Below are 56768 nucleotides of genomic sequence, written 5' to 3'. Positions count from 1 at the left end.
AGCGGCTCAGGTCGGCGTGCTGGCGACGGAGAACGAGGATGTCCGCTCCCTGCGGGAGCTGCTCACCTACGGCATCAAAGGGATGGCCGCCTATATGGAGCACGCTGCGGTTCTCGGTTATCACGACGCAGAGGCCCAAGCCTTCTTGGAGCGCGGCCTGGCCGCTACGCTGGACAATGGACTCACAGCGGATGAACTGGTCGGACTCGTGATGGAATGCGGCAAGCACGGCGTTACCGTCATGGCGCTGCTTGACCAGGCCAACACGGAGACCTACGGCAATCCGGAGATCACGAAGGTCAATATCGGCGTAGGCAGCCGTCCCGGCATCCTGATAAGCGGCCATGATCTGAAGGACATGGAAGAGCTGCTGAAGCAGACGGAAGGCACAGGCGTTGATGTGTATACACACAGCGAAATGCTCCCCGCCCATTACTATCCGGCTTTCAAGAAATACAGCCATTTTGTCGGCAATTACGGCAATGCCTGGTGGAAGCAGAATGAGGAGTTCGCGAGCTTCAACGGCCCGATTCTCATGACGACCAACTGTGTCGTGCCGCCGAAGGATAGCTACAAGGACCGGCTCTACACGACCGGCAACACAGGCTATCCGGGCGTGAAGCATATCGAAGACGGCAAGGATGGAGCACCGAAAGACTTCTCGGTGATCATCGAGCAGGCCAAGGCCTCCGAGCCTCCCGTGGAAATAGAGACCGGAGAGATTGTCGGCGGCTTCGCTCACGCAGCTGTAATGGGCGTGGCGGACCAGGTTGTAGAGGCGGTACAGACCGGGGCGATCAAGCGCTTCTTCGTCATGGCCGGCTGCGACGGACGGATGAAGAGCCGGAACTACTATACAGACTTTGCCCAGGCGCTGCCGAATGACACGGTCATCCTGACGGCAGGCTGCGCCAAATACAAGTACAACAAGCTCGACCTCGGCGATATTGGAGGCATTCCTCGCGTGCTGGATGCGGGCCAGTGCAATGACTCCTATTCACTGGTCGTCATCGCCTTGAAGCTGAAAGAGGTATTCGGTCTGGACGACATCAACGACCTGCCGATCAGCTACAACATTGCCTGGTATGAGCAAAAAGCCGTCATCGTGCTGCTGGCGCTGCTCTATCTTGGCGTCAAGAACATCCATCTCGGCCCGACGCTGCCGGCCTTCCTGTCGCCGAACGTGGCGAACATTCTGGTGGAGACCTTCGGAATCGGCGGCATTACGACCGTGGACGAGGATGTGGAGCGTTTCCTGTCGGTTGTGTAAGGAAGCTTATGCTGCAAGCCTAACCGCGTATGAAGTGATCCCTGCAAGTAGACAGCATTAATAAGCCATATATTAGCCTGAGTTCTGTTTTCATAGGGACTCAGGCTTTTTAACGTCCTGATTTCTATCCTAACGACTCTTGCATTGCAGAAATAATTTCTGAGTTTTTTTCGAATACTCCGCCGCATCCTCCAGGCCATGAAATTAAAATTTTGAATTCAAAAGTTTAAAGAGATAGAATGAAAGAATTACATAATCGCGTGGGAGGATTGTAAGAGTGGAACTTGGAATTAGCAGCTTTGTAGAAACAACTCCCGACGTTCAGACGGGTGAAACGATGAGTCATGCGCAGCGTCTGCGTGAAGTGGTGGAAGAGATGGTGCTTGCGGATGAGGTGGGACTGGATGTTTTCGGCGTGGGTGAGCATCATCGTCCCGATTTTGCCGCTTCCTCGCCGGCGGTGGTGATGGCGGCTGCGGCTGCATTGACCCGGCGCATCCGCTTCACCAGCGCGGTCACCATTTTATCCTCGGCCGATGCCGTCCGGGTATTTCAGGATTTTGCAACGCTTGACGGTCTATCGGGAGGACGTGCGGAGATCATGACCGGCCGCGGCTCGTTTCTGGAGTCGTTTCCGTTGTTCGGTTATGATCTGAAGGACTATGAGGAGCTGTTCGAGGAGAAGCTGGACCTGCTTCTGAAGCTGCAGCAATCGGAGCAGGTCGACTGGAGCGGCAGACACCGGCCCGCCATCCCGAATCTCGGGGTATACCCGAGGCCGGTGCAGAACCCCCTGCCGATCTGGATCGGCAGCGCCGGAAGTCCGGAATCCGCGGTCCGCGCCGGAGAGCTTGGATTGCCTTTTGCGCTGGCGATTATCGGCAAGGTGAATCCTTCCGATTACGCCGAGCAGGTGCGGCTCTATAAGGAAGCGGCGGCAAGGGCCGGACATGATGTTTCCCGGCTGCCGGTAGCGTCGCACTCGCATGGATATGTCGCCGAGACGAATGAAGAAGCACTGGAACAGTTTTTCCCTTCCACCTATGCCAGAACGAACGTGCGGGCAATCGAGAAAGGACTGCCGCCGTATCAACGTTCGGATTACGAGGCTGCCTGCCGTTTTGACGGCGCGCTCTATGTGGGAGATCCAATGACCGTCGCCCGAAAAATCATCCACCTGCGCAAGCATGTGGGGATTACGCGGTTTTTGCTGCACTTGCCGCATGGCACGATGCCGCACGCGGAGGTAATGAAGGCGATAAGGCTGTTCGGAACGAAAGTTGCGCCGCTTGTGCGGCAGGAGGCCCCGGATTGGGAACGTCTGAAGGGATAACCGACCGATAGCCTCACTTAGGAGATATATAGCGATGATCCGGCAATGACTTCCAAGCGGGAAATGGGCGCCTCTGGAGACGAGAGCTTGAAGACGGTAAGTAAAGCTGACAAAGCGGGTACACCGACGCACTTCTCATTGCCTGGGAATCCCCCTGTTTCTTCTCCCCATTTGAGCCGTTGTGGTCATTTTGGGCTACACCTGCCCTGAACTGCCGGCAAGCCGGCGGCGGCCGTTCGGCCTATTCACAACGAAAGGAGAGGCGTCAGCCCCTCGTAATGTGGTTTTCTGAATGATGGCAGCTTACTCTACTACTTAAAATGCCATATGAATATCAGGAGGCCCGGAAATGACAGGACAGGTGCTAAGACGAATCGGAAGAAAGGGTGTGCGGATACTGCCGGCGATTTGCTTGCTGACCGGCTTAATCGGGACGGCCGGGATTGCCGGGGCAGCAAGCGGAACAACGAGTACGGCAACGCCAAGCGCCGCATTCAAGGATATCAGCGGACATTGGGCGCAAAAAGAGATTGAAACAATGGTAACCGACGGGATTTTGAACGGATATCCGGACGGGACTTTTCGGCCTAACGAGCCAGTCCAGGTGGACCAGTTCGTCAAGATGCTGATTTTGTCGTTCAGTAACCTTCATCCCAATCAGGAGCGAAGTTGGCGCACCTCTTTTCTTGCTTCGCTCACGGAAGAGAATCGCACGATCCTGAAGCAGGATTACCGGTATTTCGACTTCAAACCCGCTATGACGGGATACTGGGCCAAGCCCTATATCGATGTGGCGAGCGACTTGAATTTTCTGAACAAAAGCCGCTACAGCGATTTTCAGAGTGATATGACCCGGGAAAATGTGGCGGAGGTTTTGTTCTATACACTTCAAGAAACCGAGTTCCTCGAGGATGAGCAGTTCAGCTGTTCGGTGGCTGCGGCATATGGAGATTTGACCAGCGCGAGCGAACGCGAGCAGAGATTCATTGCGGAATCGCTGATCAAAGGAATCATGCAAGGGTATCCGGACGGAAAGTTCGGCGTAGGCCGCTATGTGACGCGAGCGGAATCGCCGTGATTTTGAACCGCCTCATCGACAAGACGAAGCGGATTCCGATCCAGCCCCAGGCCGACAAGCTGCAGCGGCTCGTGCCGACAGCTGGCGGGCAGAAAATCGTTGTGTTCCCGGACAAGCAAATGTGGGATGCGTATGACACGCTGCTGAAGGCCGGACAGCTTCGCGGCTCCAATTACGATCTGCTGGACACAACGCTTCGATTATTTAAGGATGAGAAAGAGAAGATTGCGGTTCAGCAGAGCGGAAGCATGGGCAATACCGGAGCGGGAAGCGTGGCGGCGACGGAAGAAGCGGCGATTTGGCTCGATCCGACATACAATACATACGGCATTACCGTTCGGCTCCGTGAAGGGACGCTGGCGCGGAATGAAGAGCCGATCAGGCTGTTCGCCAATCAATTGTTTACATATGATGCAAGCACTTTTCATACCTTCTTCGCCTCCAATTGCGCCGACATGGAAGCAGGGATGCAGTTGGCCGACAAGCAGGTGACCGTGGGCAACTACAGGGTAAACGTCCTCGTGAACAATGCCGAAAAACGCTCGTCTTCTCGATCGCAGCCCAATAAGGATGGCGGATTAAGCCGCCGAGCGCCTGGCGTTGCAGGATAAGGATTGCCTGGCAAGAGCAATAGGCGGTAACCAGGGCACTGCCCGGAGCCATTTGGAGTTTAAAAAAAGGAACGCTGACAGCATAACTGCGCAGCGTTCCTTTTTGTGTGAAAGATTATCGCCGTTAGTCCTGCGGCAGCCGGTACACGGCAAAAGGCTCGCCGCCTACAAACGGGCGGCTGATCTCGTCCAGCCGCTCCATGATCTCGGCGCTTAGCTCGAGAGCAATGCTCTCCAGGCTGTCCTCCAGCTGCCCGGCGCGCGTCGCGCCGACAATGACTGTCGAGACAGCCGGACGGTTCATCAGCCAGGCCAGCGAGAGCGAGGCCGGCGTCGTGCCAAGCCCGGCGGCAAGACGGCTCGTCTCTTCGCCGAGCGCAATCCGCTCCGGTGTCAGGAACCGGGCGAAGTTCGGGTCGGTATCGGCCCTGGAACCGGCCGGAGCGCCCCCGCCGCCGCTGTACTTGCCGGTCAGAATGCCTCCGGCGAGCGGGAAGTAGGGGATGATGCCGACGCCCTGGTCAAGGCAGAGCGGCGTATACTCGCGCTCAGGCGTCCGGTCGGCGAGGGAGTAGCTGCACTGAAGCGAGACGTAGCGCGTCAGCCCCAGGCGCTCGCTGATGCCGAGCGCCTTCATAAGCTCCCAGGCGGCGTAATTGGAGGCGCCGATATAGCGCACCTTGCCGGACGACACCATGTCGTCCAGCGTGCGCAGTGTCTCCTCTAGCGGCGTGTTTGGATCGAAGGTGTGGATCTGGTACAGATCCACATAATCCGTCTTCAGCCGCCGGAGGCTGTCCTCGAGCTCGCGCATAAGGTGGAAGCGCGAGGAGCCGCTGCCGCCGGGCCCGGGGCTGCGCACAAGCCCGGCCTTGGTGGCCAGCACGGCCTCATGCCGCCGGCCGGCCAGCGCTTCGCCGATAATCCGCTCCGATTCGGTGCCGGCGTAGATGTTGGCCGTGTCGATGAAGTTGATGCCGCGGTCAAGCGCGGTGTGCAGCACGGCCGTGGAGGCCGCCTGATCCGCCCGCTTGCCGAAGGCGTTGGTGCCGAGTCCAAGCTGTGATACCTGTAGTCCGCTATTGCCTAGTCGTTGGTATTTCAACAATGTTCGCTCCTTTAGTGTCGGTTGCATGTGTGACTTTCCGGTCCCGCTTCAAGTATAAGGCGGAGTGGATGCGCCTGGGCTTACGGCTTACTGTACGCCGGTTGTCCCAACAGGCTCGTTCCCGGCCTCGCTGAACATTCCAGTCGCCGTGTCCAGAAACAGCCGGACCGCAAGCGATGCGCTTCCGGCTGGGCTTACCGCAAGAACGATGTCGCGGGTAGCGGGCGGATCAAGCTCCCGGATGGCGACGCCCTCCGGCGGAGCCAGCAGGGACAGCCGGGACATGACTGCGCAGGCAAGGCCTTCCTTGACCATGTTCAGCCCTGTGTGATAGTTGCCGATGATATACTTGGCAGACAGGTCCGCATCCGCCCGGCGAAACAGATCGACGACCGGCGGCTCGTAGCCCGACCTGCAGATGAGCATCGTCTCATCCGCCAGCTCTTTGGCCCGAACGACGGGCTTTGCCGCAAGCGGATGGTTGTCCGGCAGCACCGCATAGAGCTTCTCCGTGAACAGGGGATAGGTCTTGAAGCCGTCAAACGGCGGAATGAGGATGCCGACGTCGATGACTCCGTTCTCCAGCCACTCCTTGATCTCCGCAATCGAGCCTTCATGAAGCCGGAAATCCAGGCCCGGATATTTGCGGGTGATGGCGCCAATGATGGGCGGAATGAAATAGGCCGCCGCCGCCGGAAAAGCCCCCACGGAGATGAGGCCTTTCTCCAGCCCTTTTTCCGCAGCGATTTCCTGATCGACAAGGTCATAGCCTTTGAGAATATCCCGGAAGATCACGAGAATCCGCTTCCCGATTTCGGTCAGCGAGATGCCGCGCCGGTCGCGAATCAGCAGCGTGACATCCAGCTCGGCTTCCAGGGTGGAGATGGCCCGGCTTACGGCAGGCTGGGTCATGTTCAGCTCCTGGCCAGCCCGGGTGAAGCTTCCGCTTTCGGCGATTTTGACGAACAGCTCCATTTGCGCTTTGTTCATATCAGTTTTGGTATGCTCCTCATGAGTAATATTCATTTTATTTATGACTGCAGTTATTGTATCATCTTAACAGATCATCATACAAGGAGGGCCTTACATGTCCCGCTCCAAAACGACTTTTCTGCTGCTGATGTTCCTGATTCTAGTCTGGGGCATCAATTGGCCATTATCAAAAGCGGCGCTTGCCTATGCGCCCCCGCTGCTTTTCTCCGGCATCCGTACCGTCATCGGAGGAGTGCTGCTAATTCTGATCGCTTTGCCAAAGGCGAGGCTTCTAAGGCTCAGGCAGCTGTGGCCTATATATCTGATGTCGGCTCTGCTCAGCATTGTGTTCTATTATGGCTTCCAAACCATCGGCCTGCAGTATGTGGCGCCAGGGCTGTTCTCGGCCATCGTCTTTCTGCAGCCGGTGCTGCTCGGGGTGTTCTCCTGGCTGTGGCTTGGCGAGTCCATGTATGGACGCAAAATCGCGGGCCTGGTGATCGGCTTCCTCGGTGTGGCTGCTTTAAGCGCCGGCGGATTCTCGGGCAGCATCTCCCCGATTGGCATTGTGCTGGCGCTGCTCAGCGCGCTGTGCTGGGCGCTCGGGACGATCTATATCAAGCGGAACGCCGCAAGAGTTGACATTCTGTGGATGACGGCCATGCAGATAACGATTGGCGGCGTCATTTTGCTGGCGGCTGGAAGTGCGACCGAATCTTGGGGGGCGATTACCTGGAACGCCGCATTTATCTCCGAGACGTTGTTTATTGCCGTATTTGTGATTGCTCTTGGTTGGCTGGTATACTTTAAGCTAATCAATGAGGGCGAAGCGAGCAAGGTGGGGTCCTACACTTTCCTGATTCCGCTTGTTTCCATCGGCTCAAGCGTCCTCTTCCTAAATGAACAGATAACGCTGAATCTGGTGGCGGGTCTGCTGCTGGTCGTAATCAGTATAGTGCTGGTTAATGTACGGCCAAGAACGGACCGGCTCATAGAGGTGGCGTTCTCGAAGGAGGATAACCATGATTATTCCGGTAAGCGGGCAGAGTATTCATGACAATTACAAAATCCTGATCGGCAGCGTCGTGCCGCGGCCGATCGCGTTCGTCACTTCCATTGATGCGGATGGAGTCGTCAATGCGGCGCCCTTCAGCTTCTTCAACATCGTGAACGATAATCCGCCGATGATCATGTTCTCGTGCGGCAAGCATGCGGACGGAACGCTGAAGGACACGGCGCGCAACATTCTGCGCAGCGAAGAGTTTGTGGTGCACATCACGGATGAAGACAACATCGAGGCGATCAATCATACGTCGATCAACGCTCCGGAAGGCGTGAGCGAGCTGGAACTGGCGGGCCTGACGGCTGTTCCGTCGGAGATCGTGGCCGTTCCCCGCGTTGCGGAAAGTCCGGTCGCGATAGAGTGCCGCCTCGTTCACCATGCGGATCTTGGCCACTTTGACCTGTTCGTAGGCGAGGCGCTGAGCTTCTACGTACGGGACGATCTCATTCACAACGGCCGGATCGACATCGCGGGCCTGAAGCCGGTCAGCCGGCTGGCGGGAAACTCATACAGTCTGATCGGCCGCATCTTCGATCTGGAACGTCCAGTCTACGGGGAATAACGGGAGAGAAGCCGGCGGGAGGAACAGAAGCTTACAGGATAATCAGCGCATAAAAAAGGGACGCTCCCAAGCTTAAAGCTTGTGGGAGAGTCCCTTTTTGAAATATAAGACTTTATAAGTTGTTGCTTACAACAGGTCTTCTATTTCTCGGTAAACGCATGGCGTCTGGAGGACGCCGTAAGGCGTTTATCCTTGGCGAAGCGTACAGCCCGGTTCGCATGGGCCAGCGCCCGCTGCGGGGCGGCGGAGCAGAAGTCGTAGTCGGCGCGCTCCACTTCATTCAACAGCCGGTTCAGATGGGAGAAGACGGCGCCGAGATCGCGAATGGCGGTCAGCGAGCAGCTTCCCTGCAGCTCGGAGAAGCTGGTCAGCTGCAGCTCCCGTGCCAGCCGGAGCTTCTCCGGCAGCACGCTGCCGCAGTCGGCGGCTGACAGGGCCTTGGCGCCGAAGAGGGCGATGCAGTCTGCTGTGGCTTGCAGATTCTCCTTCATCCAGTCGGATGCGGCGTAATGCGCCGGAAGCAGCGAAATTTCGGTTGCAATTTCTTTCACATAGCCGTGCATCGTCTTCAGATGGGAAGTCGATTGCTTCAGCATGCTCAGTTCATAGCGGTTCGGCAGATGGCAAATGGTGAAGTGCAGCTCGGCCTGCTTGCGTGTGCTGGCCTTGAGCAGTTCGTCCGCCCGCTTGAGGAATTCCGCCTGCATGGCTTCAGCCCGCCCCGGCGCGATGCCGTTCAGCCCGTCCGCCAGCAGCAGACTTCCTTCGAGCGCGGCTCCTCTTGCGCTGCCGAAGCTCTTCGGAGGAACGATAATCATATTGAAGACCAGCGCGATGACGACGCCGATCAAGGTTTCGGATGCCCGGTACATCACGTAGTGATCCTGGATAAAGGTAATCGCCAGAACGGAAGTGACGCCGACCTGGGTGATGGCCTGGAAGTTGATCTTGCAGGCGGTGGCGATTCCAAGCCCGACCAGCAGAATCAGCAGGATGGACAGCGGACCAACGTTCATGAAATGCCCGACCAGCAGGCTGACGGTTCCGCCAAGCACGATGCCGAGCAGCCGGCAGAGGCCTTTTTCCAAAGAGGCCCTCACGCTGCCCTGCGTAATCAGGATTGCCGCCAGCGGAGCGAAGTAGGAGAACTCGCCGCCGTAGATGGCGTGCACAACCATCCAGGATATCGAAGCCGCAAGCGTGACCCGAATCATATATAAGGAAAAACCGTACTTTTCAAGACGCTCCTGCAGCCCCTCGTGCATGACACTCATCTCTTTTCAAAAATTTTAGCAAGTTTACGCTGTTTTCAGACACTTTTCATTATAGCACCGCCGGAATTATGGTTCAGTAGGCACTTATTACAACATTACGAACATCAAGCGGCTGAAGCGAAAGAATTGATGCCGTAACCGTCAAAACGGGGTATGATAATCTTAACCGAATTCATACATAAGCAAGGGGGCTGACAAAAATAGCCATTCAGGAATCTATCATTATTTCATTTCAGAATGTTATGAAGCGTTACGACGAGGATGAGGAGCCGGTGCTCAAGGGCGTCAGCTTCGACATCGAACGCGGTAAATTCTACACGCTGCTCGGACCGTCAGGCTGCGGCAAGACGACAATTCTGCGTCTGATCGCCGGCTTCGCCGAACCGACCGAGGGAACCATAACGATGGAAGGCAAGGTCATGAACCGCATTCCCGCCAACGAGCGTCAGGTCAACACGGTGTTTCAGGATTATGCCCTGTTCCCGCACCTGAACGTGTTCGAGAATGTGGCGTTCGGTCTGCGCGTCAAGAAGCTGAAGAAGCCGGTTATCGAGCAGAAAGTCCAGGAAGCGCTGCGCTTCGTCAACCTGGCCGGATACGGGAACCGGTCGGTAAGCGAAATGTCCGGCGGTCAGCGCCAGCGGGTCGCGATTGCCCGGGCCATTGTCAACGAGCCGCAGGTGCTGCTGCTGGACGAGCCTCTGTCTGCGCTCGATCTGAAGCTGCGTACCGAGATGCAGTATATTTTGCGGGAGATGCAGCAGCGTCTCGGGATCACCTTCATCTTCGTTACCCACGACCAGGAGGAAGCGCTGGCGATGTCGGACTGGATCTTCGTCATGAACAAGGGACGGATCGAGCAGAGCGGCACGCCTAACGACATTTACGATGAGCCGATCAACCGTTATGTCGCCGACTTTATCGGTGAATCCAATATCGTGCCGGGAGTTATGATCGAAGACTATTTGGCGGAGTTCAACGGCCGCCGCTTCGAGTGCGTGGACGCCGGTCTGCGTCCGAATGAGCCGATCGAGATCGTCATCCGGCCGGAGGATCTGGAGATTGTGCCGCTCGATCAGGGCAAGCTCCGCGTCCGGGTGGACAGCCAGCTGTTCCGGGGCGTGCATTACGAGATCAGCTGCTACGACGAATCGGGCCAGGAATGGCTGGTCCATTCTACCCGCAAGGCGGAGGTGGGCGGCGAGATCGGCCTCTATTTCGATCCGGAAGCGATCCATGTCATGAGGTTCGGCGAGACGGAGGAGGAGTTCGACAGACGGCTGGAAGCGTACGGCGAGGTGGAAGCTCATGGCAAGTAAGAGCAAGCCGTTCTATCTTATCCCGTATTATCTGTGGATCGCGCTGTTCGTCGTCGCGCCCGTGCTGCTCGTGCTGTACTACTCGCTCTTCGACATCGAGGGCAACCTGACACTGTCCAATTACGCGGACTTTTTCACGCCGGTCTATTTGCGGATGACGCTCAGCTCGTTCTGGTATGCCTTTCTGATCACGGCGTTCTCGCTGCTGGTGGCTTACCCGGCCGCCTGGCTGCTGACAAGAGCGAAGCACAAGCAGCTCTGGCTGCTGCTCATTATTTTACCGACATGGATCAACCTGCTGCTGAAGACGTATGCGTTCATCGGCATCTTTGGCACGTTCGGACCGGTGAACAGCATTTTGGACGTACTGGGCATCGGCTCGCAGCAGATTCTGTTCACGGGCTTCAGCTTTGTGTTCGTCTCGGTCTATATTTTTATCCCGTTCATGATTCTGCCGATCTTCAGCGCCCTGGAGGATCTCAATCCGTCGCTGCTTGCGGCGGCGCGTGATCTGGGCGCTTCGGGGTGGACAACCTTCCGGCGGGTGGTCTTTCCCCTGACGATCTCGGGCGTCCGTTCGGGCTGCATGGCGGTCTTCATTCCGGCCCTTTCGCTGTTCATGATCACCCGCCTGATCGCGGGGAACCGGGTCATTACGCTGGGCACGGCGATCGAGCAGCATTTTCTGGTGACGCAGGATTGGGGCATGGGCTCTACAGTTGCGATGTTCCTGATCTTCGTCATGGCGCTGGTGATGGTGTTGCTGGGCGGCCGGAAGGAGGTGCGGCATGGAAAATAAGCGAAACCGCTGGTCCAATCTGTATCTGGTCCTTGTCTTTGTCGTGCTGTATGCACCGATATTCTATTTGATGTATTACTCGTTCAACAGCGGTGGGACGATGCATAAATTCGAGGGCTTCACGCTCGAATACTACCGCGAGGTGTTCCAGGACACCCGGCTGATCATCATCGTCATCAACACGCTGGTGATCGCGCTGCTGTCGTCGGCAATCGCGACCGTCATCGCCGTGATCGGCGCGCTCGCCATTCAGCGGGTCCGGAGCCGGAGAGCCAAGAATACGCTGCTGTCGCTGAACAACGTGCTGATCGTTAGCCCCGATGTCATCATCGGCGCTTCGTTCCTGATTTTGTTCACGATCGCGGGTGTGAAGCTCGGCTTCTCGTCTGTGCTGCTGTCGCATATCGCCTTCAGCGTGCCGATCGCGGTTCTGATGATTCTGCCGCATCTGGAGGAGATGAGTCCTAGCCTTGCTGACGCCGCGCGGGACCTCGGCGCCTCCAGTACCGATGTGCTGACCAAGGTTATCCTGCCAGTCATAAGACCCGGTATCTTCAGCGGCTTCTTCATGGCGCTGACCTATTCGCTCGATGACTTCGCGGTGACGTTCTTCGTAACGGGCAACGGCTATTCCACGCTGTCGGTCGAAATTTATTCACGGGCCCGCCAGGGCGTATCGCTGTCGATCAATGCGCTGTCCACGCTCATTTTCCTGTTCACGGTGCTGCTTGTGGCGGTGTATTACGTGCTGACGACGAAGAAGGCCAAGCAATCTCCGGCCGAGCCGGCGGCGGATGCGGGGGTGCCGAGATGAAGCAGCTCGTGAACGCTTTTCTGGCGATTATGATCGCAGCTTTCGCCCTGATGTATCTAGGCTCATGGATGAACAAAAGCGAGGGCTATTCCGGCGGCAACACCCTGACCATCTACAACTGGGGCGACTATATCGACCCGGAGCTGCTGACGCAGTTCCAGAAGGAGACAGGCATTACCGTCATCTACCAGACCTTCGATTCCAATGAGGCGATGCTGACGAAGATTGAGCAGGGGGGCACGAATTTCGACGTGGTGGTCCCTTCGGATTATGCCATCGCCAAGATGAAAGAGGAGAATCTGCTGCTCCCGATCGATCACAGCAAGCTGCCGAATCTGTCCCACATCGATTCCAGGTTCATGAATCTGTCGTTCGATGAGGGCAACAAGTACTCGGTTCCCTACTTCTGGGGCACGGTCGGCATTATTTACAACCCGGAGCTGACGCACGGGATCAAGTTCGACAGCTGGGATGATCTGTGGGACAGCCGGCTGAAGAACAATATTATGCTCGTGGATGGCGCGCGGGAGATCATGGGCATGGCGCTGAACAGTCTGCACTATTCCTTGAACGACAGGAATGAAGAGCATCTGCAAGAGGCGCTGACCAAGCTGAACAAGCTGTCGCCGAACGTCAAGGCGATTGTCGGAGACGAGATCAAGATGCTGCTCGCGAACGAGGAAGCGGCCGTCGGGGTCGTCTGGTCCGGGGACGCCTCGGAGATCATGGACGAGAATGACAAGCTGGATTATGTGGTGCCAAAAGAGGGCTCGAACGTCTGGGCCGATAACCTTGTCATTCCGCGTACCGCCGCCAATGTAGAGGGGGCGTACAAGTTCATCGACTTCATGCTCCGGCCGGAGGTGGCGGCGCAGAATGCCGAATATGTCGGCTATTCTACGCCGAACAAGGACGCGCTGGCGCTGCTGCCGGAGGATATTTCCGGAGATGAGCGCTTCTATCCGCCGAAGGAGCTCACCGACAAGCTGGAGGTCTACGACAATCTCGGCAAGAAGATGCTCGCCCATTACAACGAGCTGTTCCTGAAGTTCAAGATGCATAACGATTGAAGATGCTTCTGCCAAAAGATCAAGAGGCTCAAGAGATGCCGGGGACTGCCCCGCTTCTCCATGAGCCTCTTTTTTGCCGAGGACAAGGCCGCCCTTGTTTCTCGTGCTCTTGTCTTTCATGCTCTTGCCTATCTGCTGTAACCGTGTCTTCCCGGCATCTGTACATTCATGGTCCAGGTTATCCGCAGGCTTATTTGATCCCGAGCCGCATCCGGTAGGCGAACATCGTATCCAGCGTCCGCCCCGCAAAATACTGCTCCACCGCCTGACGGTACAAGGCGATGTCTTCGTCCAGCTCGCCGCCGCCCAGCCTGAGAACGGTCTGCATCCCGCCCTGGCTGAGCGTAAGGCCGACATACCGCTCCGCGTCGCAGCGCTCCATGTTGTGGAAGACCAGCTCCCGGCAGAAGCTGAAGACCCCGCTCTCGCGGATTCGGCTCAGATGCTCATCCTTGTTGCGTTTCAGGGCCCTGCTCTCAGGCGGCACCCGGCCTTCGATTACAGTATCCGCCTTGCTGATCAGGTCGTTGTACATGTTCTCGATAGCCGGCTCAAGCACGGGCGGCCAGTCGCAGTCGTAGGCGGCGAAGACCCCGCCGGTACGCAGCACCCGCGCCGCCTCCTTCAAGGTGCTGACCGGCTCCATCCAGTGAAAGGATTGGGAGCAGGTGATAATGTCAGCCTCTTCCGCCCCAAGCTCCAGAGCGTTGGAGTAGCCCTGGATGAACGAGATATGCTGCGGCTTGCCCAGGGCGTCCCATTTCTCCAGCGCCCGGCTCCGCATGTCGTCCCCCGGCTCGACCCCGATGATCCGGTCGGCTCTTCCCGTCCACAGAAAGGTAGACAGGCCGGTCCCGCAGCCGAGATCGACGACAAGGCCGGGTCTTGCTCCCAGGTAGCCTGTCAGCAGTTCGGCTACTATCGGCGGCGCTTCCGGCCGGTACCGGTCGTATTCTTTTTGAAAACCCTTGAATCGCTCGACATTGGAATACAGATTTCCTTCGGGGATCATGGCTTCACGCTCCGTTTCTTTATGACCTACAACTATTGTAGCATCCTCCTACCAAGGTTATGAGAAATTCTGTAATTTCTTCTATAGGCGTCCCCGCGCCGAATTCGGTAAAATGGAAGGGGAGCTAAGACATAACGCTACAGGAGGAGATCATGGAACTGCAGGATGCAGCCGAACAAGTAAGCCGTGTAACCCGAAGCTATTGCAGCAAAATTGATGTAGAGCCAAGCAATGAATGGTTCCTTCTAAAAATCCAGGAAGAGCTCGGAGAGCTGGTGCAGTGCTACCTGGAGCTTAATCATAAATCCAGAGCCAGAGGAAAGACCGAAACCGAGCTGCGGGACAATTTTGAAGCCGAGCTGGCCGATGTGCTGGGGCTGGTGCTGTCGATGGGGAAGCATAATGATATGGATATGGATCAGGCTATTTACAATAAATGGCTCAAATGGTTAAATGATTAAAGGCGGTGGCGACGCATGGACTCCTTGTTCCTAAGAATCTCGCTTCATCGAATGACCGATCTGTATTTTCCTAAACTGAAGGAAGCACTGCAAGGTTTGAGTCAAGAGCATTTATGGCAGGAGCCGTATCCGGGCGGCAATTCGATCGGCGGTATCGCTCTGCATGTATGTGAGCATATCGCCAGGAACTGCGTTCGTCTGGAGAGCAAGGACCCGAAGCTGAAACCGGATTTTGAGAAGTATTTTCCTATCAGCGAACAGACCGCCGATGAGCTGCTTATGAAGTTCGGGCAGCAGCTTCAGCAATGGGATGCCGTGATCTCGCGGTATATGGACGGGGAACGATTGCTGGAGGAGGAGCATATTCACCAGATTTATCATCTGGTCGAGCATACCGGTTATCATCTGGGTCAGATCATTGACCGTGTTCAGCAGGCAACCGGAAAGAAATTCAATTTTGTTCAAAAGGGTCTGCATGAAGCGTATTTGCGGAGTAAAATCGGATGAAGCCTGAACAAGGCGGATTCATTCCAAGGCTGGTGAAAGCAAGAAATGCTGGAGAACAGACTGGAGAATAGACTGATCAAAATATTGTACAACTACAATCTGATCCGGGACCTGCGGGTGGTGCAGCAGCTGCATCTGCCGAACTGGTGCATCGCCGCAGGATATGTCCGAGGCGGGGTATGGGATTACCTGCACGGTTATGCAAGCCCTACGCCGCTGAGCGATGTGGATGTGCTGTACTACGACCCGGCCGATCTTAACGAAGACACCGAGAAGCGTTACGACCAAGCCTTAAAGGAGCTTTTGCCCGAATACAACTGGTCCTGCAAAAATCAGGCAAGAATGCACCTGAAGAACCAGGCGGAGCCTTATCTGTCGGTGGAGGACGCCATGCTGAGATGGCCGGAGACGGCTACCGCCGTCGGCGTCAGTATGGATCGTTATAAGAAAATCAATGTCATCGCTCCGCATGGCCTGCATGATCTGTTCAATCTGATCATCCGGAGAAGCCCGTATTGCCACGACGAAGAATGTTTCCAAGAGCGGGTGCGGAGCAAGAACTGGCTGGAAATCTGGCCCCGGCTGCGAATAGCCGAGTCCGGGCCAGGAGAGCCGGGAGAGCAAGGCGAGCGCTTAAAGGTTTAAGGCGGATATGCCGAACGAAATTCAAGGCCGCCGCTTGTCCGCCCGGGCCGGCAGGGTGGAATCGGCCGCGGCCGAAGAACAGGAAGGGCAGTACAGCCGGCTGCCTGAATTCATCATGAAGTAATCCGAGTGCAGAGGAGAGCGCCTATGTCCGACTACTATTGGGATAAGCAGATCGAGTACCTGAACAGCACCCGCTGTTTGTATTACAACGATGATTATCTGGAATTTCTGGTCAAAGGCGTTTGGGGAATCGAAAGGCCGGTCAGCCTGGTCGATTACGGCTGCGGCTACGGTTACTTGGGGCTGAAGCTGCTCCCCCTGCTCCCGAAGGGCTCCCGCTATACCGGGATCGACAAAGGGAAGGATTTGATCGCCAAGGCCAGGGAGATTTTTGCAGAGCTTGATTATGAAACCGAATTCATTGAAGCTTCCGTTGAGGATATCCGGCCCAAGCGGCGGTACGATATTGCGGTCTGTCACGCTTTTCTGCTTCATATGGCGGATGTGGAGGATGTCCTTGGGAGAATGGTCGACAGCGTGGTGAACCAGGGGATGGTGATCTGCTTCGAGCCCCACTGGATCGGGAACATCTCCAATTATGGGCTGGAAGGAACTCCGCAGTCCAAGATTGCGAGCCTCGGCATCCTCCAGCGCCTGTACGAGAACGATGCGCAGCGGACGGGCAAGGACGGGAATATCGGGCTGCGGCTGCCGATTCTGCTCAGCGAGCTGGGGTTAAGCCGAGTGGAATGCCGGGTGAGCGACAAGGTGAATTTTCTGGATCGGCGGATGGACCCGGAGAGCCGGAGCAGACTGTTCCGCTCTCTCAAAATCGAGGGCCTGGGCCAGGAGCCCGGCGATTACCAGCGAACGGTGACACAGCTGATCGCGCGGGGCTTAAGTCATGAGGAGGCGCGCCGGCAGTATGATGCAGAGATGCTCTTCTCCAGGGAGTTCACGGAGGAATCCTGGTTAACTTACGCGCCCAATATGAAGATTACATTCGGTACGGTGGAGCGGCCTTGCGATGAAGATTAACCTGTATCACTATTACGAACGGGAAAGGGGACCCTTCCGCAATCTCTCCAGTCTTTCCAGGGAAGAGGCCCGGGCGGTCTCCCGCGAATTGAAGACGAACGGGGATGTATTTGCCAGCCGCCGGCAGGACGATTATATGGAAATCCGCCGGGAGCTGGAGCAGCGGGCAAGAGAGCTGTTCCTCCGGAAGGGCGGCAGGCCCGTTCTTCCTTATCCCCATTACATGACCCTCGGCGAATGCCTCTGGGTGAAGAGCTGGTACAGGGAGGGGAGGGAAGTTGCCATCAGTCTGGATGACTTTGCCCCGGGGACTGTCAGCTTCACCTATGGCGATCTGTTCCCGGCTATGCGTTTCCAGGACGGCAGGGAGTACAGGGGGCAGGTCTATACGACCGATGAAATACCGGGGCTGATCAGCCGCTTCGGGCTTCCGCAGGAATGGAACCCGGCTGGCGAGCAGGGACCGGAACGGTACATCGAGGCGCAAATTTGGGACGACGCCATTCTGAAGCGCTATTTGTGATATTAACGAACCCGGGAGGTATTTCATATCATGTCTGACGAAGCTGTAGTTCGATTGATTAACCGCCAGGAGCTCCCTGGGCTTCTTCAGCTGTACCGCCATCTTCATCCCGATGATCCCGATCTGGAACCAGGCTCGCTGCAGGAGCAGTGGGATGTTATCATGAACGATCCGGGCATGAAGATCATTGTCGTGGAGCGGGACGGGATGCTGGTCGCTTCCTGCGTTCTGCTCGTTGCCCTGAACTTGACCAGAGGCGCAAGACCCTTCGGCTTGATCGAGAATGTGGTGACACACAGCGGGTTTCGCAAGCTGGGATATGGCCGGATGGCGCTGGACTATGCGGTTGAATATGCGAGGGGGCAGAACTGCTATAAGGTCATGCTGCTGACGGGTTCGAAAATGGAGGGCGTCCACACGTTCTACGAGAGCTGCGGCTTTCAGAAGGGCACCAAGACCGGGTTCGTCCTGAGCCTGTAGGAGAAGCGAGGTTCCATTGGGGGGCCCCCGATATGCAGAGGACGTCTGTTCAAGGAGAGCAGGCGTTTTTTGCGTTTTTGCATCTGTCGCTCTTCCTGGCGTTGGCTGGAACGGTTTCAAGTTAAGTTCTTGTTCGCAAATCGGGAAGTGAACGAAGCCGCCGCGTACGCACGCAGCGGCTTGTTGCCGGTTATCCCATCTTCTCAAGCAAGCCCTTGATTAGCCCGAGGGCCCGATAGTCCAATTCCTTGCATATGCGGATGAGCCTGGCGATCGCCTCCCGGTTGTCCCGCAATGCCAGCGCTTTGGCCTGCGGCTCGCCCATACAAAGATCAGCGTGGTATTTCTGCATCTTCCATGCGGTCTGATGCTCATTATGAAAGACCTCTGCAATTTCGCGAAGATCGCTGCTAAGCTCCGGGAAACTCTCCGCCGCCTCTGCCAGGAAACTACTGGCATACGCGCGTCCCTCCGACACCATAGTGAACGCATCGCCCTGACACATCAGGCGCTCCATCAGCATCGGAAGCGGCGCGTCTTTCGGGAACTGGGTTTCGTCCAACAAGGAGCGTTCCCATTCGTCAAACGCCGATTGACCTCCGGCATATTGATTCACGTCATGCGCTTCCATCATTTCGACGGCAAGGCGAAGCGTGTTCTTCAGGAACGATCTCTCGTCCGGAAGAGGACCGGCATCGCCGACCGCCATAACTCCAATAGTCTCACTGTGTTCATACCAGCTGCGGCGGATAAAGTAACCGCATGGATCGGTATCGAGCGAACCTTTCCATTCGGTGAAGTCCTGGAAGAAATTCCAGCCGAGCAGAGCGTCCCCGTTATCCCGGTAACCTGTAATGACACAGGCCTCCGGCGGACCAATAATTCCGAATCCGATGACGGGGCGTCCGGCGTTGATCTCCTGGCGGATCAAAGCGGCCATTTCGCTTTGGTTGCCGTCCTTTTTCTCGAGAAATACGCCTGTACGTCCCGCCGCGGCAAATGCCAAGTGTATGGGTTCCATCGGGTCGTGACGGCTTGCCAGGATATCAACATTGCCCCCGTCCCACATTTCCCGATTCCACATCAGGCGGAAAGCCGCGCCGGACCCGGCCAGCAGGCGTGCATAGGAAATGGATTGTCCCGCATAGGTCAGACAGGCCCTGAGCGAGGAAATGAAAGGCGTGAGCTCGGGCGGATCGTTGTAATAGCTGACTTTGGGGACACCGTATAACACGATGCCGCCAGATGAAGTATCTTGCGTCGTCATTGTTTCATCATTCTCCTTTTGGACAATGACAGGGGCCATCATGCCCGGTACAATCACAACGCCGCGCACCACAGCGTCCGATTGACGAAAGGCGGTCGGGGTTTGACCTGTCATGATTCGAAACGCGCGTGTGAACGCATCATGCGAAGCGAAGCCGTAATCCAGCGCGATCTCCGTAACGCTTCGCCCGGTGTTGCGTAGAGCGAATGCGGCACCCGACAGCCGTCTGGAGCGGACATATTGCGCAATGCTCTGCCCGGTACCGTTCTTGAAGATGCGGCGGAAGTAATCCTCATCATACCCGGCGACCTTTGCCAATACTTTGCTATCCAGAGCTTCGTTGATATGCGTTTCAATGTAGGAAACCACCGATTTGAGCGTTAGATCGTGAAACATAAGCCACCTGCCCTGCACTTGATTGTCCCCGGAGACAAGTAAATTTTATCATGGCCGGCGGCGAAGCACTCGACGATTTTGAACCTTGCTAAGGAACAGTCAGTCCATCTGGAGCTGTGCTCATTTCCAGCTGGAAACGCCGATTGGGCTCACAACTCTCTTAATAAAAATATTATTTTGCGCAAAAACACCGTCTTGCATAGGTAATACCAAAGTATTATATGAATAGTCATATGGTTAGAAAATAATAGTAGGCTAATATACCTATCAATATGAACATAAAGGTCCGATATCCGGGATTGTATATAAGCTTTTTAATAATTATGGCAAAAAAACATATCAAAGTGTGGCGAATATTGTCGATAAGGACTATAGATGCCTGGTTCCCATGGAATGGGATCAGAGTGGGAATTAAGGTGTAAATGCAGGTGCGATCATGTAAAACGGGGGGAGTAAGTGTATGAAGTGGTTTGGTAACTTGAAGACGGTAACAAAGATCATTTCCGCATTTTTGATCGTTGCGCTGCTGTTGGCGGCGCTGGGGGTCTACTCGAGTCTGACGATGCGGAACATGAACAAGAATGCGATCGAGCTGTACAGCAACAACCTGATTTCAGTGAGTACGCTAGGAGGAGCTCAAACCTCTTTTCAGAAGGCGAGAGTGCTGGTCCGGGATTTGAGCACCGCGACTTCGGCGTCGAATCGGGAGAACTATGAGAAGGAGCTCAACGCTACCGTTCAGGATATTGAGAAAAACATCGAGCAGTATCGGCCTCGGGCGGCCACGGCGAAAGAACAGGAAATTATGAAAAGCCTGGACCCGGAATTCTCCATATATAAAGATCTTCTTAGTCAAGGGGTGCAGATTGCCAAAGAGAAGAGTCCGGAAGCATTCCTTAAATTCAGAGCGGAGTCTTTAAAACCGCAGACAGATAAAGTTTCCAATCTGTTGGATCAATTATCGGATCTGAATGTCGAGATTGCAGCGGCAACGAATGATGAAACCCAAAATTACTATTCAACGGGCATCACAGTAACTGTGGTCATCATCATTGTCGCCCTCGTTCTCAGCATTCTGATCGGCACCTTGATCGCCAGATCCATTTCGAAGCCGCTGCTTCAGATGGTCGGGGTCGCGAGCAAAGTGGCGGATGGCGATTTGACCGAGCAGGTAGCGATATCCACCAAAGATGAAGCGGGGCAGCTGGCCTCGGCGGTTAACCGGATGGTAGACAATTTAAGAGGACTGGTTGACGGCATCGTGATGAACTCGCAAAGTGTGGCCGCATCGTCGCAGCAGATTTCGGCGAGCACCGAGGAAATCGCCAGCACAAGCACCAGCCAGTCCACTGAGGCGGGGAATATTACCCATCTGTTCAAAGAGCTGTCCACTGCTATCGACTCTGTGGCCAACAGCGCGGAAGAAGCAGCGGATCTGTCCAATGAAACGGTGGCGACGGCGCGTGAGGGCGGCAAGGTAGTTGAGGCTTCGCTGATGGGAATGCAGGCAGTCAACGGTAAAATGGCCCAGCTGGAGAGCGACTCCCAGAAGATCGGCGACATTATCGAAGTGATCGACGATATCGCCGAGCAGACCAATCTGCTGGCGCTCAATGCGGCGATCGAAGCGGCGCGCGCAGGCGAGCAGGGGCGCGGCTTTGCCGTTGTGGCCGATGAGGTGCGGAAGCTGGCTGAGCGAAGCGGAGAAGCAACGAAGGAGATTACGACGATTATCAAGGCGATGCAGGATAATACGAAGCAGAGCGTACAAGCGGTCGCCGATAGCGTGCAGCAGTCCTCCCGGACAGGAGAGGCGTTCGAACGGATTATCGGCATGGTTAATGATTCGTCGATCAAGGTTAATGAAATCGCCGCAGCCTGCGAGGAAGAGTCGGCCCAGGCGGCGGAAGTCATGCAGGCCGTACAGTCCATCGCCGCTTCAAGCGAAGAGTCGGCGGCCGCATCGGAAGAGACGGCAGCAACCTGCCAATCGCTTGCCCAGTTGTCCCAGGATCTGGCCGCAGCTGCGGCTGTATTTAAAATCCGTTAGAGGAGGGATGGCTATGACCTCGCTTCAGCAAGACCAATATATTGAACTTGCCGTAGGCGCCGAGACCTGCGCAATGCGCATTGAAGACGTTCATGAAATTATCAAGATGCTCGCCATTACGGATATCCCTTTCAGCCGCCATGAGGTGAAGGGAGTCGTCAATCTGAGAGGAAAAGTCGTTCCGGTCATGAGCCTGAGGAATCTGCTTGGCATGCCCGATGAGCCGTACACAAGGGCGACCCGGATCATCGTCGTCCGTTACCAGGAGGAGTTTGTCGGCATGATTGTCGACAAGGTGAACCGGGTTACGACCTATGGAGAGATTCACCCTCCAACCGGACAAACCGGCATCCCCCATGCGGGAGTCTATCAGGGGATCGGCCAGCGTGACGACCGGCTGATCGGTATTCTGAAGCTTGAAGATATCCTGGGCGGATAGGGGGAAAAGGCAATTATGATGGACTTATCGGCGTACCGGGATATTTTTATAGAGGAGCTGAACGAACAGCTGGAGAGGATGGACCAGACGCTGCTCTCGCTGGAGCGTTCGCCTTCTCCTGAGTATGTGCAGACGTTGTTCCGCTCGGCCCATACGGTCAAAGGCTCCTCATCCACTATGGCCTTCGGTGAAATGAGCGAACTGACCCACCAGGTGGAATATGCGCTGGAATGGGTTCGGGAGAATAATGCCGCCATCGGCTCCGAATTCATCGATCTGATGTTTAGAGCGCTGGACGCCATGAAGACGCTTCGGGACGAATATATCGGGGGCGGACCGTTCTCCGACTTCTCCGCGCTCGTATCGGAGATCCGCTCGTTGATCAGCCGTCCTTCCGGAGAGATGGCGGCTGCGCAGCGGAAGCAGCTGGTGCTGGGACCGGAGGAGACGCTAAAAGCGGACGAACAGGCAGCAGCGGGACGAACGCTGCTGGAGGTCCGGATCGAGCTGGCCGGAGACTGCCTGATGAAGGCGGCGAGATACCAGATCGTGATGAACCGGAGCGAGGATGAGCTCGGAACCGTCATTGCCTCGACACAGCCGCTGCAGGGAACCGGCGCTACAGAGGAAGAGGATGAGACGTACCGGCTGTTCGCCTTCGTGATCGGGACGCAGTTGGAGGCCCAAGCGCTGCAGGACAAGCTGTCGGGATTCTCGGATGTGCAGTCGGTAGAGGTACTGCCGTTCACCGCCGGGGCTGCCGCTGCGTCCGCATCGTCAGCGGCTTGCATCGAACAGTCCCCAGCTCCTCATCCCGCAGAGGCTTCGGCTCCGGCCCAGGCTCCGAGCCGGCAGGCCGCGCCTTCCGGAGGAGAGCCTGCGAAGGGAGCGTCCCAGACCGTTCGGGTCAGCGTGGACCGGCTTGACCACCTCATGAACCTGGTCGGGGAGCTGCTGATCGACCAGACCTCGCTCGCCGATCTTCGGACTGAGGGCCTGCGGGGCGACCCGGCACAGGCGCTTAATACGATCGGCGGCGTATCGGATCACATGAGCAGGGTGATCAAGGAGCTGCAGGACGGGGTCATGAAGACCCGGATGCTGCCGATCGACCAGTTGTTCAGCCGGTTCCCCCGGCTGGTCCGGGATCTGTCCCAGAAGCTGGGCAAGCAGCTGGATCTGGTCATTCAGGGCGGAGAGACAGAACTGGACCGCACGATTATCGAGGAGCTCGGCGATCCGCTGATTCACCTGATCCGCAACAGCGCCGATCACGGAATCGAGAGCCCGGAGGCGCGCGCCGCCGCGGGCAAGCCGGAGAAAGGCCGCATCTCCCTCACCTCGTTCCATGAGGAGAATCATGTTGTGATTATGCTGGAGGACGACGGCAAGGGCATTGATGGAGAGATCATCAAGGCCAGCGCCATCCGGAAAGGGCTGATTACGGAAGAGCAGGCCGTCCGTCTTACCCAGGCGGAGGCCGTCAATCTGATCTTCGAGCCCGGCTTCTCCACCGCCTCCCAGGTCAGTGAAGTATCCGGGCGCGGCGTCGGCATGGACATCGTCCGCAGCCAGATTGGCAGACTGAACGGCATTATCGACATTGATACCCGACCCGGTGCCGGCACGAGATTCACAATCCGTCTTCCGCTCACACTGGCTATCATCAAGGGGCTTCTCGTCAAAGTGGCGGGCAGGCTGGTCATTATTCCGATGTACAATGTATCCGAGATCGTCCGGATTTCGCCGGACGACGTGCAGAGCATTCAGGGCCAGAGAGCCATTATCAATCACGGCAAAATCGTTCCGCTGTACTGGCTGCATGACAAGCTTCATTATCACCGGACCGAGCGGACAGCGAAGTCGATTCCGGTGGTCATTGTGAAATCGGTGGAGAAGAGCGCCGCCTTCGGCGTGGATGAGATTATCGGCAACCAGGAAGTGGTTATCAAGTCGCTGGGAACATATCTCGGCAAGATGAATCATCTCTCGGGAGCTACCATCCTGGGCAACGGCAGCGTGGCGCTCATTCTGGAGGCGCCGTTTCTGGTGAACGGATAGTGCTTTTGGCAAGAAGGGATGCTTCGAACAGTTTTCGATGTTCGGAGCAGCTGGATGCCAAGTGAGTCGTTGTGGAAAGTCATGCTCCGAACCGTCCGCAAGCATCATGCGGAATCCCGGCTATGGCCGGGAGGCGGTGACTCTCCGATTACTTGAGGATCGCTGCTCTGCGTTTTTGGTCTACTGCAGCTTGCTTTCGTAGATTATGGGCAGGCGCCAGCCACCTTTTGAGGTGGTTGGTGGTACTTTCGTTTTTCCCAAAAGGGGCGATTTCTTTTTTGTGATGGTAGATAGGTTTGTAGACTCTTTTTCCGCTTAAAGCAGCGGAGAGGACGGAACGACCTGCGCAGAAGCGGCAGCGGTCGCCTTGCTCTCCGGATTTTTACCGTTGAAGGGAATGAAAAAAATCTGGAGAGCACAGCGATTGGAACAACGGTCCGTTCGCGGAGCGTCCATTTAAGCGACTACGTTGATCCTAGTATAAAAAAAGAAGCTGGCCCAAGCAGCCATTTCATGGCTTTTGGGACAGCCTCAAGGAGTGCCTTAACACCGAGAGGGAGAGAACTGCGGGTGATGCTTGCCGGCTGCGGCGTAGGATGTTAGAAATCGGAAGTGGCGACTTGGATGAAGCCGAAGACCGGACCGGCCGCGGTAGCGAGCAGAGCGGCGACGAGAAGCAGGTTAACCGAGAGCGTCAGGCTGTTGCCGGCGGGAATCGTGTAGGTGATAACTGGAGCGTTGACGCGTGTAATGACGAGATTGACAGGGAAAGTGGAGTTGTTCTGCACAGTAACGGCTGCGTTGATTCCGCCTGTGAGATTTTCGTAATAGGATTTGCCGGTGCCTGCTGCGAGGTTGAAGAACTGCTGCGGCAGAAGAATAGCCATTTCGGAAGACCCCCTTTGCTGTTTGATAGTACATGGTATGCTTGAAATCTAGCAAAGCGGCGACGAATGGCATGGCTTGTTCGCACATTTTAATAGAAAAGACTTTTCGCTGGATTTTCATTCCCGATGCAAAAGGCCCCCAACCCTTTCATAGCAAGGGATTGGGGGCTTTTGCAGGCTTTGCACTGATCCGCTATTGCGCCGATCAGCAAGGTCTCTATCAGGCGTGAAAGAAGGCGGCTAGCGGAGAAGACCCGGGTCGATCCAGGGCACAAGCCCTTCATCGGCTGCCCGATCCAGCAGGCTGGAAATGGCGTTATATCCGCTATCGCCCAGCTCCATCGTAAAATCATTTACATAGAGGTCAATATGTGATTTAGCCACCTGCGGCGACAGCTCCTGCGCGTGGCTCAGCACGTAATCCTGCGAGGCTTCCGGGTGATCCCACGCATAGCGCAGCGAAGCCCGAATCCAGCCGCTGACGGCTCCGGCGTCCAGGTCCCGGCGGGCGATGATGGCGCCGAGCGGGATCGGAAGCCCCGTATCGGTCTCCCACCAGCTTCCCAGATCTACGAGCATATGAAGGCCGTAAGCGGAGTAGGTGAAGCGGGCCTCGTGGATGACCAGTCCCGCGTCGATGATGCCGTCTCTCACGGCCGGCATGATTTCGTGGAACGGCATGACGACAATTTCGCCCACCCCGCCCGGAACATGGCTGGCCGCCCAAAGGCGGAACAGCAAATAGGCGGTGGAGCGTTCGCTCGGCACGGCAACCCGCCGCCTTGACAGTTCTTCCGGACGACGGATGGCGCCTGTTCCGCCGCCAGTCAGCAGCAGCGGGCCGCAGCCCCGGCCAAGCGCGCCGCCGCAGGGCAGGAGCTTGTACCGCTCCAGCACCCAGGGCAGAGCGGCATACGATATCTTGAGCACCTCCGGCCCCGCGCCTTCGGCGGCGAGGCCATTGGTGATGTCGATATCGGCATAGGTTACGTTCAGCTTGGGCGCTCCGGGAACGAGCCCGGCGGCCCAGGCATGAAAGACAAACGTATCGTTGGGGCATGGCGAGTAAGCAATATTCAATTCTGCGGACATTTCAGCACCTCCGATAGTATGGGCCCGGCGGCGGCGAGGGCGGCAAGCGCCTCGCCGATCCGCCAGGCGTCCCGGTCGCGCGGCCCGACCGGGTTCGAAATGGCGCGAATCTCCAGCACCGGGAGATTCAGCGCCGCTGCGGCTGCGGCGACTCCGCAGCCTTCCATGGCCTCGGCGGCCGCGCCGGGTACGCGCGCCGCGAGAGCGGCGGCCGTATCCGCTGTGCCGGTCGCCGTCGAGACCGTGAGCACAGGGCCTGTGCTCACGGGGAGGCCCGCCGCCTCAAGCGCGGCGGCGAGTCTTGCGCCCCGGCCGGTGTCGGCCGGGTAGCGCACGCGGCCGAAGCCGAGCTCGTCCGCGCCGCGGAAGCCTTCCGCCGTCTCGGCTCCGAGATCGGCGAAGATCAGCTCGCTGGCTACGACCAGCGAGCCCACGGCGGCGCGGCCGGGGAAGCCGCCGCCGATGCCGGCGCTGACGACGCAGGCATAACGTCCGGCGCCGGCGGCAAGGGCGGCGGCCGTGCCGGCTGCTGCGGCGGCCGGACCCGCCCCGGCCGCGATCACGGTGAAGCCGGGTGCGCCGCCGAGACCGCGACGGACGGCGTCGGCTTCCACCTCCACCGCCGTGACGATCAGGACGCCGGCTTCAGGTTCCGGCCGGCTATAGGCCTGCTGCCCGATATAGTCCGGGCGCGGCTCCTTGGCATCGTTCATCAGCAAAGCCTCCTTCGGCTTGTTCTTTCTATAAATAGAAGCGTAAATGGTATCATATCGAAGAAAAGGATACACCCCTTTGCCGGGCAAGGTCAATTTGGCATAATTTTTAAACAAGGTGTTGACAATAGAAAAAACGGGGTGTATATTTATCTTAAGTTAAAGATAATTAATTCAAAGATAAATGACGGAGGTGAGAGGGAATGAGCGAAGGCAATGAGAAGCAGGTTGTGGCCGAAGAGATTAGCGGCCGGGATGAGGCGGCATCGCTTAAGCTGTTCGTCGTATTGTCCAAGGCTTACCGGAGCCTGATGGACCGGGCGGTCAAGGATATGAAGAGCCACGGGCTGTCCTCCGCCGAGTTCATGGTGCTGGAGGTGCTGTACCACCGTACCCGAATCCCGCTTCAGCAGATCGGCGAGAAGATTCTCGTGACAAGCGGAAGCATCACCTACAACATCGACAAGCTTGAGAAGAAGGGGCTGCTGAAGCGCGTGCCGTGCAGTGAGGACCGCCGCGTAACCTACGCCGAGATCACCGGAGAGGGACGGGCGCTGTTCGACGAAATCTTTCCGAAGCATGTAGCGACACTGCATGAGATGATGGACGGACTGGATACGGCGGAGAAGGAGCAGGCGATCGGGATGTTGAAGCGTCTCGGTAAAGGGGCCGGTGCTTAGCAGGCCGCATATGCGGCCTAAGGATAAGGATCCCGTGAAACGCTAGGTCAGCCATGGGATCCGCAGAACCCGTGCCGGAATGAAGACAGACTGGCGGCGGATGGCGAGAAAGGCTTTCTTTTTTGCCTAATATCTTAAAATAAAGATTATTAAACCAAAGAGAATGGAGACGATCTAAAATGGTAAGTGTAGGATTATTGCTGATTCGTTTATTTATTGGTATTGCTTTTATCGGTCATGGGGCTCAGAAGCTGTTCGGCTGGTTCGGCGGTTACGGCCCTAAAGGAACGGGCGGCTGGATGGAATCCGTCGGCATCAAGCCCGGCGTGGCGATGGCGGTGCTGGCGGGCGTGCTGGAGCTGGGCGGCGGACTGCTGCTGGCGCTGGGACTATTCACTCCGGTCGGAGCCGTGATGCTGGTTCTGGCGATGGCGGGAGCGCTGAAGGTTCATGCCGGCAATGGCTTCTGGGCCACGGCGAACGGTTACGAATACCCGCTTATGCTGCTTGTAGTTGCGGCTGCCATCGCGCTTGCGGGACCGGGCTCGCTGTCTCTGGATCATCTGCTGTTCTAATTTAATCATGTGGGGCCGCGGGGCCAAGAAAGGGGAAATAAATCATGAAACTTCAAACGGCTGGCATTCATCATATTACGGCGTTCGTACAGGACGCGCAGCGCAATGCGGACTTCTATGCAGGCATTCTGGGACTTCGTCTGGTGAAAAAAACAATCAACTTCGACGCTCCCGAAGTCTATCATCTGTATTTCGGCAATGAGGCAGGAGCGCCTGGCACTATCATTACCTTCTTCCCGTCTCCTGTGGGCCGGAAGGGCCGGATCGGCAGCGGACAGGTTGGCGTAACGGTGTATGCTATCCCTGTCGGCTCGCTCTCCTTCTGGGAGGAACGCCTGAACGCTTACGATATTCCGGTTACGAAAATTCAGCGGATCGGCGAGACGTATTTGTCGCTGGCCGATTATGACGGCTTGCGTGTTGAACTGGTTGAACGGGAGGAAGGTCCGCAGAGCACCTGGTCGTTCGGCGGCGTTCCGGTCGAGCATGCCATCAAGGGCTTCGGCGGGGCCGTACTGTACAGCGCCGCTCCTGCGAGCACCGTGGATACGCTCGTGCATACGCTTGGCTTTGAACGCGTAGCTGACGAAGACGGGTATGTGCGACTGCGGTCAGAAGGTCCTCTGGGCAATGTCGTCGATATCAAAATCGATCCGCTGCCGCTGGGCGCCGGCGGAAGCGGCACTGTGCATCATATCGCCTGGCGGGCGAAGGATGACGCGGAGCAGCTGGAATGGCAGGATTTCGTGGCAAGCCGCGGCTTCCATCCTACACCGGTTCAAGACCGCCAGTACTTTAACGCCATCTACTTCCGCGAATCGGGCGGCATTCTGTTCGAAATCGCGACCGATCCGCCCGGATTCGCCAATGACGAAGAGCCGGATAAGCTCGGTCAGAAGCTTATGCTCCCGTCCTGGTATGAGCCGCACCGCGCGGCAATCGAGGGCAATCTGGCACCCTTTACGGTGCGTGAGCTGGAGGTGAAGCGTCAATGATTCATATCTTTAAGCCTGGAAGCGATGCTTCGAAGCCGGTTCTGGTTCTGTTCCACGGAACGGGCGGCAATGAGCGGGACCTGCTCCCGCTCGGGGAGATGCTGTCTCCGGGATCGGCTCTTCTGGGGATTCGGGGCAATGTGTCGGAGAATGGCATGCCCCGCTTCTTCCGCCGGCTGGCGGAGGGGGTGTTCGATGAGGAGGATCTCGTCTTCCGGACGCATGAAGTAAAGCAGTTTCTGGATGAGGCTGTTGCCAAGTATAATCTGGATGCTTCCGAGCTGATTGCTGTCGGCTACTCCAATGGAGCCAATATCGCGGGCAGTCTGCTGATGCATTACGGCAGTCTCTTCTCATCGGCGGTGCTGCTGCACCCGATGGTTCCGCTGCGCGGCATGGACCTCCCTTCCCTTGAAGGGACGCCGGTCTTCATCGGCGCCGGCCTCAATGATCCGTTGCTCCGTAAGGAGGAGACGGAGGAGCTTCAGGGACTTCTCGAAGGAGCGGGCGCGGAAGTAACCGTTCACTGGGGCAATCAGGGGCATCGGCTGAGCGCCGCCGAAGCGGAAGCGGCCCGGCTGTGGCTGGAGCGCCGGAACAGCTGAGCTGCTGTGCGATCGGACCAGTGAAGCCAATGAGTTGCTGAAGCGACCAGGCCCCTGAAGCGATCGGGCCGCCAGGGTGCCCGGGCAGCATCTCAAGCGGCGCTTACCCTTCCGGGGCCTGGCCGTCCAGGCCCGTTAATATATTAGAACGCAGACAAGGGACAGCCTGCCCCGGTCTGCGTTTTTTGGCGTGTGCCGGTAATGGTGTGATGATTGCGATGCAACTGATATGAGGCTGCAGCGGGTAGTGACGGCGGCTTGGAAAGTCCCGGTATGGTACAGCGAACTCGTGGTGCTGCTGACAGGCCGATGCTGCTGCTTAGGCTGCTTCAAGCCGTCCCTTTTTCCCTGGAGTCCATCCAGTCCAGCAGCATATCCAACGGCAGCGGCCGGCTGAAGTAATACCCCTGCACGGCATCACAGCCCAATGACCGAAGAACTTCGGCCTGGCCGGCGGTCTCCACGCCCTCGGCGACAACCTGCTGGTTCAGGCTGTGGGCCATCACAATCATCGCCTGGACAATGCTGCGGGCCTTGGAATCGCCGTCAATCCCGTCAGTCATGGACTTGTCGATTTTAAATACCTGGAACGGCAGGCTTTGAATAACTGAGAAGGTTGAATAGCCGGTGCCGAAGTCATCCATCGCCAGCTGAATGCCCATGTCGGCCAACTCGCGGAACTGTCGCAGCTGCTGCTCTCTCTGGACCATGTTGGAGCTCTCTGTCACTTCCAGCTGCAGGAGCCGGGGAGGATACCCGGTTTCGGCGAGGATGGCCTTAAGGTTCTCCAGATAATCGCCGGCCGCCAGCTCTTTATTGGACACATTGACAGAGATCACGAGCTCTTCTCTCCCCGCCTGAAGCCAGGAGCTTCCCGTCATGCAGGCCTGCTCCAGAACCCGCCGTCCGAGCGGCACGATAAGTCCCGATTCCTCTGCATAGGGAATGAATATGGAGGGAGGAAGGGCCGATCCGTCAGGCTGAATCCAGCGGACCAGGGCTTCCACGCCCCAAATTCCTCCGGTTGCCAAGTCGATCTGAGGCTGAAAATACAGTCTGAACCGGTTGTCCCTCAGAGCGGCATTCATCTGCTTGCCGAGCAGCAGACCGTGTTCCTGTCTAAGCTTGATTTCCTCTGTGAACACGCGGTATTGCCCGCGGCCATGCCGCTTGGCCTCATAAAGCGCCAGATCGGCGTACTGCAGCAGCTGCTCCGGGCTCGAGCCGTACGGCCGGGACTGGCAAATCCCGATACTGGCCGACACGGTAAAAGACTCCTGCATATAAATAAAAGGCTCTTTCAGACCCTTAATAATGGCTTCGCAGGTCTCTTCGGCGATTTCCTGGTGAGCTCCTTTGAACAGCAGCGCGAATTCATCTCCGCCCAATCGGGATATGATGCTGGCCGATGCGGCACTCCGAGACAGCACATTTCCGACATGCTGAAGCAGCAGGTCGCCGACATGATGTCCCCGGGCATCGTTCAGGTCTTTGAAATAATCGAGATCAATATGGATCAGACTGACGGTCTCTCCGTCCTGCTCTCCCGCCCGCAGCAGATCCGATAGCACTTCCTGAAACTTTCTGCGGTTGCCAAGGCCGGTCAGCGGATCATGGTAGGCCATATAGATAATGCGCTCTTCCGCCTTGATATAGTCTGTAATGTCCCGTATCAATACATATTCAAAGGGCTCCCCGCCCGACTCGATGCTTTCATGTTCAGTCTGGAGAATTCGGGGCTTTCTGCCGGATACCGAGGTTATCCGGACAGTCTCTTTATCCGTGCCCGCTAGGAGTCCGTCTTTGTCGTAAGGAGGGGCCAGCCGTTCAAATTTCTTGTGCAAAAGGTCGCCCTCCCGCAGTCCGAACAGCGACAGCGCGGCGGAATTGGCCTCGATAATCCGCCCGTACCGGTTCAGCAGCACGATGGCCATGGGGGAGCGGTCGTACAGTACCTTATATTTTCGTTCGATGGAAGGCAGAAGCTCGTAGCGGACCATCCCGTAACGGATCATGAAGGCGAACAGAATCAGGCCAAGCGTGCTGGGCTCAGGCATGCTGAAGCTTTCAGAGGTCATAAAATAAGGGTTGAAGCTGGCGAGCCCTATGCCGGAGATCCCGCCGTAGAGATATGCCTGCAGAAGCAGACGCAGCTGTTTGCGTTTTTGCGTTAGCCCGCTTCGTTTTACATAGGTCATGCCCTGATAGAGAAAGTAGAGGCAGGCGCCAAACGTATAGACCGCCGATATCATCACGGCATTGAATGCTGCGGGGCTTGGCATCACATCGGTCCACGGCCCCCTTTGCGTGACGTCGACATACACATAGGAGGAGGGCATGATTAGAAATAAGGCGCAAAAAGCAGGCCCATAACCGAACAATCCGACCCGTGCCTTTGGCCAATGATCAAGACGGTCCGTCATTCGCATAGTGAGATGTATCGAAATTGACATCATCAATAAGGCCGGGACCAGCTTCATCCAGATCGTTACGGCCGGGGCAAATTCGGCAGGAATCAGATTGACCAGCGCATCAGCCAGAAAGAACACCATGATTATGTAAAACAATCCGGAAGAAAGCCGGTTCAGCGTCGTGCGGTTGCGAAGGCCGGTTTCGACCGCAATATAGAAGAAGAAGCCCGTCGGAATCATAAAACATAGAAGGGAAAGCAGATACAGCCAACCGGACATTGTAAACACCTCGCTGATAAGGCTGAATCAATAGACAAGCGCAGCGTCACTCTTTCTAGCAAAACGGGAAAGCATAGGCTGCTGCATATTTCGATCTCTGAAATCTCAGGCTGGTTATGAGGCGCCTTTCCTCGGTAAGCAGTCAGTCCTGGACAAGTAGATTTTAAGCTGATGCTGTACTAGCTCTACTATCTATATCGTCTTTCCGCATGGGTAATTAGATAGAAAAATAACAATTTTTATTAAGGGATTTGCATTTCATCACTGTCCCCGGGGACTTCCGACTCAGAATAAAGGCCAGTCTGGACAGGCGGCAGAGAGCGGGGAGGAGGACTGTCGCATATAAAAAACGGGACATGACCGGGCAGTTGCCCGTCTTATCCCGCCGCTAAGCGAAAAAGTGAAACAGGTTCGCTATGCGTGCTCCGGCAGTTCCGCGATCGAGGGTCCGGCATCCTTCGCCGTATGCCGCGATGCATCCAGCATGATTTTAATCAGCAGGATGCACATGGCGATGTTAAGCAGCGCCGAGAAGAACATCAGGAACCCGACATGGCCGTCGGTGCTTGTATAGCCGTAGTAGACGGCGTAAGTGTTCATGAAGATGGTGGCGCTGAAGCCGAAGGCGAGCCACAGAAGCCGTCTGTCCTTGAACTGGCCGTAGGCCAGGAGTGCCAGAGCCGCCGCCGGGAACAGATACCGTTCGTGCATGCTTGACGAGAAGGTGAATACCCCGGCAATCAGCAGCAGGGCCGAGAGGGAGGCGAACGCCGGCTTGCGGCTTCGCAGGTAGAGCCAGCCCGACAGCAGCGTAGTCAGCACGATAAAGATCATGCCCCAGGCGTGATAGCTGAAAATGATGAACGTCGACGACGAATCCTTGTAGTTGGCCCCGAGAAGCCCAAATAGATTGAAGCCGTTCACCGAAGCATACGGGTATTCGTTCACGGTTCCGGTGTAGAGCTCGTACAGCCACATCGGGCTCCGGCCTCCTGTGAAAGGCAGCGCCACGACAACTGCGGCAGCAACCGCGATCGCGGCGGATTTCAGCCACGGGCCGATTGACCGCGCCGCCAGCAGCGCGAACAGCAGCACCGGCGTGTAAATGATGCCCTGCGGCTTCATCAATACCGCCAGCGCAAGGAACAGAGAGGCCCAGCCCAGCTTCCGGCTGCACAGCGCCCAGATGGCGGCAGCCACAATCATGGTGAAGAAGGAGTCGACCTGTCCCCAGAACGTAGCGTTGATCAGTACGGCTGGATTGAACATGTAGAAGACCGCGATCAGCACCGCCGTCTCCGCCTTGAGGAAGCGTGAGGCTGCCTTGTACAGCAGGAAAGCGGTGACGGCGTCCGCGACGATCGAGGGGAGCTTGATCAGCGTTAGCAGATAAGGCTCGATCTGCGGCAGCGTCACGAGCTTGCCTGTCGCCCACAGAATGTACATATACAGCGGCGGATAATCGCTGGAGCTGTTCTCGTAGAAGCTTCCGAGTCCCTTGGCCGCCGATTCCGCCCAGGTGGTGAAGAACCGGATATCGCCGCGATAGCCGGAAATCCAGGGAGCCGCCGCCAGCTTCAGGCAGAACCCGGCCGCCAGAAGCAGCAGGACGACCGTGCCCTTGCGCGACTCGCCGATGACGAACTTTCCCTTGCGGGCATAATAGAAGGCTGCGCCCACCAGTCCGGCGAAGAGCGCCGCGTAGATGGCCAGCGCCGTGCCGTACTGGCCGTCGCTGCCGAAGCCTCCGCCAAAGCCTCCGCCAAAGCCTCCGCCCTGACGGCCGCCGCCGAAGCTGCCGTTCATACCGCCCTGGCGGGAGAAGCCGCTTGCGCCGTTCGGGGCCTGAGCGCTGTTGCCCTGCGCGCCCGCTCCTCCGCCGCCAAAGCCCGCGGGTCCGCCGGAAGTCGAGTTGCCGGAAGCGCTGCCCGGCTGGCTCTGCGCAACGGAGCCGCTCTGCGGATCGGCCGCTGCATTTTGCGAGCCGTCCGCCGCTGCGCCAGGCGAACCCGCGCCGGAGCCACCTTGCGAGTCGGCCGCCCCGCCCTGGGAGCTGGCGGCGCCGCCTGTTCCGCCTGGCGCCGCATTTTGCCAGTATCCGCCCTGCCTGCCGCCCTGGAAGCTGCCTTCTGTTCCGCCGGGGCCGAAGCCTCCTTGCCGGATGCGCTGCTGGAAGCCTGCCTCCGAATTGCCAGCGGTGCTTCCATCCACATGTGCGAGCGAGTATATCAGGATGCCAATGCTAACCGCCAGCACAAGCGACAGGCCGGCGATCCATTTATGCTGTCTGATCCCATTCACAGCTTTCACTCCTCTTATCCAATTGCTGGGGTTATTATACAGGAGGTAGCTTAAGATATCCTGAAACTGCAGAGTCCGAAAGTTCTCATTGAACTCTCATTGAATTCTCATTGAATTTCAGGACGGGCTTCAGGTAGTATGAAGAAATATGGATTTCCAGAATACCCGGCCTACGCGCCGGCTGCAGCAGAAAGGCAGATAAGAAAATGAGCATCAAATCAACCGCTTTGGATGTACAGGCCATTCGAGCCTCCAGAAAGCTGAGACTTCAGCTTGCGGGCATTCTGGGGGCAATCGCCACGATCGGCCCGCTGTCGATCGACATGTATTTGCCCGCCCTGCCGGAGCTGGAGCGATCTTTCGCCACCTCCGCCGCTTTTGTCCAGCTCAGTCTGAGCTGCTTCCTGATCGGGCTGGCGCTGGGCCAGCTGTTCGCTGGTCCACTGAGCGATGTGTATGGACGCCGCCGTCCCTTGATGATCGGCATGATGGTATACACGGTGTCGTCGCTGCTCTGCGCCTTCAGCCCTTCCATCGGCGTCCTTGTCGTGTTCCGTCTGATCCAGGGCCTGTCGGGTTCGGTCGGTGTCGTGATTTCACGGGCCGCCGTCCGCGACCTGTATTCGGGCTCGGAGCTTACCCGGTTCTTCGCTCTCCTGATGATCGTCAACGGCCTGGGGCCGATCGCGGCTCCGGTTATCGGAGGCCAGCTGCTCCGGTTTACGACCTGGCAGGGCGTCTTCCTCGTGCTGTTCGGGGCGGGCGTGCTGTTCTGCCTCATGATCTGGCTTCGCCTGCCGGAGACGCTGCCGCCCGAACGCCGTTCTAACGGCGGACTTGGCAGTACCGTCGCTTCCTTCGGCAAGCTGCTGCGCAACCGGACCTTCATGGGCTATGTGCTGTCCCAGAGCTTCGTGAACGGCGCGATGTTCGCTTACATATCGGGGTCGTCCTTTGTTCTGCAAAATATATTCGGCGTATCTCCGCAGATGTACAGCCTTATCTTTGCCGTGAACGGGCTCGGCATCATCATCACCGGCCAGATCGCGGGACGGCTGTCCGGCAGGCTGGGCGAAGCCCGGTTGATGGTGTGGGGGCTGGTACAGTGCGCGCTCGGAGGTCTGCTGCTCCTGTTCGCCATTCTGACCTCGGCTGGACTGCCGCTTATCCTGCCGGCCCTGTTCGCCGTCGTCTCCAGCGTCGGCATAGTCGGCACGACCACGTTCTCGCTGGCGATGCAGGACCAGGGCGACCGGGCGGGCAGCGCCTCCGCGATGCTCGGCCTTCTGCCGCTCCTGACCGGCGGGTTGATCTCTCCGCTCGTCGGTCTGGGCGGCGGTGATACAGCTCTGCCCATGGGCGCCATTATTGCGGCTGCCGGTATCTGTTCGCTGCTCTGCTACAGCCTGCTGGTGAGAAGGAGGGGACGCTGATGAGCCGTAAGGATCTGTCCGGCCTGGTGCTCCTGGCCCTCATCTGGGGCTCTTCGTTTCTCTTCATGAGAATCTCTTCTCCGGTGCTGGGGCCGGTGTTTACGACCGAGCTGAGAGTAGCCATAGCCGCAGCGGCTCTGCTGCTGTACGCGCGGATTGCAGGCATACAGCTCGATATTCGGAGTAATTGGAAGGCATATTTGCTCCTCGGCGGGCTGAACGCCGCGCTTCCTTTTACGCTGATCAGCGCGGCGGAGCTGCATCTGAATGCCTCCCTGGCTGCAATCCTCAATGCGACGACGCCGATATTCGCAACGCTTGCGGCCTGGTGGACGGGCGGAGAGCGGCCGGGCCTGAACCGGGCGATTGGACTGGTGCTCGGACTCGGAGGCGTCGCCGTGCTCGTCGGCTGGAGTCCCGAGCCGCTGGACCGGGCGATGATTATATCCGTCCTATTCTCGCTGGGCGCCGCCCTGGCCTACGGCTTCGGAGGCCTGTACGCTGCCCGGGTTGGCAGGGGGGTGCCGCCATTGACCGTGGCCACTGGCCAGCAGCTCGGCGCGGCGATATGCCTGCTGCCGCTTCTTCCCGCCGTGCCTCCGAGAGAGATGCCGGGCGCTGCCGTCATTTTGTCCGTCCTCGCGCTTGCGCTTGTCTGCACGGCCTTTGCCTATCTGCTCTACTTCCGGCTGATCGCAAGCGTCGGGCCCGTCAAGACCGTCAGCGTGACCTTTCTGGTTCCGGTGTTCGGGATATTCTGGGGCGCTCTTTTTCTGCATGAGCGCATCTATTGGACGACTGTAGCCGGACTCGCGGTTATTTTGGCGGGAATCGCTCTGATTAGCGGGCGCGCGCGAAAGCCCGGAGAGAAGACAACGAGAACGCGTGATCTGTAAGTACAGAGCCGATCTCCCGTGTGAGAGCGGCTCTTTTTTTCACACAACGGGGCCGGATCTCAAGCTTTAAGCAAACATTCAGCCCGTCTTAAGCTTGTCCAAGGCAAAAAGGATTATAGTGGAAGAAGTACATGAAGGAGGGATTTAAATGAACATATCTTCCGTCTCATCATCGTCATCGGTGCAGTCCTACAGCGGTTCGGCCGGAAGCTCGAGCAGCGCATCCAGACAAATAGCCGCGCTGGAGAAGCAGAAGTCGAAGCTGGAGGATGATCTCAAGAAGCTGGATTCCAGCAAAGACGACGAAAAGACCAAACAGTTGAAGCAGCAGCAGCTTACTATGCAGATTAAGCTGCTGGATGCCCAGATCGCCCAATTGAAGCAGCAGGAAGCCGCAAACGCCTCCGGGAAATCGGAGGGAACAAGTGAAGCGTCGGGATCAGGTCAGGTGCTGGATGCGGAGGCCGCCAAGACGGCGACTACGGACAGCGAGGGGCATTTCGACGTTCGCGTATAGCGGGCAGCGCATGAAGCGATGAGGGCCATTGATGAGAGGCTGTTGACGAGAGACATTAATGAAAGGCATTAATGAAAGGCTATTTTAGTACGGCTCATTGTAGGCATCAGCATTGCATCATTCAGGATCAACGCTTCAAGACGCAATACATAGACAGATCGAAATCTTCTGACCGGCATACTCCAGACGCGAAGTCGCCCGATAGATACAGATGTCCCGTTTATGAGGCGGTGGCCTTCACCAGCTTGCCGAACCGGTCTAAGAATATGCCGTCCGCTTTAAGAGTGGATAGGCTTCGCGTCTTCAAAATCATCTTCAATTCCGCCGAGAGCCGTCTGCGCTTCCCTGACCTGGAGCACGCAGACGGTTTTCTGGAATTATGCAAATGTGGCATCTTTTTAACAATCGAAAAATCTCATGTGTTTTGTGAAAGAAAGCGCATACAAAAATAGTTCCCGGCAATGTTAGAATGGTCGTGCACGACTCTAACAAACGGGGGGATTGGAGTATGAAGAAGACAACAGCATGGGCCGCGCTCGCACTCATGATGGCGATTGGCCTGACAGCTTGCGGGAACAGCAATAATGCGTCGGAGCCCAGTGCGGAGCCGAGCGTCAAGCCGGCGGAGACCTCAGTGGCAACGGCGGCGTCTTCTGCCGCAGCGGCCGATGGCGCCTTCAAGGACGGCGTCTACAAAGCCCAATATGACCGCAACGATGTGCGGAACTGGAAAGCTTATGTAGAGCTTACGGTAGAGGGAGGCAAAATCACCAAAGCCTACTATGACTATTCCAATGACGCGGGTGAGCTGAGAAGCAAGAATGAGGCCTATATCAAAGGCTTCTCCGCAGCCAATAAATTTACGCCGCGCGAAGCATTCGACAAGCTCGGGGAGGAGTTGGTCGCTTCACAGAGCGCCGAAGTGGATGCTGTATCGGGAGCGACGCACTCTTCCAGAAACTTTAACGAGCTGGCTGCTGCCGCTCTGGAGAAGGCGAAGGCCGGGGATACAGCGGCCGCCGTTGTGCCGCTGTACGAGGACGGAACATACAAGGTAAGCGCCGATGCGTTCGACGACCATGGATGGAAGCCGCAGCTGGATCTTGATATCAAGGATCATCAAATTGCAGGCGTCCAGTTCGACTATGTGAACAAGGATGGCAAGCTGAAGACCGAGGATGCGGATTACAAGACGGCGATGGAGGCCAAGAGCAAGACGTATCCGGCCAAATATACGGAGGAACTGGAGAAGCAGCTGATCGATAAGCAGCAGATCGGTTCTGTGGACGCCGTCAGCGGGGCGACAACCTCCTCCAACAACTTCAAGGCGCTGGTAGAATATGCGCTTGATGACATGGCGGAGACCGGCGATACGTCGCCTGCCGCCATCAAGATCGAAGAGTAATACGGGACTGCACCGGGTCTTTCGGCAATCGGGAGATGTAAGGTGGGGAGCCGTATGAAGACATGAAGCCTGCCTGGACTTTGGGTCCGGGCAGGCTTTTTGCCGTAGGGCTTGAAGACGGCAAGGGAACTCACCAACTTCACCCGTATAGAGCGATGCCATACAGCAGCGCCGCGGCGAGCAGTACGACGATCAAGGCGAACGTATCTTGCCGCTGCCATCTCAGCTGAAGCCAGGGAGTACGGGGCTTGTCCGGATCATAGCCTCTTGCCTCGATCGCGGTAGACAGCTCATCGCCCATAGTAATGACCTGCAGCATAAGAGGGACGGCCATCAGCGAGAGCTGTTTTGGCGTCCACCGCGCCAGTCCGCGCTTGCGGGCCCCCCGCGAGGCCAGCGCAAGGTGAAGCTCATCCGCTTTTTCCAGCACCCAGGGGACGAATTGCAGTGTAACGGATACAGCCAGTGACCAGTTCCGCGTGCGGACGCCGAATCTGCGCAGCGGGGAGATGGCCCATTCCAGCCCTTCCCGCAGCGGCGCGCCGGATGTCGTCTCCGTGAAGATAAAGCCGAGCGACAGCAGCAGCAGGAGCTTCAGCACGGAGAGGCCGCCCGCCTCGGCACCCTTTGCCGAGAAGGCCAGGCCGCCGGATGCGGAGTTCCAATAGAAGGCGGACAGCAGCCACAGCAGCAGGAACATAGGCAGGAATGGCCGGTAGAACCAGCGGGCCCGCTTCCGCGAAATCCCGCCTGCGGCAAGCAGCACTCCAATCATCAGAGCGGCGAGAACGAGCGGCGGGAAGCCGTTGATGCCCAGAAGGACAAGCGAGCCCAGCGCCATGGCCAGCCATTTGACGCGGGGGTCCAGCGACCGGACCATGGCCCCGGTCATCGGCCTGACCGCCGGCTTGTCCAGGCCGGCGGCGGGCTGCCCGGACGCATCTGCCGCGTCCGGGAGAATTGCGCGTCCGCCGTCTCCGGACGCGCTCCTGCCGGGCGGCGGCGCATCAGCCGGCGCCGCCCCGGCGTCCCGGGGACGCTGCGCGACGTCCCCGGGATAGGCCAGCCGGCCCGCAAGAGCGTCCGGCAGCCCGGCAGTGCTCGCGGGCAGCGCGTCCAGCAGCCCGCGCTTCATCAGCATCCGGCCGATTCGGATATAGGCCGGAGGGGCAAGCCCCGCGTCTTCGAGCACGCGGGGCTCTTCCCATAAGCCGGCGGTCGGGCCGGCGTAGCGAAGCCGTCCCTGCGCCAGGACGGCGGTCTGGTCCGCGAGCGGCAGGAAGGCGTCCAGATCGTGGGTGGCGGCCACGATGGTGTAGCCTGCATCGCGGAGCTCGCGCACGGTTTCGAGCAGGCCCCGCGCGGCCTGCGGATCAAGGCCGGCCGTCGGCTCGTCCAAGAGCAGCAGGTCCGGCCTCGGAGCGAGCGCGCCGGCGATGCACACGCGGCGCTTCTCGCCGCCGCTCAGCAGATAGGGCGAGCGCGGCCCGTAGCTGTCAGGCGCGAGGCCGGCCTGGCTGAGCGCCTGCTCCGCCTCGCGGCTCCGCTGCGGCTGCCGGACGCCGGACTGCTCCAGGCCGTACTCGACGTCTTTCAGCACCGTTCCGCCGAATAACTGGCTCTCGGGATGCTGAAAGACGATCGAGACGGAAGGGGAGGATGCCTCCTCCGAATAAGCGATTGTGCCGCCGGAAGGCTCGGCAAGTCCGGCCAGCAGGCGCAGCAGAGTTGACTTGCCGCTTCCTGTCATGCCGCACAGCACCGTTAGGCTGCCTTTCGGAAGCTCCAGGTCAATATCTGTCAGGGCGGGGAGGGGGCCGTAGCGATAGGATACGGCGGTCAGCTGAACCGGCATAGGGCTTCCTCCAGTTCATGCTCTGTCAGCGGAAGCTGCCCCTGCGGCCAGCCACCGTCCTGCATGACCCGTCCGACCGCCACGACGGGCGGGTCCTCCCAGCCGAGCGCCGCCGGCAGTCCGGAGCCGTAGAAGAGGCCGCGGGGAGTGCCGTCGTACAGAAGCCGGCCCTGCTCCAGCACAAGCGCCCGTTCGCCGGCGGCCAGCTCCTCCATCCGCTGGGTCACCCACAGAACGGTGACGCCTCGCTTCCAGAGTTCCCGGGCGAGCGCGAAGATGCCGTTCCGGGAAATAGGGTCCAGCATGGAGGTCGCCTCATCAAAGATCAGCAGCTCCGGCTCCAGCGCCATGCAGCAGGCGATGGCGAGCCGCTGCCGCTCCCCGCCCGACAGCTCCTCCACAGGTCTGGACGCCTTGTCCTCAAGGCCTGTCAGCTTCAGCGCCTGGGCTACCCGCAGGTGCATCTCTTCTCCGGGAATGCCCCGGTTCTCCAGGCCGAAGGCGACATCTTCCTCGGGAGTCGAGCCGACCGTTTGGGACAGCGGATTTTGAAAGACGGTCTGAACCGTTCGCTTGACCTGTCTCCGGTTGCCGGGAGAACGCAGATCGAGGCCGTTCGTCGCGACCTCGCCGGCAGTAGGGAGAAGCAGCCCGTTCACAATGCGGACGAGGCTGGATTTGCCGCTGCCGTTGGCGCCTGTCAGGGTCACCCACTCTCCCGTGTCTATATGTAAATCGATATCTTGAAGCACCGGCAGAACGCGCTGGCCGTCCCGGAGGGACAGGCTCAGGCCGCTGGCATGAATCATAGCTGTTCGACTCTCTTTCCGGAATGGATGGATAACCATCCCCGATTATATCAAATTAACGCATTGATGTATTGCGGTGCGGATGGTATATTGGTTCGGGTACATGTTACACCTACTAGACTCAAGAAGAAATGGAGGAACTTGCACGATGAATAAATGGTCCCTGCGCGGGCTGATTTTCAGCGCGCTCTTCGCGGGCGTCATGATCGCTCTAAGCTCCATGAAAGTAGATCTTCCGTTCTCAACCGTACCGATCACGCTGCAGACGCTGGCCGTCATGCTGGCCGGCTCCATCCTTGGCGCCAGATACGGAGCGCTTGCCGTTCTGATCGTTCTCGGGCTGACGGCGGCCGGATTCCCTGTTCTGGCCGGAAGAGGCGGCATTTCCGTTCTCGTCGGGCCAACAGCGGGCTTCATTTGGTCCTGGCCCTTTGCAGCCGCTCTGATCGGGTGGTTCGCCCAACGGATGACGCAGAACCGGTATACGTTCACGAAGCTCCTGGGCGTGAATGTTGTTTTCGGCTCTCTGCTGGTGTATCCGGCTGGCGTGGCCTGGCTGGCTCATTCGGTGCCTTCGCTCGATACGCTCTATAAGGCGCTGGCTGCCGGCATGCTGCCTTTCCTGCCGGGCGATTTCCTGAAAGCGGCTTTGTGCGCTTCGGTCGCTGCCGGTGTATGGAAAGTATATCCAATCGAACGGATTGTGGGCAGCCGGAAGGCTTCCGCGTGGTCCAGCAGTGATTCCTCCGCTGTGAAAGGCCAATAAAATCGTCACACCCGAAAGCCCCGTCCCTTCGCATTGCACAATGCGAAGGGACGGGGCTTTGTTCAAGAATAGCAAAGATTCCATTTGAATAGCTGCGGACCGCACTGAGTCCTCCGCTTGCGACAGGGCCTTTCCTGGTATTAGATCCGGGATCAGCTCAAGCGCTGGTTTGTCTCTCGCAAATGCCCGTGTCTGCAAGCTGCCGCCAGACAGACATTCTTCTTGATCCTGTTGCTTTTATTCTGCATGGCGCTTCGGCTTACCAGCGACTGCCTACTCTCTTGCAGGCCGCTTCATCATTAATACGTGTCATTATGCGCATTGACCGCTCAAGCCCCTTCTTTCCCGCCCGACAGGTCCACCGGGAGCGACCAGACCGACACACCGCCTCCGGTTACAGGAAAGACGGCCCAGCCGTCTTCGCCGATCTTGACCGTCTCCTTGCGGCCTAGCGTCAGGTCGATCCAGACTTCTCCGGCACGTTCCTTCCCGACGAACATGCGCTTCTCTCCGTTGTCGCCGTTCGAGACGACAACCGCGCACCCGGAGCCGGGGATTTCCTTCGTTCCGCGCCTTACCCAGCCGATCGTATTGGGATGGTCGAAATAGTCGTTCTGCTCGCCGTAAGCCCTGTGATACCTGGCGCACAGCAGGCGGTCGATGATTTCGCGCTTACCCGGAACGGGCGTCGGCCCGCCGATGCCGTAATAGTCGCCGTAGAAGACGACGGGATAGCCGTCCTGCCGGAGCAGAATGAGCGCGTACGCGCTTGGCTTGAACCAGTCGCCGACCCAGGATTCGAGCGATTCATGGGGCTGGGAATCATGGTTGTCGACGAAGGTGACGGCGTGGGTCGGATGGGTCTGAACGAGCGTGTCATTGAAAATGGTGCTCAGATTGAAGTTCCGGCCCGCCAGCGAAGCCGCATGGAATTTGTAATGCAGGGCGACGTCGAACAGATCGATCTGATAGTCTACGGTGTCCAGGAAGGTTCGGGTCGCTTTCAGATCCGAATTCCAGAATTCCCCTACGATATAGAAGTCTTCGCCGCGCTTGCGGGCCATTTCGGCTGCAAATTCCCGGATGAACTCATGATTGATATGCTTGATGGCGTCAAGCCGGTAACCGCTGCATTGGAGCGTATCGACCAGCCATTTTCCCCATTCCAGCATCTCTTCGCGGACAACCGGATGACCGTAATCGATGTTGGCGAACATCAGGTAATCGTAGTTCCCGAATTCACCGTCTACGTTCTGGTTCCAGTCCTTATTCTCTCCGATAATTTTGTAGATTCCGGTTCTTCCTTCCCTGGCGTCGTAATCGGTGCCGTTAAAATGCTCGAAATTCCACTTGAAAGCGGAGTACGTATCGCCTCTTCCGGGGAAGGTGAACTTGGTCCAGCCTTCGATTTCAAACGGCTCCGAGATGACCTGAAGCCGGTTGTTCCGATCGACCTCGACAACCTTGAAGACCTCCGTCTCGTCGGCTCCGGCCTTATGATTCATCACCAGATCGACGTACACGGCGATTCCTTGCCGTTGACATTCGGCGATGGCGTCGATCAATTCCTGCTTGGTCCCATATTTGGTCCGCACTGTGCCCTTCTGGTCGAACTCGCCCAGATCATACAGATCGTAGACGCCGTACCCGGTTTCCTCTACAGACAGCGCCTTGGTCACCGGCGGCACCCATACCGAATCGATTCCGGCGCTTTTCAGCTCGGGCGCAAGCTTCGCCAGCCGCTTCCAGTGCTCGCCGTCGGCGGCCACATGCCATTCGAAGAACTGCATCATTGTATGATTCCGATTCATCATGATTTGCCCCCTGCTTCGTATTGATATTCACTGCTGACTGTTACGCCAATCATGATGGGTTACGGGCTGAACAGGTCCAGCTGGAGAGGGGCAAGCCCGCCGTCTTCCTCCCCGAGCAGGGTCTGAAGCTCCTTGGCGTTAGGTGTGGCGTCGCCGGCCGAATTGTTGTTGAAGACTACGTACACATTCCGCGATCCGCGTTCAAGCTCTTTCAGGCGTTCCTGCCATTCCACCAGTTCTTCCGTGCTGTACCGGTACAGATAGCGAAGCTTCCGCCATTCGGGATGGCTGCTCTGATGCCAGCCTTTGGGGTTGCGGCCATGCATGCGCACATAGGTGGCTTCCTTCGAGGTGGCGACCGCCACGATCGGGATAGAGCCGATTCCAGCCTGGGGTTCATCGACGACGGTATGAATCCACCCTTCTTTTTTCATAAATTCAATCGTGCGATCGCGGTACTGCGGACTGTACCAGGTGGAATTGCGGAATTCGAGCGCGCAGGGAACATCCTTCATGCGTTCCTTCGTTTCGCGGAGCGTATCTACATTCTCCTTCGTGCAGTCGAACCACGGCGGGTATTGAAAAAGGGTCATGATCAGCTTTCCGGCATCAATAGCCGGCTGAATCGAGGTATGAAACGCCTGGAACATGTCCCCGGCAGTGTTGAAATAATTCGTTTTGCCCCGCAGATGCCCGGTCATGCCCTGGTAAGCCTTGACGATGAATCCGAAGCCCTCGGGCGTCTGGCCGACCCATTTCACGAAGTTCTTGACCGGCTGAACGGCATAGAAGGAGCTGTCGATCTCTACGATTGAAAAATGCGCGCTGTAGGCGGGCAGGCGGCCTTCGGGCTTCACTTTGCCGTACAGCCCTTCGTGATCGCCGAATCCCGTCAAACCGATCTTGATCATGGGCGTCTCCTCCTTTTTCCTATTGTTGGCATAAAGTTCCTCGAACATTACCTGCATATCCCTATTTAAACGTAAAAGGGGAGAGAGCAAACAGGCCGCTGCAAGATGGCTTTGTCAGGCGGGCGGGGGAGACGGATCGCTTCGGCTGTGGAGGAATGGGGCATATCCGCCAACAGTAAAACCGCCTTCCCGGTTGGGAAGACGGTCTTTTCGTACACCGACTCTATTCGGTTGCCGCCTTGGCATAGGACGCATCGCTCTAGGGGAACCGGACAAGGCCGTGCTCGACGGCAAGATGCACCGTGTTGCGTCCGCTCCGTTTGGATGCGTACAGCGCATGATCCGCTTCCTTAAGCAGCTCCTCCAGCGGCTTTCCCGGCTCCGCGAAGACTACGCCGAAGCTTACGGTCACACTGATCCAGCCTTGAGGCAATCGCAGGCCTTCCACTTCGACCGCCGCCCGAAGAACGTCAGCCAGCTTGGCCGCTTCTTCCAGGGGCGTATCCGGAAGGCACAGCACGAACTCCTCCCCGCCATAACGGCCGAAAATGTCGCCTTGGCGAAGAAGTCCCTGGCAGACCTCCGTAATATGGCGAAGCGCCATATCCCCGCAGCTGTGGCCGTAGCGGTCGTTGATGCTCTTGAAGTGGTCGACGTCGAAGAGCGCCAGGGAGAGATTGCCGCCTTCGGTATCGCGGCGTTCTAGCTCCCGGGCGCTTCGCTCCATAAAATGGAGGCGATTACATATACCGGTAAGACTGTCCGTTGTCGCAAGCTGCCGCAGCTTGTCCTGCATCCGCTTGCGTTCCGTTACGTCGATGAGCATAATCATTCGTCCGGCGATCTGGCCGCCCCGCTTGCGGACGGGCGAAGAGCGGATTTCATAGTAGCAGATGTCGTCGCCCTTCTCCCATTCCAGCTCCCGCTCCTCCTGGACCAGGGGGTCCGCCTCCATCACGTAGGCGACCGCGTCTTTGCCGGCCGTCAGAAACAGCCGGATGAGCGGATGGCCGATGTAAGAGGCATCAAGTCCTCTGATCATGCCCGCCGCGGCCGGATTATAGTCGATCAGCCGGTCGGAGCGGTCCATGACGAGAACGCCGTCGCGCATGCTCTCGAACAGACTGCCGCGCGCAATCGGCGCCGCAGTCAGCATGCCCCTCGACAGAATGGCCCAAATATACAGGGTGGAGGTGATGCTCATGATGATCGGCACCGGGTCCATATTGTAGGGGGACAGGCCGATCAGATAGAGGAAGGCGCCGAGCGTCGGCAGGAGCAGGCCGAGCAGCAGCGTCACGAGCTGGCGGCGGTACACCTGCTTCATGCGGTTCCACTGATACAGCATAACCACGGTTCCGGCCAGCAGGCATCCGAAGGTGAAGCTGCCGTGAACGATGTAAGCCGGACCCATGACGATATCGGCCAGCGGGGCCGGCGAGTCGGTCCGCAAATATATGGACCGGTAGAACAGATGATGGTAGTCGTTGGTCCAGACAAGCGCCGTCGTCATGCAGGGAATGGAGTAGAGCCAGATCAGCCGCGATTTCGTAATCAGCCTGTCCATTCCTACAAAATGAAGCACCATCAACAGGCTTGAAGGCGCGATAAAAGGCATCCCGATATATTCAACCTTGGTCCACAGGCTGATTTGCGACAGCGAGCCGCTCGACAGCTCGAAGGCGAAGGCGAAAGTGTAGATAGCCGAAGCGCAGGAGCTGACGATAAACGCTTTGATTCCGGAGAAATCCGTATCCTTGAAGTAGGCGAAGAGAGCCAGCAGCGCGCTCAGGACGCCCGATATAGCTACGATGACAATATATGTGGAGATAAAAGTGCCGATGAATAGGCGCCTCCTTTCGTAAAGGGCAAGCTGCGGGTAAAAGCCGGGATGAGTGGAGCCGTCCGGTCATCCCGGCTTTCGGGTACGGAAGCGGCAAGCCTTGGGCAGACATGCATCTTTACTGGATATATCGGCAGACCGGCCGCTTTCTGACAATAAATCGAAAGAGGCTGGACAAAATGACGGAATTTCCGCACAGCAATTTTACTTTTTGTCTAGTGCCCATGAAAGGGGGTCAGTGTAACATGTTAGTTAAAGCTACATCGGATTTGGAGTTATCGCGAAAATGATGATTTCACGTCATTTAACATGACATCAATACAAATAATTCAGGAATAGGGGGAGTGGAGATGTCACTTATTGCGACAAGAGTTCCTGAGATCCAATTGGAGAATGTGGAGATGCGCTATCAGACGGATACGGCGGAGGTTCTCGCTCTGCACCAGGTAAGTCTCGATATTGCCAAGGGAGAGTTTGTATCGCTGCTCGGTCCGTCCGGCTGCGGCAAGACGACGCTGCTGAGATTGATGGCGGATCTGATCGAGCCGACGGGAGGACGGGTGACAGTAGCCGGCAAGAGCGCCAAGGAAGCCCGGCTTGCCCAGAAGTACGGCATCGTCTTCCAGAGTCCCGTTCTGTACGACTGGAGGAAGGTCAAGGACAACATTACGCTGCCGCTGGAGCTGATGGGCGTCAAGAAGGCGCGTCGGGACGAGAAGGCGCTGGAACTGCTGGAGCTGGTGGGGCTGAAGGGGTTCGCCGACAAGTATCCCTGGCAGCTTAGCGGCGGCATGCAGCAGCGTGTCGCCATCGCGCGGGCGCTCTCCATGGAGCCGGAAATTCTGCTTATGGATGAACCGTTCTCGGCACTCGATGAGTTCACACGCGAGCGCCTTAATGAAGAGCTTCTTGCCGTATGGAGCAAGGTGGGCAGTACGGTCGTGTTCGTCACGCACAGCGTTCCGGAATCGATCTTCCTGTCCGACCGGGTATTCGTCCTGTCTCCGCATCCCGGGCGTCTGTCGGCAATCGTCGACATCCCGCTCCCCCGTCCGCGGACAGCCGAAATGCGGAACAGCCCGGAATTTTTTGATCTGATCGCGGGCATTCGCGACAGCTTCGAGGGAGTGTAACGCTATGAAAGGTAACGGCATGCTGGTCAAAGGGCGGCTGCTTCCGCTGCTGGTATGGGTAGCCGGACTGTTGATTCTCTGGGAGGGCCTGTCCTGGGCGCTGCTGAACGTCGCGCACGCGCCGCTCGCCCAATCGAAGCTGCCCTACGTGCATGAGGTGGTCTCCACCCTCTTTCAGTACGGCGGCACGCTGCTGAAGGAAGGGGCTGCGACCTTCGGCAACGCGGCTATCGGCTTCCTCCTCGGCGCTGCTGCAGGCGTCCTGCTCGCGGTGCTGATGAGCGTCTCGAAGACGATCGAGCAGCTGACTTTCCCGTACGCCGTCGCTTCGCAGATGATCCCGATTCTCGGCCTGGCGCCGATTATCTACGGCATCGTACGCGACGAGCAAGTTTCGCGGATTATCATATCCGGGTACATCACGTTCTTCCCTGTGGCGCTTAATATGCTGCGCGGGCTGCGCAGCGTCGATCTCTCCGCTCTGGAGCTGATGCATTCCTACGCGGCCAAACCGTGGGCCGTCTACTGGAAGCTCCGGCTGCCCGCCGCTGTTCCGGGATTATTCAGCGGGCTGAAGATTGCGGCTCCGCTGGCGGTAACCGGCGCGATTCTGGTTGAGCTGATGGGAGCCCAGCACGGCATTGGCGTCATTATGCTCCGCAATCTCTATTACGGTCCTTCCCATACTTATATGTTCTGGTCGACAATTCTGGTCGGCGCATTTCTCGGAATGGCCAGCTACGGGCTGATGAGCCTCATTGAGCGTCTTGTTGCTCCCTGGCAGCCTGAATTCCGGCCGAAAGGAGGCAGCCGATGATGGAAGGCAATACCGCTTCGGAGGTTTCATTTGTCTCGCCTCACGGGCAGGAGGGTGGAACGCGGCCAACCGCCGGCGCAGAAGCCAAACCGGCGCCGGCTTCCGCCCCGGCGTCCTCGAACAAGCCGCGCCGGCGCTCGCGTACGGCTCCTGTGCTGCGCATTCTGCTGCCGGTTCTCGCCGGCGTCCTGTTTCTGGCGCTGTGGGAACTGCAGGTGTTCCACAAAATATTCGACCTCAAGAAATATCAGCTTCCGCTGCCTTCCGCAATCTGGGAGGCGATGGGCGACAATATGAGTCTGCTTCTCTCCTATACGGGCTACACGCTCTCCGAAGCGGTGCTCGGCATGCTGGCCGGCTCCCTGCTCGGCTTCATCATCGCGCTGGTCGCCACGGCCTGGCCGAGATGGGGCGGCGGCAGCCTGACGCTGGTCGCCGCGCTGAACGCCGTTCCGATCGTGGCGCTGGCGCCGATTATGAACCTCTGGTTCGGCGACGGGCTGGGATCGCGGATCGCCATCGTAACGGCGACGACTATGGCCGCCATGGCCATCAACGCCTACAAAGGCATGGCCGCGATCGACCCGCTGGCGCTGGATCTGATGCATTCCTACGCCGCGCCGAAATCGGCGGTGTTCCGCCATCTGCGGATCAAGAGCAGCCTGCCGTATGTCTTCACCGCATTGAAGATCAACGCGACCGCCAGCATGATCGGTGCGATCGTCGGCGAATTTTTCTTCTCCTCGCGGGGGCTCGGCTATCTGCTCTCCAACTCGATCAAGGTCGCCAAAATGCCGCTCGGCTGGTCCTGCATCGTGCTGGCCGCCATCGCCGGTGTTGTGTTCTACCTGGTGGTGGAGCGGCTGGAGAAGGTGTTCATCCGCTGGCATCCTTCGCGGCGGGCCTAAACTAAAATCTTCATTATGCATAACCGGCTGAACCGGCCGTCTTGGCGAAGCCTTGGTTAATCCTACAGGGCAACGCTGCGGCCGTTGGCATACAGCGCACCAATGGGAGTACAGCACAGTTCCTGACATTCATCACTTCAAAGGAAATCAAAAAAACGGGTAGGGGGAATCAGTTTGATGAAGGGTAACAAGAGAATGTTTCGCGGTGTGCTGTTGATGGCGGTTATGGCGCTGGTTATGTCCATGCTGGCGGCCTGCGGAGGCAACAATAACGGAAATTCGGCTTCGGCTAGCGAGCCGGCGGCTTCTTCCGGAAGCGGCACAGCCGCATCGGCGGCTCCGGCGGCAAGCGAAGCTCCGGCAGGCGATCCGGTTCCGGTGAAGCTGCAGCTGAAATGGGTGCCTCAGGCTCAGTTCGCCGGCTATTATGTCGCGCTCAAGAAAGGCTACTACAAGGATGAAGGTCTGGACGTTTCCATTCTGCCGGGCGGCCCGGACATCGTGCCGGAGCAGCAGGTAGCCGGCGGTTCCGCCGATATCGGCGTCGACTGGGTAGCGAGTCTGCTGACGAGCCAGGAGCAGGGCATGCCGCTGATCCAGATCGCCCAGATTTATCAGAAGAGCGGTCTTGTGCTCGTATCCAAGAAGTCGGCCAACATCAACAGCCCGGCCGATCTGAAGGGCAAGCGCGTCGGCAACTGGATGGGCGGCAATGAGTTCGAGCTGCTGGCGCTGTTCGACAAATACAAGCTCGATTCCAACAAGGACATCAAGTTCACGAAGCAGGGCTTCACGATGGACCAGTTCCTGGGCGGCGAGCTGGATGCCGCATCGGCCATGACGTACAACGAATATCAGGTTGTGCTGGAGTCCGGCATCAAGCCTGAAGAGCTGAATGTCATCGACATGAACGACGAGGGCGTGGCGATGCTGGAGGACAATCTGTTCGCGAACAGCGAATGGCTGGAAGCGAATAAAGAGACGGCGGCCAAATTCGTCCGCGCGTCCCTCAAAGGCTGGCAGGATGCCATCGCGAATCCGTCAGAAGCCGTTGACATCGTAATGGAGCAAGCCGAATCCGGCAGCACGACCAAGGATCATCAGCTGAAGATGATGGAGGAAGTCGCCAAGCTGATTAAGCCGGAAGGCTTCGACCTCTCCAAGCTGGGCTACACGGACGACGCTGCATTCAAGCAGACGGCTGACATCGCGAAGAAGTTCGGCGTCATCAAGGAAGAACCGGATCTCACCAAAGCCTACACGAACGAAATCATGGATATGGCTTCGAAAAAATAAGCCGCATACAAGCCGCTCCGCCGCCGCGCCCCAGCTTGCACACGCTGACCGCCCGGCGGAGCGATTTTACTGAAAAGAGGTGCTTCTCGCATGTCTCTGCTGGCCAGACCAACCGGGAAAGTGAAGAATTTCATCAATGGAGAGTGGGTGGAGTCGGCTTCGGGGCGGGAGGAAGAGGTGTTCAACCCCGCGACGGGCGAAGTGATTGCTTATGTGCCTCTGTCGAGCCGGGAGGAACTTGATGCTGCGGTGGAAGCGGCCAGGAAAGCGTATACATCGTGGAAAAAAGTTCCCGTTCCCCGGCGCGCCCGCTATTTCTTCGACTATCAGCAGCTGCTGCTGAAGCATGCGGAGGAACTGGCGGCTCTCATTACGCTGGAGAATGGCAAGAGCCTGGAGGAAGCGCGCGGCGAGGTGCAGCGCGGCGTCGAGTGCGTGGAATTTGCGGCGGGCGCGCCAACCCTCATGATGGGCAGCCAGCTGCCTGATATCGCGACGGGCATCGAATCGGGCATGTACCGTTACCCGCTCGGCGTAGTCGGCGGCATCGCCCCGTTCAACTTCCCGATGATGGTGCCGTGCTGGATGTTCCCCCTGGCCATCGCTTGCGGCAATACGTTCATCCTGAAGCCGTCCGAGCGGACGCCGCTCCTGATGAAACGGCTGGCCGAATTGTTCGCCGAGGCTGGCTTCCCTCCCGGCGTGCTGAACATCGTGAACGGCGCGCATGAGATTGTGAACGGGATGCTGGAGCATGAGGAGATCAAGGCGATTTCGTTCGTCGGCTCCCAGCCTGTGGCGGAGCATGTCTACAAGACCGGTTCCGCTCATGGCAAAAGAGTTCAGGCGCTGGCCGGCGCCAAGAACCATTCCATCGTGCTGCCGGACGCCGATCTGGACGGCGCGGTCAAGAACATTACGGCCGCCGCCTTCGGCTCGGCGGGCGAGCGCTGCATGGCCTGCTCGGTCGTCGTCGTCCATGAGGCGATTGCCGATGAGCTGGTGGCCCGGCTGACCGCCGCCGCAGATGAGATCAACATCGGCGACGGCTCGAAGCCGGATGTATTCCTGGGGCCGGTCATCCGCCAGTCGAACAAAGAGCGCACTATTTCCTATATCGAGGCAGGCGAGCTGGAGAACGCGAAGCTTGTGCGGGACGGAAGGCTGGACGCCGCCAGCAGCGGCGACGGCTTCTTCATCGGTCCGACGATCTTCGATCATGTGAAGCCTGGCATGAAGATTTGGCAGGATGAAATCTTTGCGCCGGTGCTGGCTGTGATCCGGGTCAAGGATCTGTCCGAGGCCATCGCTGTAACGAACCAGTCGCCGTTCGCCAACGGGGCCTGCCTCTACACGGACAGCGCCAAGGCGGTCCGCGAATTCCGGGAGGAGATTGACGCAGGGATGCTGGGCATTAACCTGGGCGTTCCCGCGCCGATGGCGTTCTTCCCGTTCTCCGGCTACAAGAAATCGTTCTATGGCGATTTGCATGCCAACGGACGCGACGGTGTGGAATTTTATACACGCAAAAAAATGGTGACCGCCCGCTATTGATCCGCTGTTAATTCAGTTCATTTGTATAAAAAATAAAAGGCCGCAAGGCTTGAGAGGGGACACAAGCCCATGATCAATACAGGAATGGACAGCGAGCTCGCAATCAGCAAAGACCGGAAATATCTGTGGCATCATATTTCGCCATACAGCGAAGCAAGCCCGCCGATGATCGCCGCTTCCGCCAGCGGGGCCTGGATTACGGATATCGACGGCAAGAAATACCTGGACGGCATGTCGGGGCTGTGGTGCGTGAACATTGGCTATGGCCGCAAGGAGCTGGCGGAAGCTGCGTATAACCAGCTGCTGTCGCTGCCATATTTTCCGCTGACGCAGAGCCACATGCCCGCGATTCTGCTGGCGGAGAAGCTGAACGAGTGGCTGGGCGACGAATACGTGATCTTCTTCTCAAACAGCGGCTCCGAGGCGAATGAGACGGCTTTCAAAATGGTGCGCCAATATCAGCAGCAGATCGGCCAGCATTACCGCCACAAATTCATCGCGCGCTACCGGGGCTACCACGGCAACTCCTTTGGCGCGCTGTCCGCAACCGGGCAGGCCCAGCGGAAATACAAATACGAGCCGCTCAGCGGCGGTTTCCTGCATGTGGCGCCTCCCGACAGCTACCGCCGTCCGGCAGGCCAGTCGGTGGAGGAATTCAATCTTCTGATGGCGCAGCAGATCGAGGACACCATCGTATGGGAAGGCGCCGAGACGATCGCGGCTGTTATTATGGAGCCGGTCATTACGGGCGGCGGCGTTATCGTGCCGCATCAGCTCTACATGGACCGGGTTCAGGAAATCTGCAAGAAATATGGCGTGCTCCTTATTATCGACGAGGTCATCTGCGGCTTCGGCCGTTCGGGGCAGCGGTTCGGCCATCATAATTTCGGCGTGAAGCCGGACATCGTGACGATGGCCAAAGGGATGACGAGCGCTTATCTGCCGCTGTCAGCCACTGCGGTCCGCAAGGAGATCTATGAGGTGTTCAAGGACAAGAGCGACGATTACGGCTATTTCCGCCATATCAACACCTTCGGCGGCAACCCGGCGGCGTGCGCGCTGGCGCTGCGCAACCTGGAGCTGATGGAGCAGGAGAAGCTGGTGGAACGCGGCGATATTCTCGGCAAGCGCCTGAACGCCGGGCTATCGGAGCTTGCAGGTCACAAGCTGGTCGGTGATATCCGGAGCTTCGGCCTGATCACCGGCATCGAGCTTGTATCCGACAAGGAGGCCAAGACGCCGGCTCCGCTCGATACGGTCAAAGGAATTATTGCCGACTGCAAGGCGAAAGGGCTGATCATTGGCAAGAACGGCGACACAGTAGCGGGCTACAACAATGTGCTGACATTTGCGCCTCCGCTTGCCTCGACCGATGAAGATATCCAGTTCATTCTGGATACGTTCAAAGAGGTAATGAACGGGAGTTGGGCAGAGTAAGCTTCTCCGGGTACAGGAATTGATAGGCGCGCAGGGCGACCTGAATCGAAATCCGGTTCTCCGGCGACATGAAGTCCTCGCCGAGCAGCTCGGTGATTTTGTCCAGCCGGTAATAGAGCGACTGCCGCACGATGAAGAGCTTCCGGGCCGCGATCTGCTTGGAGCCGTCATGATCGAGGTAGACGCGCAGGGTGAGCAGCAGCTCGCTGCCCTTCTGCTGGTCATGGTCAATCAGCGGGCCGAGATAGGTGCGGATGAAGTTCTGCAGCGTCTTGCCGTCGTTCAAGCCGAGCAGCAGCTGGAACACCCCGAGCTCCTCGTAGAACAGAATCGGCTGCTGGTGACAGGGGTAGAGCGACAGCGCCTGTACCGCTTCCCGGTAACCGGCAGGCGTATTGCGAAGCTGGGTATGACGCTTGCTGACGCCGACGACGAGCTGGAGATCCTTCAGCTTCTCGTCGGAGCGTATATTCTTCAGCGATTCCAGCGCCTGCTGCAGCCGGGAGCGGCCGGGCTGCTTCGACTGGATGTCGAGCGCGATCACGGTCAGCCGGTTGTTCTTGAGCGTGATGAGCGGCCGGAACGAATATTTTTCGAAAATGGAACGCAGGACGAGCGAGAGGTGGAATGTTATCGATTCCCATTCGTTCTCCGAGCTGTTCCATTTTGCATTCCGGGGATTCTCGATTTCAATCAGGCATACGCGGTAGGGCAGCTCGTTGACGACGGCGAAGTCCGGACCGATCAGGCTCTTAAGCCGGTTCTCGTCGTCGATCCGCCCGTTGATCAGCTCGTCGACCCACAGATTCTCGGAGAACAGCTTGCGCTCCTCCATATAGCGTGTGCGCAGCAGCTCCTGCGCGATCGACAGCGAGGCGGAATCGAGCAGCAGGCAGTCGAACTCCTGCGGCTTGTGGGGACAGAGCATCAGGATATACGCCCACGTCTGGTCCAGGGCTCCGACCGGCTTGATCACGGCCGTCCGGCCGTTGTAATCCCGGAATGCGGGCGCGGCGTCCGGCTGGTGCGCGGCGCCCGTCTCTTCGTAGAATGCCGAGAAGAAGCGCAGCAGATCTCCCTGCTCCTCCGGCGGCAGCGCCGGGAAGAACTGCGGCTTGCCCTGAAGCTGCATGTACAGCACCTGCGTGCGCGTGCTCTTGGACAATAGCTGCAGCACCTTGACCGTCCCTTGGGAGGTCAGCGTCAGCCGGTGGAATTCGCGCGAGATGCTCTCCAGTTCCTCCAGCATGCGGTGATGGCGGTTGATGATCAGCGAGTGCAGATCGAGTGTAATATCGACGAAGCGAACGGTGCGGTCAAAGACGATAAGCGGGAAGTCATGCCGGTCCGCGAGAGCAATCATTTCATCGGGAATGGCGCTAAAGTAAGTTCCGAGCTCAATACACAGGCAAGCGGCATTGCGTTCGATCAGGTACTCCAGAAACTCAAGGGCGGCGGGGAGGTCGGCGCTCATGCCGATTCCCGTGGTCAGAATCATTTCCTGGCCGTGAATCATGCTCTCGAAGTTGGGGGTCTCCAGCACATGAACCCAGCGGATCGCGCGGTCCAGGCCGGAGGCTCCCCCTACGACCGAGGCGTCGGCGAACAGGGGTCTTTTCAGCGCTTCGCGAATGGTGAATACTAACTCCCAGTCCATACTCTACCTCCCTGTCTAATAGCCGTTCTCAATTCATTCTCACACGTAAAAAATAGGCATCCTAAATTAGACATTATGTCTAATGTAACGAAAAAATGAATTGACTATAGTTTGAATATAGGATGTTAGAATAACTAACCTATATCGGTAGAGATAAGCGGTTTTTTCAGTGATACAGATTATTTTACTATATAAATCTGTCAAAGTAAGTAGTTTTTTAAGGCGAATATCGTAATTGTGTTATATTATATAACATATATCTGGAGGGATCACCGATGGAGCACACTTCTCCGCAGACCGCATTTTCACCCGATATGTTCATGCGAAATTTTGCAGAAGCCGAGGCCGGATTGACCCAAAAAGGCGCTGTTGAAGAGTCCAACCGCTGCCTTTACTGCTATGATGCTCCTTGCATCAAGGCTTGCCCGACGGGCATTAATATCCCTTCTTTCATTAAAAGAATCGCCACGGACAACCTGAAAGGCGCGGCCATGACGATCATGGAATCAAACCCGGTCGGCGCAAGCTGTGCCCGCGTCTGTCCGACCGAGGAGCTCTGCGAAGGCGCCTGCGTCCTTAATGACGCGTCCAAGCCGATCGAGATCGGCCTGCTGCAGCGCTATGCGACCGATTGGGCGGTGAAGAGCGGCGCTGCGCTGTTCAAGGCGGGAGCGCCGGTCGGCCGCAAGGTCGCCGTCATCGGCGGCGGTCCAGCAGGGCTGTCGGCAGCCCGCGAGCTTGCCCGCGAAGGCTTCGCCGTTGTGATCTACGAAGCAAGAGAGCTGGCCGGCGGTCTGGATACGCACGGGATCGTGTCCTTCCGGCTTCCGCAGTCCGTCTCTCTCTGGGAAGTTGAGCAGGTGGAGCGTCTCGGCGTTGAGATCCGCACTGGCGTCAAGGTAGGAACCGATGTCACCGTCGATGAGCTGAAAGCGGAGTATGACGCTATCGTGCTGGCCGCCGGCATGGGATATGTGCCGCAGCTCGGCATACCGGGCGAGGAACTGGCCGGCGTCTACGACGC

At 57.8% G+C, this 56768-nt stretch carries 52 protein-coding genes (2 of these 52 only partly in view); 36 read left to right on the top strand and 16 right to left on the bottom strand.

What is annotated here, in order from left to right; genetic code table 11:
• The 4 genes from hcp to PSTEL_RS24990 form a co-directional block, all read left to right on the top strand.
• On the top strand, window positions 1-1270 hold the 3' portion of the coding sequence (hcp, locus tag PSTEL_RS25005) for a hydroxylamine reductase (protein ID WP_038699577.1). Its footprint begins 386 nt before the window's first position; the window shows 1270 of its 1656 coding nt (coding positions 387-1656); its start codon lies off the left edge, out of view; it ends in the stop codon at window positions 1268-1270.
• 277 nt (window positions 1271-1547) lie between these two features.
• Window positions 1548-2603, top strand: a complete 1056-nt coding sequence (locus PSTEL_RS25000) for an Atu2307/SP_0267 family LLM class monooxygenase (protein ID WP_038699575.1) — start codon at window positions 1548-1550, stop codon at window positions 2601-2603.
• Between the two features lie 349 nt (window positions 2604-2952).
• Entirely contained in the window at window positions 2953-3681 is a 729-nt protein-coding gene (locus PSTEL_RS24995) for an S-layer homology domain-containing protein (protein ID WP_038699573.1), read from the top strand.
• Window positions 3678-4292: a hypothetical protein gene (locus PSTEL_RS24990; protein ID WP_156995961.1), complete on the top strand. Its 615-nt coding sequence runs from the start codon at window positions 3678-3680 to the stop codon at window positions 4290-4292. Before PSTEL_RS24995 ends, PSTEL_RS24990 begins: the two co-directional genes overlap by 4 nt.
• Before the next feature lie 124 nt (window positions 4293-4416).
• Here the strand turns inward: PSTEL_RS24990 and PSTEL_RS24985 are convergent, their stop codons facing one another.
• Together PSTEL_RS24985 and PSTEL_RS24980 are read right to left on the bottom strand one after the other, a co-directional pair.
• Window positions 4417-5397 (bottom strand): aldo/keto reductase, encoded by a 981-nt coding sequence (locus tag PSTEL_RS24985; protein ID WP_038699569.1) that lies wholly within the window; start codon window positions 5395-5397, stop codon window positions 4417-4419.
• A gap of 90 nt (window positions 5398-5487) precedes the next feature.
• Window positions 5488-6390: a LysR family transcriptional regulator gene (locus PSTEL_RS24980; protein ID WP_038699567.1), complete on the bottom strand. Its 903-nt coding sequence runs from the start codon at window positions 6388-6390 to the stop codon at window positions 5488-5490.
• 97 nt (window positions 6391-6487) lie between these two features.
• On the opposite strand from PSTEL_RS24980, the gene PSTEL_RS24975 reads away from it, so the two are divergent.
• Together PSTEL_RS24975 and PSTEL_RS24970 are read left to right on the top strand one after the other, a co-directional pair.
• Window positions 6488-7429 (top strand): DMT family transporter, encoded by a 942-nt coding sequence (locus PSTEL_RS24975; protein ID WP_052099006.1) that lies wholly within the window; start codon window positions 6488-6490, stop codon window positions 7427-7429.
• Window positions 7395-7997, top strand: a complete 603-nt coding sequence (locus tag PSTEL_RS24970; RefSeq protein ID WP_038699565.1) for a flavin reductase family protein — start codon at window positions 7395-7397, stop codon at window positions 7995-7997. The genes PSTEL_RS24975 and PSTEL_RS24970 overlap by 35 nt, the downstream gene beginning before the upstream one ends.
• A 140-nt stretch (window positions 7998-8137) precedes the next feature.
• Here PSTEL_RS24970 and PSTEL_RS26560 read toward each other — a convergent pair whose 3' ends face one another.
• A complete protein-coding gene (locus tag PSTEL_RS26560; protein WP_084065320.1) occupies window positions 8138-9271 on the bottom strand; it encodes an FUSC family protein in 1134 nt (377 codons plus the stop codon).
• Between the two features lie 206 nt (window positions 9272-9477).
• Between PSTEL_RS26560 and PSTEL_RS24960 the strand changes: the two genes are divergently transcribed.
• The 4 genes from PSTEL_RS24960 to PSTEL_RS24945 are packed head-to-tail and all read left to right on the top strand — an operon-like array spanning window position 9478 to window position 13273.
• Window positions 9478-10590, top strand: a complete 1113-nt coding sequence (locus PSTEL_RS24960; protein ID WP_038699563.1) for an ABC transporter ATP-binding protein — start codon at window positions 9478-9480, stop codon at window positions 10588-10590.
• Window positions 10580-11389, top strand: coding sequence for an ABC transporter permease (locus PSTEL_RS24955; RefSeq protein WP_038699561.1), 810 nt, complete (start codon window positions 10580-10582; stop codon window positions 11387-11389). Before PSTEL_RS24960 ends, PSTEL_RS24955 begins: the two co-directional genes overlap by 11 nt.
• The gene (locus PSTEL_RS24950; RefSeq protein ID WP_038699559.1) at window positions 11379-12203 is read left to right on the top strand and encodes an ABC transporter permease; all 825 of its coding nucleotides are present in this window, start codon (window positions 11379-11381) and stop codon (window positions 12201-12203) included. Before PSTEL_RS24955 ends, PSTEL_RS24950 begins: the two co-directional genes overlap by 11 nt.
• On the top strand, window positions 12200-13273 hold the full coding sequence (locus PSTEL_RS24945; protein WP_038699557.1) for an ABC transporter substrate-binding protein: 1074 nt from the start codon (window positions 12200-12202) through the stop codon (window positions 13271-13273). Before PSTEL_RS24950 ends, PSTEL_RS24945 begins: the two co-directional genes overlap by 4 nt.
• Window positions 13274-13463: 190 nt before the next feature.
• Here PSTEL_RS24945 and PSTEL_RS24940 read toward each other — a convergent pair whose 3' ends face one another.
• Window positions 13464-14285 (bottom strand): class I SAM-dependent methyltransferase, encoded by an 822-nt coding sequence (locus PSTEL_RS24940; RefSeq protein ID WP_038699555.1) that lies wholly within the window; start codon window positions 14283-14285, stop codon window positions 13464-13466.
• 152 nt (window positions 14286-14437) lie between these two features.
• Here PSTEL_RS24940 and PSTEL_RS24935 point away from each other — a divergent pair, with 152 nt between their 5' ends.
• The 6 genes from PSTEL_RS24935 to PSTEL_RS24910 all read left to right on the top strand — a co-directional run bounded on the left by PSTEL_RS24935 (window position 14438) and on the right by PSTEL_RS24910 (window position 17942).
• Window positions 14438-14746 carry a nucleoside triphosphate pyrophosphohydrolase family protein gene (locus tag PSTEL_RS24935; RefSeq protein WP_038699553.1) on the top strand — a complete coding sequence of 103 codons (309 nt, stop codon included), beginning with the start codon at window positions 14438-14440 and terminating at the stop codon, window positions 14744-14746.
• A 15-nt stretch (window positions 14747-14761) separates the two neighbouring features.
• Window positions 14762-15253 carry a DinB family protein gene (locus tag PSTEL_RS24930; protein ID WP_038699551.1) on the top strand — a complete coding sequence of 164 codons (492 nt, stop codon included), beginning with the start codon at window positions 14762-14764 and terminating at the stop codon, window positions 15251-15253.
• Window positions 15254-15298: 45 nt separating this feature from the next.
• On the top strand, window positions 15299-15898 hold the full coding sequence (locus PSTEL_RS24925) for a nucleotidyltransferase family protein (protein WP_052098998.1): 600 nt from the start codon (window positions 15299-15301) through the stop codon (window positions 15896-15898).
• Window positions 15899-16045: 147 nt separating this feature from the next.
• Window positions 16046-16939 (top strand): methyltransferase, encoded by an 894-nt coding sequence (locus tag PSTEL_RS24920; protein ID WP_038699549.1) that lies wholly within the window; start codon window positions 16046-16048, stop codon window positions 16937-16939.
• On the top strand, window positions 16929-17462 hold the full coding sequence (locus PSTEL_RS24915) for a hypothetical protein (protein ID WP_038699547.1): 534 nt from the start codon (window positions 16929-16931) through the stop codon (window positions 17460-17462). The genes PSTEL_RS24920 and PSTEL_RS24915 overlap by 11 nt, the downstream gene beginning before the upstream one ends.
• Window positions 17463-17492: 30 nt before the next feature.
• Entirely contained in the window at window positions 17493-17942 is a 450-nt protein-coding gene (locus tag PSTEL_RS24910) for a GNAT family N-acetyltransferase (protein WP_038699545.1), read from the top strand.
• Window positions 17943-18132: 190 nt separating this feature from the next.
• On the opposite strand, the gene PSTEL_RS26555 is transcribed toward PSTEL_RS24910, so the two are convergent.
• Window positions 18133-19605 carry a helix-turn-helix domain-containing protein gene (locus PSTEL_RS26555; RefSeq protein WP_052098994.1) on the bottom strand — a complete coding sequence of 491 codons (1473 nt, stop codon included), beginning with the start codon at window positions 19603-19605 and terminating at the stop codon, window positions 18133-18135.
• A gap of 460 nt (window positions 19606-20065) precedes the next feature.
• On the opposite strand from PSTEL_RS26555, the gene PSTEL_RS24900 reads away from it, so the two are divergent.
• From PSTEL_RS24900 to PSTEL_RS24890, 3 genes are read left to right on the top strand one after another with little or no spacing between them, the layout of a single operon-like run.
• The gene (locus tag PSTEL_RS24900) at window positions 20066-21655 is read left to right on the top strand and encodes a methyl-accepting chemotaxis protein (protein ID WP_038699543.1); all 1590 of its coding nucleotides are present in this window, start codon (window positions 20066-20068) and stop codon (window positions 21653-21655) included.
• 13 nt (window positions 21656-21668) lie between these two features.
• On the top strand, window positions 21669-22094 hold the full coding sequence (locus tag PSTEL_RS24895; protein ID WP_038699541.1) for a chemotaxis protein CheW: 426 nt from the start codon (window positions 21669-21671) through the stop codon (window positions 22092-22094).
• 15 nt (window positions 22095-22109) lie between these two features.
• Entirely contained in the window at window positions 22110-24155 is a 2046-nt protein-coding gene (locus tag PSTEL_RS24890; RefSeq protein ID WP_038699539.1) for a chemotaxis protein CheA, read from the top strand.
• A 599-nt stretch (window positions 24156-24754) separates the two neighbouring features.
• On the opposite strand, the gene PSTEL_RS24885 is transcribed toward PSTEL_RS24890, so the two are convergent.
• On the bottom strand, window positions 24755-25042 hold the full coding sequence (locus tag PSTEL_RS24885) for a hypothetical protein (RefSeq protein ID WP_038699537.1): 288 nt from the start codon (window positions 25040-25042) through the stop codon (window positions 24755-24757).
• 41 nt (window positions 25043-25083) lie between these two features.
• Here PSTEL_RS24885 and PSTEL_RS27795 point away from each other — a divergent pair, with 41 nt between their 5' ends.
• The gene (locus tag PSTEL_RS27795) at window positions 25084-25272 is read left to right on the top strand and encodes a hypothetical protein (protein WP_156995960.1); all 189 of its coding nucleotides are present in this window, start codon (window positions 25084-25086) and stop codon (window positions 25270-25272) included.
• A 10-nt stretch (window positions 25273-25282) separates the two neighbouring features.
• Here PSTEL_RS27795 and PSTEL_RS24880 read toward each other — a convergent pair whose 3' ends face one another.
• The gene (locus PSTEL_RS24880) at window positions 25283-26122 is read right to left on the bottom strand and encodes a 1,4-dihydroxy-6-naphtoate synthase (protein ID WP_038701659.1); all 840 of its coding nucleotides are present in this window, start codon (window positions 26120-26122) and stop codon (window positions 25283-25285) included.
• Window positions 26119-26847 carry a futalosine hydrolase gene (locus PSTEL_RS24875; protein ID WP_084065319.1) on the bottom strand — a complete coding sequence of 243 codons (729 nt, stop codon included), beginning with the start codon at window positions 26845-26847 and terminating at the stop codon, window positions 26119-26121. The genes PSTEL_RS24880 and PSTEL_RS24875 overlap by 4 nt, the downstream gene beginning before the upstream one ends.
• 203 nt (window positions 26848-27050) lie before the next feature.
• On the opposite strand from PSTEL_RS24875, the gene PSTEL_RS24870 reads away from it, so the two are divergent.
• From PSTEL_RS24870 to PSTEL_RS24855, 4 genes are all read left to right on the top strand, one after another.
• Complete coding sequence (locus tag PSTEL_RS24870) at window positions 27051-27527, top strand: MarR family winged helix-turn-helix transcriptional regulator (RefSeq protein WP_084065317.1); 477 nt, start codon at window positions 27051-27053, stop codon at window positions 27525-27527.
• A 179-nt stretch (window positions 27528-27706) separates the two neighbouring features.
• Window positions 27707-28102 (top strand): DoxX family protein, encoded by a 396-nt coding sequence (locus tag PSTEL_RS24865; protein WP_038699535.1) that lies wholly within the window; start codon window positions 27707-27709, stop codon window positions 28100-28102.
• 44 nt (window positions 28103-28146) lie between these two features.
• On the top strand, window positions 28147-29097 hold the full coding sequence (locus tag PSTEL_RS24860) for a ring-cleaving dioxygenase (RefSeq protein ID WP_038699533.1): 951 nt from the start codon (window positions 28147-28149) through the stop codon (window positions 29095-29097).
• On the top strand, window positions 29094-29702 hold the full coding sequence (locus tag PSTEL_RS24855; RefSeq protein ID WP_038699531.1) for an alpha/beta hydrolase: 609 nt from the start codon (window positions 29094-29096) through the stop codon (window positions 29700-29702). Before PSTEL_RS24860 ends, PSTEL_RS24855 begins: the two co-directional genes overlap by 4 nt.
• Window positions 29703-30031: 329 nt before the next feature.
• Here the strand turns inward: PSTEL_RS24855 and PSTEL_RS24850 are convergent, their stop codons facing one another.
• Entirely contained in the window at window positions 30032-32353 is a 2322-nt protein-coding gene (locus PSTEL_RS24850; RefSeq protein WP_245625027.1) for a putative bifunctional diguanylate cyclase/phosphodiesterase, read from the bottom strand.
• Between the two features lie 453 nt (window positions 32354-32806).
• Window positions 32807-34693 carry a glycosyltransferase family 39 protein gene (locus tag PSTEL_RS24845; RefSeq protein ID WP_052098989.1) on the bottom strand — a complete coding sequence of 629 codons (1887 nt, stop codon included), beginning with the start codon at window positions 34691-34693 and terminating at the stop codon, window positions 32807-32809.
• A gap of 206 nt (window positions 34694-34899) precedes the next feature.
• Here PSTEL_RS24845 and PSTEL_RS24840 point away from each other — a divergent pair, with 206 nt between their 5' ends.
• From PSTEL_RS24840 to PSTEL_RS24825, 4 genes are all read left to right on the top strand, one after another.
• A complete protein-coding gene (locus tag PSTEL_RS24840; RefSeq protein WP_038699527.1) occupies window positions 34900-36126 on the top strand; it encodes a multidrug effflux MFS transporter in 1227 nt (408 codons plus the stop codon).
• Window positions 36126-37022, top strand: coding sequence for a DMT family transporter (locus tag PSTEL_RS24835; RefSeq protein WP_038699525.1), 897 nt, complete (start codon window positions 36126-36128; stop codon window positions 37020-37022). The genes PSTEL_RS24840 and PSTEL_RS24835 overlap by 1 nt, the downstream gene beginning before the upstream one ends.
• 148 nt (window positions 37023-37170) lie before the next feature.
• Window positions 37171-37539 carry a FlxA-like family protein gene (locus PSTEL_RS24830; RefSeq protein WP_038699523.1) on the top strand — a complete coding sequence of 123 codons (369 nt, stop codon included), beginning with the start codon at window positions 37171-37173 and terminating at the stop codon, window positions 37537-37539.
• Between the two features lie 508 nt (window positions 37540-38047).
• Complete coding sequence (locus PSTEL_RS24825; RefSeq protein WP_052098986.1) at window positions 38048-38944, top strand: FMN-binding protein; 897 nt, start codon at window positions 38048-38050, stop codon at window positions 38942-38944.
• A gap of 139 nt (window positions 38945-39083) precedes the next feature.
• Here the strand turns inward: PSTEL_RS24825 and PSTEL_RS26550 are convergent, their stop codons facing one another.
• Complete coding sequence (locus PSTEL_RS26550; RefSeq protein ID WP_052098982.1) at window positions 39084-40799, bottom strand: ATP-binding cassette domain-containing protein; 1716 nt, start codon at window positions 40797-40799, stop codon at window positions 39084-39086.
• Window positions 40784-41647 carry an ATP-binding cassette domain-containing protein gene (locus PSTEL_RS24815; protein WP_038699521.1) on the bottom strand — a complete coding sequence of 288 codons (864 nt, stop codon included), beginning with the start codon at window positions 41645-41647 and terminating at the stop codon, window positions 40784-40786. The genes PSTEL_RS26550 and PSTEL_RS24815 overlap by 16 nt, the downstream gene beginning before the upstream one ends.
• A gap of 109 nt (window positions 41648-41756) precedes the next feature.
• On the opposite strand from PSTEL_RS24815, the gene PSTEL_RS24810 reads away from it, so the two are divergent.
• A complete protein-coding gene (locus tag PSTEL_RS24810; protein WP_038699520.1) occupies window positions 41757-42374 on the top strand; it encodes a biotin transporter BioY in 618 nt (205 codons plus the stop codon).
• Window positions 42375-42703: 329 nt separating this feature from the next.
• On the opposite strand, the gene PSTEL_RS24805 is transcribed toward PSTEL_RS24810, so the two are convergent.
• The 3 genes from PSTEL_RS24805 to PSTEL_RS24795 form a co-directional block, all read right to left on the bottom strand.
• Window positions 42704-44185, bottom strand: a complete 1482-nt coding sequence (locus PSTEL_RS24805) for an alpha-amylase (protein WP_038701650.1) — start codon at window positions 44183-44185, stop codon at window positions 42704-42706.
• A 62-nt stretch (window positions 44186-44247) separates the two neighbouring features.
• On the bottom strand, window positions 44248-45099 hold the full coding sequence (locus tag PSTEL_RS24800) for a DUF72 domain-containing protein (RefSeq protein WP_038699518.1): 852 nt from the start codon (window positions 45097-45099) through the stop codon (window positions 44248-44250).
• A gap of 259 nt (window positions 45100-45358) precedes the next feature.
• Window positions 45359-46903 (bottom strand): histidine kinase N-terminal 7TM domain-containing diguanylate cyclase, encoded by a 1545-nt coding sequence (locus PSTEL_RS24795; RefSeq protein WP_281176794.1) that lies wholly within the window; start codon window positions 46901-46903, stop codon window positions 45359-45361.
• 389 nt (window positions 46904-47292) lie between these two features.
• On the opposite strand from PSTEL_RS24795, the gene PSTEL_RS24790 reads away from it, so the two are divergent.
• The 6 genes from PSTEL_RS24790 to PSTEL_RS24765 all read left to right on the top strand — a co-directional run bounded on the left by PSTEL_RS24790 (window position 47293) and on the right by PSTEL_RS24765 (window position 54087).
• On the top strand, window positions 47293-48075 hold the full coding sequence (locus PSTEL_RS24790) for an ABC transporter ATP-binding protein (protein WP_038699514.1): 783 nt from the start codon (window positions 47293-47295) through the stop codon (window positions 48073-48075).
• Between the two features lie 4 nt (window positions 48076-48079).
• Window positions 48080-48892 (top strand): ABC transporter permease, encoded by an 813-nt coding sequence (locus PSTEL_RS24785; protein WP_052098972.1) that lies wholly within the window; start codon window positions 48080-48082, stop codon window positions 48890-48892.
• The gene (locus PSTEL_RS24780) at window positions 48889-49800 is read left to right on the top strand and encodes an ABC transporter permease (RefSeq protein ID WP_245625026.1); all 912 of its coding nucleotides are present in this window, start codon (window positions 48889-48891) and stop codon (window positions 49798-49800) included. The genes PSTEL_RS24785 and PSTEL_RS24780 overlap by 4 nt, the downstream gene beginning before the upstream one ends.
• A gap of 177 nt (window positions 49801-49977) precedes the next feature.
• Window positions 49978-51096, top strand: coding sequence for an ABC transporter substrate-binding protein (locus PSTEL_RS24775; protein WP_084065314.1), 1119 nt, complete (start codon window positions 49978-49980; stop codon window positions 51094-51096).
• Window positions 51097-51186: 90 nt separating this feature from the next.
• A complete protein-coding gene (locus PSTEL_RS24770; RefSeq protein WP_038699510.1) occupies window positions 51187-52650 on the top strand; it encodes a CoA-acylating methylmalonate-semialdehyde dehydrogenase in 1464 nt (487 codons plus the stop codon).
• A 69-nt stretch (window positions 52651-52719) separates the two neighbouring features.
• A complete protein-coding gene (locus tag PSTEL_RS24765) occupies window positions 52720-54087 on the top strand; it encodes an aspartate aminotransferase family protein (protein ID WP_038699508.1) in 1368 nt (455 codons plus the stop codon).
• On the opposite strand, the gene PSTEL_RS24760 is transcribed toward PSTEL_RS24765, so the two are convergent.
• The gene (locus PSTEL_RS24760; protein ID WP_038699506.1) at window positions 54053-55744 is read right to left on the bottom strand and encodes a PucR family transcriptional regulator; all 1692 of its coding nucleotides are present in this window, start codon (window positions 55742-55744) and stop codon (window positions 54053-54055) included. The two genes, PSTEL_RS24765 and PSTEL_RS24760, sit on opposite strands and share 35 nt — an antisense overlap.
• 275 nt (window positions 55745-56019) lie before the next feature.
• Between PSTEL_RS24760 and PSTEL_RS24755 the strand changes: the two genes are divergently transcribed.
• A protein-coding gene (locus tag PSTEL_RS24755) for an NAD(P)-dependent oxidoreductase (protein ID WP_052098968.1) crosses the window boundary here: on the top strand, window positions 56020-56768 show its 5' portion. 643 nt of this gene lie beyond the right edge of the window; only the first 749 of its 1392 coding nucleotides appear in the window; it begins with the start codon at window positions 56020-56022; the stop codon falls past the right edge of the window.

It is taken from the genome of Paenibacillus stellifer (assembly GCF_000758685.1).
Taxonomy (GTDB): Bacteria; Bacillota; Bacilli; order Paenibacillales; family Paenibacillaceae; genus Paenibacillus_AQ; species Paenibacillus_AQ stellifer.
This window is presented reverse-complemented; position numbering and strand designations above follow the sequence as displayed.

What these genes read in the sequence shown, in the direction of transcription:
- PSTEL_RS24915 (WP_038699547.1), top strand. Translation starts at nt 16,929, where the DNA reads ATGAAGATTAACCTGTATCACTATTACGAACGGGAAAGGGGACCCTTC.
- PSTEL_RS24865 (WP_038699535.1), top strand. Translation starts at nt 27,707, where the DNA reads ATGGTAAGTGTAGGATTATTGCTGATTCGTTTATTTATTGGTATTGCT.
- PSTEL_RS24805 (WP_038701650.1), bottom strand. Translation starts at nt 44,185, where the DNA reads ATGAATCGGAATCATACAATGATGCAGTTCTTCGAATGGCATGTGGCC.
- PSTEL_RS24855 (WP_038699531.1), top strand. Translation starts at nt 29,094, where the DNA reads ATGATTCATATCTTTAAGCCTGGAAGCGATGCTTCGAAGCCGGTTCTG.
- PSTEL_RS24895 (WP_038699541.1), top strand. Translation starts at nt 21,669, where the DNA reads ATGACCTCGCTTCAGCAAGACCAATATATTGAACTTGCCGTAGGCGCC.
- PSTEL_RS24930 (WP_038699551.1), top strand. Translation starts at nt 14,762, where the DNA reads ATGGACTCCTTGTTCCTAAGAATCTCGCTTCATCGAATGACCGATCTG.
- PSTEL_RS24900 (WP_038699543.1), top strand. Translation starts at nt 20,066, where the DNA reads ATGAAGTGGTTTGGTAACTTGAAGACGGTAACAAAGATCATTTCCGCA.
- PSTEL_RS26555 (WP_052098994.1), bottom strand. Translation starts at nt 19,605, where the DNA reads ATGTTTCACGATCTAACGCTCAAATCGGTGGTTTCCTACATTGAAACG.
- PSTEL_RS26560 (WP_084065320.1), bottom strand. Translation starts at nt 9,271, where the DNA reads ATGAGTGTCATGCACGAGGGGCTGCAGGAGCGTCTTGAAAAGTACGGT.
- PSTEL_RS24920 (WP_038699549.1), top strand. Translation starts at nt 16,046, where the DNA reads ATGTCCGACTACTATTGGGATAAGCAGATCGAGTACCTGAACAGCACC.
- PSTEL_RS24950 (WP_038699559.1), top strand. Translation starts at nt 11,379, where the DNA reads ATGGAAAATAAGCGAAACCGCTGGTCCAATCTGTATCTGGTCCTTGTC.
- PSTEL_RS24975 (WP_052099006.1), top strand. Translation starts at nt 6,488, where the DNA reads ATGTCCCGCTCCAAAACGACTTTTCTGCTGCTGATGTTCCTGATTCTA.
- PSTEL_RS24835 (WP_038699525.1), top strand. Translation starts at nt 36,126, where the DNA reads ATGAGCCGTAAGGATCTGTCCGGCCTGGTGCTCCTGGCCCTCATCTGG.
- PSTEL_RS24935 (WP_038699553.1), top strand. Translation starts at nt 14,438, where the DNA reads ATGGAACTGCAGGATGCAGCCGAACAAGTAAGCCGTGTAACCCGAAGC.
- PSTEL_RS24850 (WP_245625027.1), bottom strand. Translation starts at nt 32,353, where the DNA reads ATGATTCCGACGGGCTTCTTCTTCTATATTGCGGTCGAAACCGGCCTT.
- PSTEL_RS24815 (WP_038699521.1), bottom strand. Translation starts at nt 41,647, where the DNA reads ATGGTTATCCATCCATTCCGGAAAGAGAGTCGAACAGCTATGATTCAT.
- PSTEL_RS24830 (WP_038699523.1), top strand. Translation starts at nt 37,171, where the DNA reads ATGAACATATCTTCCGTCTCATCATCGTCATCGGTGCAGTCCTACAGC.
- PSTEL_RS24970 (WP_038699565.1), top strand. Translation starts at nt 7,395, where the DNA reads ATGATTATTCCGGTAAGCGGGCAGAGTATTCATGACAATTACAAAATC.
- PSTEL_RS24995 (WP_038699573.1), top strand. Translation starts at nt 2,953, where the DNA reads ATGACAGGACAGGTGCTAAGACGAATCGGAAGAAAGGGTGTGCGGATA.
- PSTEL_RS24875 (WP_084065319.1), bottom strand. Translation starts at nt 26,847, where the DNA reads ATGAACGATGCCAAGGAGCCGCGCCCGGACTATATCGGGCAGCAGGCC.
- PSTEL_RS24980 (WP_038699567.1), bottom strand. Translation starts at nt 6,390, where the DNA reads ATGAACAAAGCGCAAATGGAGCTGTTCGTCAAAATCGCCGAAAGCGGA.
- PSTEL_RS24800 (WP_038699518.1), bottom strand. Translation starts at nt 45,099, where the DNA reads ATGATCAAGATCGGTTTGACGGGATTCGGCGATCACGAAGGGCTGTAC.
- PSTEL_RS26550 (WP_052098982.1), bottom strand. Translation starts at nt 40,799, where the DNA reads ATGCCGGTTCAGCTGACCGCCGTATCCTATCGCTACGGCCCCCTCCCC.
- PSTEL_RS24945 (WP_038699557.1), top strand. Translation starts at nt 12,200, where the DNA reads ATGAAGCAGCTCGTGAACGCTTTTCTGGCGATTATGATCGCAGCTTTC.
- PSTEL_RS24885 (WP_038699537.1), bottom strand. Translation starts at nt 25,042, where the DNA reads ATGGCTATTCTTCTGCCGCAGCAGTTCTTCAACCTCGCAGCAGGCACC.
- PSTEL_RS24760 (WP_038699506.1), bottom strand. Translation starts at nt 55,744, where the DNA reads ATGGACTGGGAGTTAGTATTCACCATTCGCGAAGCGCTGAAAAGACCC.
- PSTEL_RS24870 (WP_084065317.1), top strand. Translation starts at nt 27,051, where the DNA reads ATGAGCGAAGGCAATGAGAAGCAGGTTGTGGCCGAAGAGATTAGCGGC.
- PSTEL_RS24770 (WP_038699510.1), top strand. Translation starts at nt 51,187, where the DNA reads ATGTCTCTGCTGGCCAGACCAACCGGGAAAGTGAAGAATTTCATCAAT.
- PSTEL_RS24775 (WP_084065314.1), top strand. Translation starts at nt 49,978, where the DNA reads ATGAAGGGTAACAAGAGAATGTTTCGCGGTGTGCTGTTGATGGCGGTT.
- PSTEL_RS24840 (WP_038699527.1), top strand. Translation starts at nt 34,900, where the DNA reads ATGAGCATCAAATCAACCGCTTTGGATGTACAGGCCATTCGAGCCTCC.
- PSTEL_RS24940 (WP_038699555.1), bottom strand. Translation starts at nt 14,285, where the DNA reads ATGATCCCCGAAGGAAATCTGTATTCCAATGTCGAGCGATTCAAGGGT.
- PSTEL_RS24780 (WP_245625026.1), top strand. Translation starts at nt 48,889, where the DNA reads ATGATGGAAGGCAATACCGCTTCGGAGGTTTCATTTGTCTCGCCTCAC.
- PSTEL_RS24955 (WP_038699561.1), top strand. Translation starts at nt 10,580, where the DNA reads ATGGCAAGTAAGAGCAAGCCGTTCTATCTTATCCCGTATTATCTGTGG.
- PSTEL_RS24925 (WP_052098998.1), top strand. Translation starts at nt 15,299, where the DNA reads ATGCTGGAGAACAGACTGGAGAATAGACTGATCAAAATATTGTACAAC.
- PSTEL_RS24890 (WP_038699539.1), top strand. Translation starts at nt 22,110, where the DNA reads ATGATGGACTTATCGGCGTACCGGGATATTTTTATAGAGGAGCTGAAC.
- PSTEL_RS24825 (WP_052098986.1), top strand. Translation starts at nt 38,048, where the DNA reads ATGAAGAAGACAACAGCATGGGCCGCGCTCGCACTCATGATGGCGATT.
- PSTEL_RS24860 (WP_038699533.1), top strand. Translation starts at nt 28,147, where the DNA reads ATGAAACTTCAAACGGCTGGCATTCATCATATTACGGCGTTCGTACAG.
- PSTEL_RS24790 (WP_038699514.1), top strand. Translation starts at nt 47,293, where the DNA reads ATGTCACTTATTGCGACAAGAGTTCCTGAGATCCAATTGGAGAATGTG.
- PSTEL_RS24765 (WP_038699508.1), top strand. Translation starts at nt 52,720, where the DNA reads ATGATCAATACAGGAATGGACAGCGAGCTCGCAATCAGCAAAGACCGG.
- PSTEL_RS24785 (WP_052098972.1), top strand. Translation starts at nt 48,080, where the DNA reads ATGAAAGGTAACGGCATGCTGGTCAAAGGGCGGCTGCTTCCGCTGCTG.
- PSTEL_RS24810 (WP_038699520.1), top strand. Translation starts at nt 41,757, where the DNA reads ATGAATAAATGGTCCCTGCGCGGGCTGATTTTCAGCGCGCTCTTCGCG.
- PSTEL_RS24910 (WP_038699545.1), top strand. Translation starts at nt 17,493, where the DNA reads ATGTCTGACGAAGCTGTAGTTCGATTGATTAACCGCCAGGAGCTCCCT.